Source organism: Streptomyces sp. GC420, from assembly GCF_009916105.1.
Classification (GTDB): domain Bacteria; phylum Actinomycetota; class Actinomycetes; order Streptomycetales; family Streptomycetaceae; genus Streptomyces.
Genome location: NZ_JAAAXQ010000011.1, coordinates 1 through 44661, shown reverse-complemented (window position 1 = coordinate 44661; position 44661 = coordinate 1). Strand labels below are relative to the sequence as shown.

The window sequence follows — 44661 nt, the reverse complement described above, 5'->3', positions numbered from 1 at the left end:
GGGCGGGTCCGGGCCCGGCGTGGAGCACGCGGCCCGAGCTGGCACTCGTCTGCCGTCTTTCCATGGGCATCGGGATGTTCGCCATGCTCCTGTTCGTCTGACGGTGCTCGCCCGCCGGTGCTTGTCCGGCGGCGCCGCGCGCTGCCGCCTCCGTGTCCGCACGAAACCGTGGCGTACATCACATGCCGTGCCTCGCCGTACCCGTGGGCGCCGTGGCGCTCATACGCTGAGACCATGATTCTCGCCGTCGCGCTGCTGCTTCTCGGAGCCTTCGCCGCGGTGGCCGCGCCCCGGCTGCTGTCCCGGGGAGACTGGGCCGAGCGCGAACCCGTGGTCGCGCTGTGGGCATGGCAGTGCGCGGTGGCCGCGGTGCTGATGTCCTGCGCGCTGGCCATGGTCTTCAGCGCGGCCACCGCCTGGCAGGTGGTGCGCGGGCATGTCTTCGCCCCGGCGCCGCACGGCGTGGTCGAGGCGTACGCGCTGGGCGCGGGCGGCTCCTGGGCGGGGTGGCTGGCCGCCCTGCTCGCCCTGGGCGGGGTGTGGACGGGCGCCATGCTGACCCGCGAGGTGTGGCGTGCCCACGTGCGGCACCGGCACCGCCGGGCCGAATTGCTGCTCCGGGCCCCGCTGCTGCCCGGCGAGGAGCCCTCCGGGGAGCGGCTCGTGGTGCTCGAGGGCGCCAGGCCCGAGGCCTGGTGGCTGCCCGGGACGGCGCCCCAACTGGTCGTCACCACGGCCGCGCTGCGCAGGCTGAAGGGACGCCAGCTCGACGCCGTGCTGGCCCATGAGCAGGGGCACGCGCGGGCCCGGCACGACTGGCTTCTGCACTGCTCCTCGGCACTGGCCAACGGTTTCCCCCAGGTCCCCGTCTTCGCCGCGTTCCGCGACGAGATGCACCGGCTGGTGGAGCTGGCCGCCGACGACACCGCCTCACGGAGATACGGACGGCTGACCATCGCGCTCGCGCTGGTGGAACTCAACGAGGACCGAGGCGCGTTCGGGCCCTGTCCGACCGCGGAGGCGCAGGTACCCGCGCGGATCCGCCGGCTGCTGGAGCCGGCTCCCCGGTTCAGCGCTGCCCGCCGTCTGCGGCTGACGGCGACGGCGGCCCTGGTGCCCGCCGTCCCCCTGCTGGTGGCGTTCGTCCCCGGTCTGCGCGCCCTGGGGTGACCCCGCGCGGGGGCGTTGTTCGCCCCCAGGGGCGGCGATGGGCGAGGATCGGTGTATGCACGAAGCGCCCCCACGCATCTCCCCGGCCCCGGCGGCCACCCGTGCCCCGACGGTCTGCGGGATGCTCTCGGTCCTCTCGCTCGTCCTCCTGACGCTCGTCGCCACCGCCTGGCGGCCTCTCATCGGCGTGGACCGCGACGTTGCGTACACCACCCACCGCTGGGCGCACGAGTATCCCGCGCTGACACAGGCCAACCGGGTGCTGACCGACTGGGTGTGGGACCCGTGGACCATGCGCGCGCTGCTGGCGGTGACGGTGGTGGTGCTGGTGCGGCGCGGTGCCCGCCGGCTCGCGGTGCTGGTCGCGGTGACGACCGCCGTGGGCAGCCTCGTGCAGCAGGGCCTCAAAGCCGCCGTCGACCGGGCGCGCCCGGTCTGGCCCGACCCGGTGGACTCGGCGCACTACGCGGCGTACCCCTCGGGCCACGCGATGACGGCGACGGTGTGCTTCGGGCTGCTGCTGTGGCTGCTGCGCCGGGAAGGACTCCAGGGAGCGGGCTGGATCTGCGCACTCGCCCTGGCCGCCGTTTCGGTGGTGGGTGTGGGAGTCACCCGGGTCTTCCTCGGTGTCCACTGGTTCTCGGACGTCCTGGCGGGCTGGCTGCTCGGCGCCGCGCTCGTCACGGGCGCCGTCGCGACGTTCGCGCGCGGGCGGCGGCAGGACGCCGCCGGAGGCTGAGCGGGAGGCCCTGACGCCGCCGGGGAAGCCGCCGGGGCCCGAGGCAGGGCACAACCCTTCCCGAAGGACGGGCGAAGCCGCCGGGGAGACCGTGGCGCCCTTGTCGCGCGGCTGGTCGTACGGGGAGCATCGCCGTATGACGATCAAGGGCGTGCTCTTCGACTTCTCCGGGACACTCTTCCGTGTCGAATCCACCGAGGCGTGGCTGCGCGCGGTGCTCGGTCCGCGGGGCTACGACCTTCCGGAGGAGGAACTGCTGCGGTGCGCGCGGGAACTGGACGCGGCCGGGGCGCTGCCCGGCGGTGCCTCGCCGGAGTCCGTCCCGCCCGAGCTGACCGCCCTGTGGGCGGTGCGCGACAAGAGCGCCGAGGAACACCGGGCGGCGTACACGGGGCTCGCGCGTCGGGTTCCGCTGCCGGGTGCCGAGCTCTACGACGCGCTGTACGACCGCCACATGGAGCCCGGGGCTTGGCAGCCCTACCCGGACGCCGCGGAGGTGCTCGCGGGCCTGCGGGAGCGTGGGGTGGGGGTCGCCGTGGTCAGCAACATCGGCTGGGACCTGCGGCCGGTCTTCCGCGCCCACGGCCTCGATCCCCTGGTGGACGCGTACGTGCTGTCGTACGAGCACGGCATCCAGAAGCCCGACGCCCGGCTCTTCGCGACCGCGTGCGAGGCGCTGGGCGAGGAGCCGGGCGATGTCCTGATGGTGGGTGACGACCGCCGCGCGGACGGCGGGGCGGCTGCGCTCGGCTGCGCGGTGCGCCTCGTCGACCATCTGCCGGCCGACCGGCGCCCGGCGGCACTGCGGCCGGTGCTGGACGCGATCCGCTGACCCGGCGCCGGTGGCAGGCCCGCGGTCCGGCCGCCGGGAGGTCCGTGAGCTGCCGGATTCGGACGATCCCCCGCGTCGTCCGAATCCGGCAGGGCGGGCGCACGACGGGTATCCGCCCAGGCCCGCGCGGCCAGCGCTGAGTATATTGGCTGAGAGCCAGTCAACGCAGGAGTTACAGGATGACCCCCCGCAGCGCCTCGGTCAATGAAGAGTTGCGCAGGCGTTCCCGGGAACGCCTGCTGCAGGCCACGGTCGAACTGGTGGGCGAGCATGGGTACGAGGCGACGACGCTGGCGGACATCGCGGACCGGGCGGGCTCGGCCCGGGGACTCGTCTCGTACTACTTCCCGGGCAAGCGGCAGTTGCTGCAGTCGGCGGTGCACCGGCTGATGCACCAGACCCTGCAGGCGGCGGTGGAGCGGGAACCGCGGGTCGAGGAGGGTCCCGAGCGGCTGGCCCGCGCGATCGACGCCATCCTGGGTCTCGCGGTGGACCGCCCGGTGCTGATGCGCACACACATGGCGGGAATCCTGCAGGCGGAGGGGTTCGTGCAGTGTCCCGAGCAGCAGCGGCTGGCGTTTCTGCTGCGCGACACGCTGGAGCGGTTCGGCTCGCGGGACGTGGACACCGACTATCCGCTGCTGCGCGCGGAGCTCATGGGCGCCGTCTTCGCGCTGCTGATCCCGGGGGCGCCGATGCCGCTGACCCGGCTGCGCTTCGAACTGTTCGAGCAGTACGGCCTGGAGTGGGGCCTCGGGGTCCCGCCGGGCGGAGAGCCGCCCGGCGGGACCCGCTCACTGCGGGCCGCGGGTCACCGATGACCGGCCGCGGGCGGCCGGCGACGGACGACCGTTTCCGGTCGGACGGCCACGGAGCCGGTCACAGGTAATCGGGCTGGGTCTGCACGTTGAGCTCGTGCAGCCGCACCCACCTGGCCGGATCGGTCCGCCGGTCACTGATCTTCAGGACGTCGAGTCCCTTGGCGATGTCGTTCGAGTAGATGTAGCCGTTGTAGTAGTACGCCGACCAGGAGCCGGCGACGGTGATGGCGTCCGTGGTCACCGGACCGCGCTCGAAGAAGGCGATCTCCTTCGGCCTTTCCGAGTCGGTGAAGTCCCAGACCGAGACGCCGCCCTGGTACCAGGCCTGGACCATGATGTCGCGGCCCTTGACCGGGACCAGCGAGCCGTTGTGGGCCACGCAGTTCTCGGTGTCCGCCTGGTGGCGGTCGATCTTGTAGTAGCTGCGGAAGACGAGCTTGCGGTGGTCGCCCCGGCCAACGATGTCGTAGATGCCGTCCGCGCCGCGGTTGGGTCCGACCGCCGCGTTGCAGGTGGCGCCGCTGCCACCGCCGAGTTCGTCGGTGAAGACCACCTTGGTGCCGCGCTCGTTGAAGGTCGCCGAGTGCCAGAACGCGAAGTTGACGTTGTCCTGGACCTGGTCGATGACCCGGGGCCGCTCGGGGTTCTCGATGTCGAAGAGGATGCCGTCGCCCATGCAGGCACCCGCGGCCAGTTCGAGCTTGGGGAAGACCGTGATGTCGTGGCAGCCCGTGGTCTTGGAGACGCCCGGGTTCGTCGGCCCGCCGGGGTTGCCCCCGCCGTCGGGGCCCTCACCGGGGAAGAGCACCGGGAAGGCGACGACCGCGGCCTTCTCGGGAGCCCTGCGCGGCACCTTGATGACCGAGATGCCGTCGTGCGGCGGCTGGCAGTCGGGGAAGGTGGTGCTCGGCGAGTACGACGAGACGTAGATGTAGACGTTGCGGCCGTCGGGTACCAGCGTGTGCGTGTGAGAACCGCAGGCCGTCTCGACGGCGGCGACGTACCGCGGGTTCCTCTTGTCGCTGATGTCGAAGATCTTCATGCCCTCCCAGGACGACTTCACGGTCGCGCTCTGCGAGGTGCTGCTGCAGGAGTCGTCACTGCGAGAGGAGTCCGTGGAGAGGAAGAGCAGGTCCCCGGAGACCGTGATGTCGTTCTGCGATCCCGGGCAGAGCACCTGGCTGACGACCTTGGGGGACTTCGGGTCGGCGATGTCGTAGATGGTGAAGCCGTCGTAGTTCCCGCCGAACGCGTAGCGTCCCTGGAAGGCCAGGTCCGAACCCAGGCTCTTCAGCGCGTCCTTGGGGACGTTGGCCACCGGTGTGATGTTGCCGCTGTGGACGATCTCGTCCACTCCGGGTATGTCGCCGCTCTCGACCGCGGCTCTCGCTTCGGCCGCCTCGCTCTTCGAGACGTCCTGCTTCACCGGGGCGTCACCCGGGTCCGGTGTCGCCGCGGCCGGCCCGGCCGTCAGCAGCGCGGCCAAGAGGCCTGCGGCGGCAGCGGCCAGGGTGAGGCGTCTGCGCCGCTCTCGGGGATTGTGCAACGTTGTCACTGCGTCCTCCCTTGTCTCCGTTCGCAGCCGAACGGTTCACGCACCCGGGCAGTATCGTCCCTTGCGTGTACATCTCAACAGATGGCAACAAGCTTGTAATGCGAGTTTTCGATCAACGCTCTGCCCGCTCGACCCGAATGCCTGTCAGGGTGGTCACCAACCGCCCCGTACGTCACAGGAGGCCGCAGTGCTGAAGCGTCATAGGACCGCTCCCGTACGTCAGTTGGCCCTCGCCGCGGCGTCCGCGGCGACCGTGCTCGCGGTGTTCACCCTCAGCGGCTGCGAATCGGGGTCCGGATCCGGCTCGGGTGACACCGGCAGGAAGGACAAGTCGGCCGCGCAGCCGGGGCCTTCGGTCATCGCGCCCGGCAGGCCCGGGGAGGCCGCGGAGACCCTGTCCGCCGAGGACGCCGCGGAGGCCGTCGCCGACGACTCCCCCAACGCCGCCGACTTCGCCTACACACAGATGATGATCACGCACCATCAGCAGGCGCTGACGATGGCCGGGCTCGTCCCGGACCGCGCCGCCTCCGCCAAGGTGAAACGGCTCGCCGAACGCATCGAGGCCGCGCAGCGGCCCGAGATCGAGTCGATGAAGTCGTGGCTCGAGAACAACGGAGGCGAGAAGGCGCACGGCGAACACGAGCACGGGACGATGCCGGGGATGGCGACCGGGAAACAGCTGGACGAGCTGCGTGCCGCCGACGGCGAGAAGTTCGACGCGCTCTTCCTGGAGCTGATGATCGCCCACCACGAGGGCGCGGTCAGCATGGCCGAGGACGTGCTGGCCGACGGGAAGAACCTGCTGGTCCAGGAGATGGCCAACGACGTGATCGCCCAGCAGAGCGCCGAGATCGGCAGGATGCGGGAGATGTCCTGACGCCCGGCGGCCGCCTGCCCGTCCGGGTCCCGGCGGCGCGGGACCGGCTCGCGGCACGCGGCGGCGGCCCCGGCTCGCGGCACGCAGCGGCGGCCCCGGGCGACGGGGGCGCCCGTCGGCCGCTTCCCGGCGCGGTGCCCGGCCGGGGACGGCGGGCGGCAGTGCGCGGTCCGGTCGCTGCCCGGAACGCGAGACGCCTCCCGTCGCCGCCCGCGGCGGGCGGAGGGCGGGCATGAAGCCGTCACGGTGAAGTCCGGGGGCGGTCCCCGCGCCGTACCTCCCCAGGGACGGCTCCCGGTGCGATCCTGGAAGCACCCTGCGGGAAGGAGCCCGCCGTGCTGCGTGTCGCCGTCGTCGGATCAGGACCGAGTGGGTGCTACACCGCCCAGGGGCTGGTCCAGCAGGACCTCGTACCCGATGTGCGGATCGATGTACTGGACCGGCTGCCCTGCCCCTACGGGCTGGTCAGGTATGGCGTCGCACCCGACCACGAGAAGATCAAGTCGCTGCAGGGCAGTCTGCGCGCCGTGCTGGAGCACGAGCGGGTGAGCTTCCTGGGCAACGTGGAGGTGGGCGCGGGCGGGCTCACGCCCGGGCGCCTGCTGGAGCTCTACCACGCGGTGGTCTACTGCGTCGGCGCCTGTACGGACCGGCGGCTGGGCGTGCCGGGCGAGGACCTGCCCGGCAGCCACTCCGCGACCGGCTTCGTCTCCTGGTACAGCGCGCATCCGGACGCGCCGCGCGACGGTTTCCTGCCCACGGCCCGCTCCGCGGTGGTCATCGGTGTGGGCAACGTGGCCGTGGACGTGTCCCGGATCCTGGCCCGCGGCGCCGAGGAGCTGCGGCCCACCGACGTACCGCAGGCGGCCCTGGGAGCGCTCGCGGGCAGCCGGATCGGCGAGGTCCACATGGTGGGCCGGCGCGGTCCCTCCCAGGCGAAGTTCACCACCAAGGAGCTGCGGGAGCTGGCCACGCTCGACAACGCCGATGTCGTGGTGGACCCGGAGGAACTCGCCCTCGACCCCGGCTTCCTGGACCCCTCGTCCCTGCCGTCCGTCAGCCGGCGCAATGTCGAGGTGCTGCGTTCCTGGGCGGAGCGGCCGCCCAGGACCGGCACCCGCCGGACCATCCGGCTGCGCTTCTTCCTGCGGCCGGCGGAACTGCTGGCCGGGCCCGACGGCCGGGTGGCGGCGGTGCGGTTCGAGCGCACCCGGCCGGACGGCCGGGGCGGGGTCACCGGCACGGGCGTCTTCGAGGACATCGAGGCCCAGCTGGTGCTGAGGTCGGTCGGCTACCGCGGGGTCCCGGTGCCCGGACTGCCCTTCGACCCGGAGCGGGGCACCGTGCCGCACGAGGCGGGGCGGGTGCTGCGGGACCGGGCTCCCTCGCCCGGCGAGTACGTCGCGGGGTGGATCAAGCGGGGCCCGACCGGGGTCATCGGCACCAACCGGCCCTGCGCGAAGGAGACGGTGAACTCACTGCTCACGGACGCTCCCGCGCTGCTGCGGAGGAATCCGGAGCCGGATCCGGTGGCGGCGCTGGGCGCGTCCGGCCTGCGACCGGTCCGCTGGCCCGGCTGGCTCTCGATCGAGCGCACGGAGGCGGAACTCGGGCGCTCGCTGGGGCGCGGACCTGTGAAGATCCCCGACTGGGCGGGGCTGCTGGCCGCCGCGGAGGGCTGAACGGGCTGCGGAACGCGGCGGTGACGGTCAGACGTCGGCGCCGCCGCATCCGCCGCCGCTGTCGTCGGAGCCGAAATCGGCGTCGTAGTCGCCGCCCGGTCCGCTCCCGACGCCGTGCGCGGCGGCCAACGCCCCGAGCAGGAGTGTGGCCACGCCGGAGACCAGGATCATGACCATCCACAGGCCGGAGGCGCTGGTGACCCATCCGGCCTCGTACAGGACGACACAGAAAAAGCCACCGGTGAACAGCCCGTACACGAGAGCCACGGCCTCCCCCTCCTCCTCCGGCGCCCGGCCACTCCCCCGGCGCCTGGCCCGTGCGGCGCCCGCGCGACGAGTCTCGACCACGGCCGCGGGCGGCAGGGAGCAGCCTAGCCCTCGCCGTACGACGCGGCATGCCCTGCGCGGCCTCGAGCGGTGACACGCGGCGGCAACACCGCGGAAATCAACAAACTGTTTAGCCGTCTTACGGTCTCGTGCTGTCACCCCCCGCCGACAACAGACCGTGCCTGGAGCGCCCATGACGTCCCCATCAGCGAAGACAGTCCACCCGGTCGACGAGGTCCCGCCTCTCGCCCAGCTCGGCGCGTTCGGTCTGCAGCACGTGCTCGCGATGTACGCGGGCGCGGTGGCCGTGCCGCTGATCGTCGGCGGTGCGATGAAGCTCCCGCCGGCCGACCTCGCGTATCTCATCACCGCCGACCTGCTGCTGTGCGGCATCGCCACGCTCATCCAGTGCATCGGTTTCTGGCGCTTCGGTGTGCGGCTGCCCATCATGCAGGGCTGCACATTCGCGGCGGTCGGCCCGATGGTGCTCATCGGCACGGGCGAGGGCGGCCTGCCTGCCATCTACGGGTCCGTGATCGTCGCGGGGGTCGCGATGATCCTGCTCGCCCCGGTCTTCGGGCGGCTGCTGCGGTTCTTCCCGCCGCTGGTGACCGGCACGGTGATCCTGATCATCGGCCTGTCGCTGCTGCCGGTGGCGGGCAACTGGGCGGCCGGGGGCGTCGGTTCCGCGGACTTCGGGGAGCCGGAGAACCTCGCGCTCGCGGGCTTCGTCCTGCTGGTCGTGCTCGGCGTGCAGCGCTTCGCGCCGCCGTTCCTGAGCCGGATCGCCGTACTGACCGGCATCGTCGTCGGAATGGTCGTCGCCGTGCCCACGGGGTTCACCGACTTCGGCGGGGTCGGTGACGCGGACTGGATCGGTGTCAGCACGCCCTTCCACTTCGGCGCGCCCACCTTCGAGGTGGCCGCGGTCGTCTCCATGCTGATCGTCGCCCTGGTCACGATGACGGAGACCACCGGCGACTTCCTGGCGGTGGGCGAGCTGACGGACCGCAGGGTGGACGCGCGCATGCTGGCGGACGGCCTGCGCGCCGACGGCCTGTCGACGATGCTCGGCGGCGTATTCAACACCTTCCCGTACACGGCGTACGCGCAGAACGTCGGCCTGGTCGGGATGACCCGGGTGCGCAGCCGCTGGGTGGTCGCCTTCGCGGGCGGCATCCTCGTGCTGCTGGGCCTGCTGCCCAAGCTGGGCGCGGTCGTCGCGGCGATCCCGGCCCCCGTGCTGGGCGGAGCGGGCCTGGTCATGTTCGGCACGGTGGCGGCGAGCGGTCTGCGGACGCTGGCCCGGGTCGACTTCAGGGGCAACCACAACCTGACGGTGGTCGCGGTGTCGGTGGCGGTCGGCATGCTGCCGGTGGGCGTGCCGGAGATCTACGCCGAGTTCCCCGACTGGTTCCAGACGGTGATGGACAGCGGGATCAGCGCGGGCTGCATCACCGCCCTCGTCCTCAACCTGCTCTTCAACCACCTGCCCGCGCGGGCGAAGGACGCGGGGACGAGCGCGGCCGTGTCCGGCGCGGAAGACGGCGGTGAGCCGCCGGCCGCCGGGCCGGGCGGACCGGCGGGCGGCGCCGCCGCCGGCACTGCCGGGAAGGCCGGGGGGAAGCGCGTGTGAGGGCGTCGCGGCGCGGACGGGCACCGCTCGGTGGCACCGTCTCCGGCTCTGCTCCCGGGCCCGTTCCCGGCTCCGGCGCGGTGCGGGGGCAATGGCGGCGACACCCCCACTGAACTGGGCGGACACCGTTCACGGGCGCCGTTGTCAGTGGCAGGGTGCAAACTGAGCCCAGTCCGAGACAACGGCGCCTTGGAGGCGGTCAGGCATGACCGACGTACTGCTCACAGTGGGAACACGCAAGGGACTCTTCATCGGCCGCAGGCGCGGCGGTACATGGGAGTTCGACGGCCCGCATTTCAACGCGCAGGCCGTGTACTCGATCGCCATCGACACGCGCCGGGACACCCCACGGCTGCTCGTGGGCGGGGACAGCTCGCACTGGGGTCCCTCGGTGTTCCACTCCGACGACCTGGGCCGGAGCTGGACGGAGCCCAGGCAGCACCCCGTGAAGTTCCCCGAATTCACCGGAGCCTCGCTGGAGCGGGTCTGGCAGCTGCATCCGGCCGGCCCGGCGGCACCTGACGTGGTGTACGCGGGCACGGAGCCGGCCGCCCTGTTCCGGTCGGAGGACGGCGGCCTGACCTTCGAGCTCGTCCGGCCCCTGTGGGAGCACCCGACGCGCTCCCGGTGGGTGCCGGGCGGCGGCGGCGAGGGACTGCACACCGTGGTCACCGACCCGAGGGACCCGCGTGCCGTGACGGTGGCGGTCTCCACCGCCGGGGTCTTCCGCACCCTGGACGGCGGCACGAGCTGGACCCCGTCCAACAGCGGCGTCTCGGCGGTGTTCCTGCCCGACCCGAACCCGGAGTTCGGACAGTGCGTGCACAAGATCGCGCAGGATGCCGGGGATCCCGGCAGGCTGTACCTGCAGAACCACTGGGGTGTGTACCGCAGCGACGACGCCGGTGCCCGATGGACCGACATCGGCCAGGGGCTGCCCTCCACCTTCGGGTTCGCCGTGGCCGCGCATCCGCACCGCCCGGACACCGCCTACGTCTTCCCGATCAACGCGGACGCCGACCGCGTGCCCGCCGGGCACCGCTGCCGGGTCTACCGCACGGCGGACGCCGGGAAGAGCTGGGAGCCGCTGTCCGCCGGGCTCCCCGGGGACGACCACTACGGCACGGTGCTGCGCGACGCGCTCCGCACCGACGACGCCGATCCCGCCGGGGTCTACTTCGGCAACCGCAACGGGGAGGTGTACGCGAGCGCCGACGACGGGGACAGCTGGCGGCAGTTGGCCTCCCACCTGCCGGATGTGCTGTGCGTCCGGGCCGCGGCGATCAGTTGACGGCATCGGTCGTGCGGCCACCCCGCGCACCAGTAGAGTGACGCCCCGTGGCTGCACGACCTTTGAGCGAAATCGTTGAGGCCGGCTGGGCGAAGGCCCTGGAACCGGTGGCCGGACGCATCGCCGCGATGGGCGACTTCCTGCGGGCGGAGATCGCCGCGGGACGCACCTATCTCCCGGCGGGGCCCCATGTGCTGCGGGCCTTCCAGCAGCCCTTCGACGAGGTACGCGTCCTCATCGTGGGCCAGGATCCCTACCCCACGCCGGGACACGCGGTCGGCCTGTCCTTCTCCGTGGCACCGGAGGTCAGACCACTGCCCGGCAGCCTCGAGAACATATTCCGCGAGATGCACGGCGACATCGGTGCGCCCCGGCCCTCCAACGGCGATCTGACTCCGTGGGCCCGGCAGGGCGTGCTACTGCTCAACAGGGCACTCACCACGGCCCCGCGGCGGCCCGCCGCCCACCGGGGCAAGGGCTGGGAGGAGGTCACCGAGCAGGCCATCCGCGCACTGGCCGCGCGGGGCCGCCCGCTGGTGTCCATCCTGTGGGGGCGGGATGCCCGCAATCTGCGCCCGCTGCTCGGCGACCTCCCGGCCATCGAGTCCGCGCACCCCTCCCCGATGTCCGCCGACCGCGGTTTCTTCGGCTCCCGCCCCTTCAGCCGCGCCAACCAACTGCTGACCGCCCAGGGGGCGCAGCCGGTGGACTGGCGGCTGCCGTGACCCCGGCGGCGCTCGGGCCGGGCTCGGGCCGCCGGAGGACACCGGCGTGAGCGGCCGGGCGCCGCAGGAGCGCCACTGGGTCCTCGGTGTCGACTCCGGCGGCTCGGGGCTGCGCGTGGCGCTGGCGGCCGGCCCGGACGCCGGCCCCTGCCAGGGCGGCGCGGTTCCCGCCGTCGGCGCGACCCGCTCGGCCCGGCCCGTGCGTACCGGCCCCGGTGGGATCGACGCGGCGGAGTTCCTGGACCGGCTGCTGCCCGCCGCGAGGGAACTGATGCGGGAGGCCGGGGCCGGGCGGATCGCGGCGATCGCCGTGGGCGCGGCCGGCATGGCGACCCTCGGGGGCGGGCTGCGCAGCGGACTGCCGGGCCCGCTGGCACGTGAACTGGGCGCACGGTGGCTGGCCCTGGCGGCGGACGCCGTGACGGCGTACGCCGGTGCGCTGGGCCCGCGTCCCGGAGTCGTGGTCGCCGCCGGCACCGGGCTGATCGCGCTCGGCACGGACCTGCGCTCGTGGCGGCGCGCCGACGGCTGGGGCCACCTGCTGGGCGACTGCGGAAGCGGGGCCTGGATCGGCAGGGCCGGCCTGGAGGCGGCGCTGCGCGCCCACGACGGCCGGCGGGGCGGGTCCCGCGCACTGCTGGCCCGGACGGAAGCGGTCCTCGGGCCCGCCGCCGAGGTGCCGGGACTGGTCTATCCGCGCTCCGACCGGCCGGCCGTACTGGCCTCCTTCGCGCCCGAGGTGGCCCGCGCCGCGGCCGGCGGCGATACCGTGGCGGACCGGATCCTGCGGGAGGCCGCGGGACACATCGCGGACGCCGCCGCGGCGGCGTGCCCGGACGGGCCGCACGCGCCACGGGCGCCGGACGCGACGGGCGCAACAGGAGCGACGGACGCGACGACGGCACCGGGCACCTTGAACGCAGTGGATTCACCGGGCGCGGCGGACACACCGGGCGATTCCTGCACCAAGGGGCCCGCACCGGGCGGCGGTGCGGCATGGTCCCCCGAAGTCGCCCTCACCGGTGGCCTGTTGAAACTGGGCGACCCGCTCCTCGTACCGCTGCGGGCGGAACTGGCACGGCAACTCCCGCACGCCCGGCTCGTACCGGCGGCCGGAGACCCGCTGCGCGGAGCCGTCGTGATCGCGTCCGCGCTGGCCACAGGCGATGTACGACTGCCGGTCGACGGACGGTTGTTGCACGTCCGCCCGGCCACGGGCACCGGACAGGTGGACTGATCCGGTCACCATTCACGGTATTCAACGGATAAATCGGGACGGATACCGCCGATCTGCGCCCTCCCCGAACAGCGGGGCGCGCAGAACCAGTAGCATGCCAGGCCATGAGCTCCCCCACAGGGCCCTCCAACGGCCTGCCAGTACGAATGCCGCGACCCCGCCAGCCCGGACGCCACCGCCGTCCGGAACCCGTGGTGGCGCCCGAGGGTGCGCCCGCGCTGCTCCTTGCCGTGCCCGGCACTCCCGGACCGGCCACGCGCGCGCTGGCGGAGGAGACCGTGAGCATCGCCCGTTCCGAGCTGCCGGGCCTGGACGCCCGGATCGGCTACCTGGACGGGGACGACGACGAGTACCCCACGCTGCCCGCCGTCCTGGCGCGGACGGCCGCGGACCGCACCGCCCGTTACGAACTGGCGAAGGCCGCGGGCGAGGAGGTGTCCGCGCCCGAGGGGCCGGTCGCCGTCGTGGTACCGCTGCTGGCGGGGCCGGACAGCGCGCTGATGCGCCGCATACGCCAGGCCCTCGTGGACAGCGAGGCCGCGGCGGAGCTGACCGACGTCCTCGGCCCGCACCCGCTGCTCGCCGAGGCCCTGCACGTGCGCCTCTCCGAGGCCGGTCTGGCCCGCGCGGACCGGGCGAGGCTCTTCACCGTGGCCACGGCGGCCGACGGCATCATCCTCGCCACTGTGGGCGGCGAGGAAGCGGTGCAGGCCGCGGGGATCACCGGCATGCTGCTGGCCGCACGTCTGGCGGTGCCGGTGATGGCCGCCGCGCTGGACCAGGAGGGTGCCGTCTCGGACATCGCCGAGCAGTTGCGCGGCTCCGGTTCGGCGCAGCTGGCGCTCGCGCCGTACGCGATCGGCCCGGAGGTCCCGGAGGGGCTGCTGGACGCCGCCGCGAAGGAGGCCGGCTGCGCCTCCGCCGAGACGCTGGGCTCGTACCCGGCGATCGGCAAGCTGGTGCTGTCGAAGTACGCCGCGGTCCTGGGCATCGCCCAGCAGCAGACACCGGGCACCGCGGTGCACTGATCACCGGACACACGCACGGCGCACACGTCAGGGCTCGTTCTCCCAGGCCGGGAACCGGGCCCTGACGCATGTGCGGCCACGGGACCGCGGGCGGGGCAGGGCGGGCGTCAGCCGAAGATCACGCAGGAGGCGGCCGGTGCCGGCAGCGAACCCGCCGGGGCCGGGACGCCGGTCTCCGGGTCGACGTCGAACCAGGTCACGGTGCCGGAGCGCTCATTGGCCGCGTACAGCCGGCGGCCCGTGGGGTCGAGCGTGAGATCCCGGGGCCAGTGGCCGCCGCAGGGCACCGTGGTGACCGGTGCGGCCGACTCGCCCGCTTCGTCCAGAGCCAGGACGGTGATGCTGTCCCGGCCGCGCCCCGCGACCCAGAGGAATCGGCCGTCCCGCGAGACGACGGGCTCGGAGGGGTAGTGGCCGCCCGCCGCCCCGGCTGTGCCGGGCCCCAGAGGTGTCTCGCCGAGCGGTACGAGAGCGCCCTCCTCGGCGTTCCACCGGCAGACGGTGACGACCGGGTCCAGCTCTCCCACGACGTAGGCGTGCCGGCCGGCCGGGTGGAACGCCAGGTGCCGGGGCCCGCTGCCGGGCCTCAGCGCGGCCTCGCGGTGCAGGCGCAGGGTGTCCGCCGCCCTGATCCACACCGAGTCGGTGCCGAGGTCCACGCAGAGCAGCCAGCGCCCGGTGGGGTCGGGCAGCACCTGGTGGGCATGCGGGCCCTGCTGGCGCGCGGCGTCGGGTCCCGAGCCGCGGTGGGCCATGACCCGGGCCGGGCCCGACGGGGTCCCGTCCGCTCCCAGGGCGAGGGCGGTGACGCTGCCGGAGCCGTAGTTGGCGGTCAGCAGCAGATCCCCCGCCACGGTCAGATGGGTCGGCGAGTCCGCTTCGACGGGCACGGGTCCGCCGAGCGGCACGGGCCGTTCACCGCGTACGTCGAACGCGTACACGGCCCCGGATTCCGTCTCGCTGACGGCGTGGAGCACGTGACCGTCCGCCGACAGGGCCAGGAAGGACGGGTCGGGCACGGTCTCGGTGGTGTGCAGGACGGTCAGCGAGCCCGTGCGGGGTTCGACCGTCGCGGTGAGGATGCCGCGGCCGCCCGCCGAGGTGAACGAGCCGATGAACGCGCGTCCGCTGACGGCCACGTGGTACTCCCTCCGCGGGTCCGGACGCCTGGTGCGTGCCGGACGTGATGGGCCGACGGTAGCAGTAGGTCTAGACCATATGGCGGTTCGTCCACTCGTCCACTCGTCCACTCGCCCGACGGCACGGACGGCCGTGGACGGCTCTTGGGCGTCAGACGGTGACGAGGGAGGGGCCTGCGGGGTTCCGCAGGGGGCCGTCGAGTGCCGCGAGCGCCTTCTCCAGGTCGTGCAGATGGGCGAGCGCGGGATGCTCCTCCGAAAGCGGCCGGCCCATGGGCACGAGCGCCTCGGCCTCGACCGCGGCCGGCGCGGGTGCCGGTGCGGACACGGACACGGACACGGGCACGGGCACGGACGCGAGGGCCGGCCGGGCGCTGGGCGTCATCAGGGCGTGCACCGCCGTCTCGACGCGACGGCAGGCGGCGGTCAGCCTGGCGTCGTGCGAGGCGTCCGGGTCGGCGGCCACCGCGGCCAGCGCCCGTACCTGCCGGGCGCAGTCGTCGAGCAGTTCCAGCACCCGGCGTGCACGGGCCTTGCGGGCGTGCAGCGGGTTGAGGGGGTGCACGAGCGGCGCGACCGACATCCGCACGCGCCCCAGCAGCACTTCCAGTTCGGCGGCCGGCGGCGCGGGATCGGCGTCCTCGTCCCCGGCGAGTCTCCGGGCGGCCTCGGAGGTGCAGCGGTGCACGCACTGCAGTGCCCGCTGGATCCAGGCGTCCGTGGCCGCGTGGGTGGTGACCGGGAGGACGACGGCCACGGCGAGAGCGGCGCCGGCGGCTCCGACGACGGTCTCGGTCAGGCGCAGGGCGAGCAGACCGGGGTGCAGGACGCCGAGCAGGCCGTAGAGGAGTCCGGCCATGACGGTCACGAAGAACGTCATCCAACTGTAGGAGAGGGCCGCCGTGTAGAAGATCCCGAAGACGCACACCGCGACCAGGGCGGCCGTGGGGCCCGGGGCCCCGTCCAGCGGGACGGCGACCAGCATTCCCGCCGCGATCCCGAGGACCGTACCGACGATCCTGCGGAAGCCGCGCACCAGCGTCTCGCCGCGCGAGGCGGTGTTGACGAAGATCCACCAAGTGGTGCCGACGGCCCAGTACCAGCGCTCGTCGGAGACGGTCTGGCCCAGTGCCAGCGCGAAGGCGCAGGCCGCCGTCGCCTGCACGGCCTGCCGGGTGGTGGGCCTGGCCGGCCCGGTGCCGGGCGGCGGCACCGGTGCGGCCGGGGGCGGGGTACGGCGCTCGACGCACCAGGGTCCGAAGCGGACGCCGCCCGCCGCGAGGAGGGCGAGCGCGACGGCCGCGCAGAGCACGGGCAGTTGCGCGGGAACGGCGTGCAGGAACTGCGTGACGAAGAACATCATGAAGGCGAAGATGCCGAGCGCGTTGCCGCGCGGACCCCAGCGCCTGGCGTACACGCCGCCGAGGACGACGAGCAGCCAGGCGGTGTCACGCAGCAGCGGGCTGCCGTGCAGGACGGTGGCCAGCGCGAGCACGGGAAGGCCGACGACGGGGAGCAGCAGTGTGGTCAGTGCCTGGCCCCGGACGGTCGGGTCGGCGACGGTGAAGAGCGCGAGCAGCGCGGCGAGCCCACCGGTGACGGAGGCGGGCAGCGGCAGTCCCGCGGCCTGCGCGGCGGTCACGGCGAGGCCGACCCCGGCGACGGCGCGCAGCGACACGCGCAGCCGGACGAGACCCGGGTCGGGTGCGGAGAACATCCTCTTCAACGGCGACCGGCCCCCCTCGGGCACGCACGGCCCGGGTGCGGTCGCGTGCGCCGCCCACCTGGGCATGGGAAAGGCGCCACGCTCCGGTGCGGCTTCGTCGCCGTCCAGCGCTGCGCAGCGCCATCGATGGGTACAGGAAAGCACTGCGGGGGTCAGTGGCTCAACAGCACAGGTTCTCACTGGGCCAATGGCCCAGCGTGCCGCGTCAAGGGCGGGCCGCCCCGCGGCCAACGGACCAGTGGGAGCGGGCGGGCCGCCCTCGCCGCCGGCGTTCCGGCCCGCCAGACGACCCGGCCCGCCCGGCGTTCCGGCCCGCCAGACGACCCGGCCATCGGTACAGTCGTAGTCCCGCGCCGGTGCCAGGAGGAGGGCGGTGGACGATGGCGGTGGACCGGTTGGACACCCGGATCCTGCGGCTGCTGCTGGAACGGCCGCGCACCAGCGTCCGGGAGTACGCCCGTCTGCTGGGCGTCGCGCGCGGCACGGTCCAGGCGCGCCTCGACCGCATGGAGCGGGACGGCGTCATCACGGGCACCGGGCCCTTCCTGTCGCCCGCCGCGCTGGGGCATCCGGTGCTGGCCTTCGTCCACATCGAGGTGACGCAGGGGCATCTCGACGAGGTGGGCGAGGCGCTGTCGGCCGTACCGGAGATCGTGGAGGCGTTCTCGATCACCGGGGGCGGTGATCTGCTGACCCGGGTGGTGGCGCGCGACAACGAGCACCTGGAGGACGTGATCCAGCAGTTGATCAACCTGCCGGGTGTGGTGCGCACCCGGACAGAGGTGGCGCTGCGCGAGCGGGTGCCCCACCGACTGCTGCCGCTGGTGGAGTCGGTCGGGCGCGAGGCGGCCCGGCGCGGGTGACCGCAGCGTTGACGCGGGCGGCGCGGCGCGGGTGACCGGTCGCCGCCGGCTCCGGGGAATCCCGGGTGCGGCATGCCGGAGCGCGTCGGCGGCGCACCGACACCGCACGGCGGTCCCGCGATCAGGACATGCCCCCACCGGCGGGCGGACCGATGGGCTCGCACGCCGGTCTCCTCCTCGGGGCAGGGCGAGTTCGAGGTGTCCGCCGCGTACGGGTGGGTCGGCGTTCCCCGGCTTCGCCGAACCTCTCAGGCCCTGTTGACCTCGGCCACAGCCCGGAGCGGCGCACAACGGCGCACATATGACCGGAGTGTGGTGTTCGATAGATTACTCACGCCTCGTCCGATTCATTAAGCGCTGCTCCGTTCGAGTCAATTGAGCGTCCTGACTCTGGAGTGGCGCGGCAAGTCGTGGGTCCATCAGTGGTATCGGCCCGTTGGTCCCCACTGCCTCTGCCGACGGAGAGCAGTGCGGCGAGGAGCCCTGCCTCTTCGTCAAGCCCCGGTCCCAGTCTCATCCCGGTCTCGGCGGAAGCGGCCGCGCCGTACGGGCGGTCCTCCCCGGAGGCACCACCGGACCTGACGGGTGACCAGCGGAACGCACACCACGGACGAGAGGGCGCATCGTGGCTTTTCCCACCATCACCAGGGTTGTCTCATCCCCCATCCAGACCGTCTTCGGTCAGCCGGTCACCATCATCGCAACGGTCACCTCCGTGATCCCGGGCCTGGGCACCCCCACCGGCACCGTGACCTTCACCATCGCCGGCGGCGGAGGCGGCACGTACACGGTGCCGCTCGACGCGAGCGGCAGGGCCACGGTCACCACCTCCACGCTCAGCACGGCGACCCACACGGTCACCGCGACGTACAACGGCTCCGCGCAGTTCGCGCGCTCCACCGGCAGCTACCGGCACGCCGTGGTCCCGGCGGCGACCAGCACCACGGTCACCTCGTCGCCGGATCCCTCCGTTCCCGGGCAGCCGGTCACCTTCACCGCCACCGTGACGGCCGTGCCGCCCGGCGCGGGGACACCGACCGGCACGGTCGTCTTCGTCGTCGACTCCCTCGGTGACTTCCCCGCGCGGCTGGACGCGAGCGGCAAGGCCACCTTCACCACGAACTCCCTCCCGCCCGGTGACCAACTCGTCATCGCCATCTACAAGGGAGACGTCAACTTCCTCCCGTCGACCGGTTCCACCAGCCAGCACGTGCTGCCGTCGAAGAAGGCGACCACCACCACCGTCGCTTCGTCGCCCGACCCGTCGAACCTGGGCGAGACGGTGACACTGACCGCCTTCGTCGCCGCCGCGCCGCCCTACACGGAAATCCCCACCGGCACGGTCACCTTCGTCGTGGACGGTCCGGGCGGCGGCACATTCACCGCTCCGCTGGACACCTCGGGAGTCGCCACCGTCGACATCGGCACCCTCGGTCAGGGCACACATACGATCACGGCGACCTACAGCGGCGACACCCAGTTCGCGCCCTCCTCGGGCACCACCACGCAAACCGTCCTCGGGGCGGCCACGAGCACTACGGTCACCATCTCTCCCGCCGCTCCCGTCTTCGGCGAACCCGTCACCTTCACCGCCACCGTGGTGCCCCAGGGACCGGGCCCGGTGCCGACGGGTACCGTCACGTTCGAGATCAGCGGCCCCGACGGCGTGACGACACAGACCGTCTCGCTGGACGGAAGCGGTACGGCCTCCTTCACGATCGACTCCCTCTCGGTGGGCAGTCACGTGGTGTCCGTCACCTACAACGGGGACGCCCAGTACGCGGGTTCCACCACCACGGCCGAGGTGACCGTCGGCCGTGCGTCGACGACCACCACGGTCACCGCCTCGCCACCCTCGTCGGTGTTCGGCCAGGAGGTGGCCTTCACCGCGACGGCCGTTCCGGCGCCTCCGAGTGCCGGAACGCCCACCGGGACGGTCACGTTCTTCCTCGACGGGGCCGAGATCGGTGTCCTCCCCCTGGAGAGCGACGGCACCGCCACGCTCACGCTGTCCGATCTGCCCGTCGGGACGAGCACCGTCACCGCCGTCTACAGCGGGGACGCCGACTTCACCGGCTCCTCCGGCGACGTCACCCACACCGTCGGCCAGGCGCTGACCACCACCACGGTCACCTCCTCGCCGGACCCGAGCACCTACGGCCAGGAGGTCCTCTTCACCGCGCTCGTCACTCCCGTTCCGCCCGGGGCCGGCACCCCCACCGGCACCGTCACCTTCACCATCGACGGCTCGATCGTCCTCACCGGATCCGTCGACGCCTCGGGAACGGCCACAGCCGCCACCAGCGCTCTGCCGGCCGGTACGCACACGGTCGTCGCCGCCTACGGGGGCGACACCGGCTTCGCTCCCTCGGACGGCTCGGACACACACACCGTCAGCGCTCTGGCCACGACCGTCACCGTGACCTCCACGCCCGACCCCTCGGTCTTCGGACAGCCCGTCGCCTTCACCGCCGTGGTGGCCCCGTCGGCACCCGGCGGCGGGGTTCCTACGGGCACGGTGACCTTCACCGTCGACGGCGAACCCCCCGTCACGGTGGCCCTGGACGAGAACGGCGTTGCCACCATCAGCAGCAGCACGCTGGCGGCGGGCACTCATCCGGTCCAGGCGGCCTACAGCGGCGACCCGAATCACCTGCCCGCCACGGGCACGGACACGCACACCGTGGATCCCGCAGCCAGCACCACGACGGTCATCACCTCCCCCGACCCGTCCGTCTTCGGGCAGCCCGTCACCTTCACCGCGACCGTCACGCCTATCGCCCCTGGCGCCGGGACGCCGACCGGCACCGTCACCTTCAGGGACAGCGCGGGAAGCAGCGTCACCGTGCCGCTCGACGGGTCGGGCACCGCCACCTTCACGACCGCCGGGCTGCCGGTCGGCACCTACGAGATCACCGCCGAATACAACGGCGACGGCAACTTCCTCCCCTCATCGGGCAGCGACACCCACATCGTCGAACCCTCCGCCACCACCACGACGCTCACCTCCTCCCCCAACCCCTCCGTCTACGGAGAGCCGGTCAGCTTCACCGCCACCGTCGCCCCCGTCCCACCGGGCGCAGGCACACCCGGCGGCCAGGTCACGTTCACCATCGACGGCACCATCGTCCTGACCGGAACACTCGCCGCAGGCAGTGCCACCGTCACCATCAGCGACCTCACCGCCGGGGACCACACCGTGGTCGCCACCTACGTCGGAGCGGGCGACCCCAGCTTCACCAGTTCCACCAGCGCGCCCCTCACCCAGACCGTCGTCCTCGCATCGACCATCACCTCGGTCAGCAGCAGTCCCGATCCTTCCGTGTTCGGCCAGCCGGTCCTCTTCACCGCGACCGTGGCGCCCGTGGCCCCGGGAGCCGGGACCCCCACCGGCACCGTCACCTTCACCATCGACGGAGACGTCGTACCCGTCCTCCTCGACGAGAACGGCACCGCCACCCTCACCCGAGCCACCCTGCCAGCCGGCACCTACTCGGTCACCGCCGACTACGGCGGCGACACCAACTTCACCGCCTCCACCGGCACCGACACCCACACCGTGGTCCAGGCGGCGACGCTCACCACCGTCACCAGCAGCCCCGACCCCTCCGTGCGCGGAGAGACGGTCACCCTCACCGCGACCGTCGCGGCCGTGTCACCGGGCGCCGGTACACCCACAGGAACCGTCACCTTCACCATCAGCGGCGGCCCCACCATCCCGGTCGCACTGAACGCCGACGGTGTGGCGACGGTGGACATCAGTACGCTGACGGCCGGGACGTACTCCATCACCGCCGCGTACGGCGGAGACAGCAACTTCACCGCCTCCACCGGCACGGACACCCACACCGTCAACCCGGCGCCGACCACCACCACGGTGATCTCGAGCCCCGATCCGTCCGTCGTCGGGGAGACAGTCACCTTCACCGCCACCGTGACACCGGACGTCCCGGGGCCCGGCACCCCCACCGGCACCGTCACCTTCGTCATCGACGGCACTGTCACACTCACCGCGCCCATTACGGGCGGTTCGGCCTCCGTCACCTACAGCGGATTGAACATCGGACCCCACACGGTGACGGCCTCCTACGGCGGCGACGCCGACTTCGCCCCGTCCAGCGGCGCGGACACGCACACCGTCACCGGGGCGAGCACCATCACGACGGTCGTCTCGTCGCCCGACCCGTCCCAGCCTGGTCGACTGGTTACCTTCACGGCGACGGTGGTGGCCGCCCCACCGGGAACGGGCACCCCCACCGGCACCGTCACGTTCGTCATCGGAGGCGGTGGCGGCGGTACCTTCACCGCGGCCCTGGTGGGCGGTGTCGCCGTCACCACCAACCGGGGACTGACCATCGGCCCGCACGCCGTCACCGCCACGTACAACGGCAACGGACAGTTCGCGCCGTCAACCGGAACGGACACCCACACCGTGGCTGTCTGACCGCCCCGGGCACACCGGCACAGCAGTGCACCGCCCCCGTCGCGGACACCCGCGGCAGGGGCGGTGCGCCGTGGCGGCACACCACCCGGACCGGGTCCTGCGGGACGGCGCCCGCCCCTAGGAAGGCCGCGGCACCGCCGCGACGGCGGGCAGGGCGAACCAGTCCGGCAGCGCCCGTCGCAGCCGCTCCGGCCCCTCCACCGCCAAGGCCCCGGTGCGCAAGGCCTCGGACCAGCCCAGATCCCCCCGCCAGATCCGGACCATGGGACGCAGAGCCGCCGAGACCGTGACCGACACGTCGTAGCCGGGATCCATGTCGCAGACGTCGGCCTGGGCCGTCTTGATCACCAGCCACCACTCGCGCGAGCCGACGGGCACGTCCGAGAACAGGAAACGGACCACCGTACGCCCGGTGGGGACGGCGTCGTGGTCGACGTGGCGGTCATGTCCCACAGCAGCAGACTCGGGTCGAGGTCCTCGTCCCCGAGTTCCCCGACCCACCGCACACCCCAGGTGCCGAGCGCCTCGACCACCGGCCTGAGTTCCCGGCCCGCGGCGGTCAGGACATAGCGCACCTGCCGCCCGTCGGAGCGCCGCTCGACGATTCCGGCGCGCACCAGCTGCTGCAGCCGCCTGGACAGCAGCGTGGGTGACATCCTGGGCACGCCGCGCCGCAGGTCGTTGAAGTGCTCGGTGCCTTCCAGCAGTTCCCGCACGACGAGCAGTGTCCAGCGCTCGTCGAGCAGCTCCATCGCCTTGGCGACGGGGCAGAACTGGTAGTACGAGGACCCCATGCGTGCAGGCTTGATCCCCCCGCCGAGGCCCGGCCACTTCCCGGCACGTTTCTACGGAGCGCGGCCACCGCCGCCGGTACAGATCTCGTACGAGGACCGCCCCGGGCGCCTTCCTAGCCTCGGTACCAAGGCAAGGGTTCGAGGAGATTCTTCGAGGAGATTCCAGGAGAACGGGAGCTGTCATGACCGAGATTACCGACACCGTCGAGGCCGACCGCGCAGTCAAGACGAAGCACCGCAGGATGTGGGCGCTGGGCGACTATCCGGCCGTCGCCACCCAGATCATCCCGGAGCTGGGCCGGGAGCTGGCCAGGGCCTGCGGCGTGCGGAGCGGCCAACGGGTGCGGGACGTCGCCGCCGGGTCGGGCAACGCCGCGATCCCCGCGGCTCTGGCGGGCGCGAGCGTCGTCGCCTGCGACCTCACGCCGGAACTGCTGGAGGCCGGGCGCCGGCTCGCTGCCGGGCAGGGCGCCGAGCTGGAATGGCGTGAGGGCGATGCGGAGGCGCTGCCGTTCGCGGACGGTGACTTCGACACCGTGATGTCCTGCGTGGGAATCATGTTCGCCCCGCGTCATGAGGCCGGCGCCCGTGAGCTGGTCCGTGTGTGCCGTCCCGGGGGCACGATCGGCCTGATCAACTGGACTCCTGAGGGTTTCATCGGCCAGATGTTCGCCGTGGTGAAACCCTACGCACCCGCGCCGCCGCCCGGGGCCCAGCCCCCGCCGCTGTGGGGCCGGGAGGAGCACGTCCGCGGTCTGCTCGGCGAGCGGGTGACCGATTTCGAGGCCCGGCGGCGGACCGTACGGATCGACCGCTTCGGGAAGCCGGAGGAGTTCCGGGAGTACTTCAAGTCCTGCTACGGCCCGACCATCGCCGTCTACCGGAACATCGCGGACGACCCGGCCCGGGTCGCGGAACTGGACGTCGGCCTCGACGACCTCGCCCGCCGGCACGCCGAAGGGCGGGACGGTTTCAGTATGGAGTGGGAGTACCTCGTGGTGACGGCCCGCAAGCGCGGCTGAGGACCGCCGGGGCCGGCAGGGCGGCCGGGACGGCCGGCCGGGGAAGCCGAGCCGCCCGCACCGTGCGGTGGCCGTCCCCCTCGGCATCTGCCGGCCTCGGTGCCCTCATCTTCACGGACGTCATGGCTCGCCTGCGCGTCCCCGACGGCGTGGTCGTCCGCGCACCAGGCCGGACCTGGTCCTGGCCGACAAGGCCAACTCGTCCCGTACGATCCCGCCCACCTGCGCAAACGTGGCATCCTGGTGGTCATCCCCCTCCCGGCGGACCAGCAGAGGCACCGCCTGCGACGGGGCAGCCAGGCGGCAGGACCCCGACTTCTCCGCGATTCGCCGCACAACGCCTTCCGTGTCGTCGTCCACGACCTGACCGGCAGACAGATCGGGGTTGAGGTGGCACTCCGTCAGCTGGCTCATGCAGGCCTTCTGGCCCACCTCTACTGCCGCGTAGCCCCTCCAGGAACGGCCCGTCCAGGGAACGCGCAAGCCTCCCCCAAGGCCATCGCCGGTCCGGACGGCGTCTCATTCGGTGCGGCCGGAAGTCGCTCCTGCAGTGACGGCGGACAAAGCCCTACCCGAGGAACGACAACCGCACCTGACGGTCGCGATTCGAGACGTTCGTGTCCACCAGGCACACGGACTGCCAGGTGCCGAGTCCCAGGCGGCCGCCGATCACCGGGAGCGTGGCGTGCGGGGGCACGAGCGCCGGGAGGACGTGGTCGCGGCCGTGGCCGGGGCTGCCGTGGCGGTGCTGCCAGCGGTCGTCCGCGGGAAGCAGGGTGTGCAGGGTCGCGAGAAGGTCGTCGTCGCTGCCGGCTCCGGTCTCGATGACGGCGATACCGGCGGTCGCGTGCGGGACGAAGATGTTCAGCAGCCCGTCCCGGCCGCAGGCCACCTCCTGGAGGAAGGCGGCACAGTCGCGGGTCAGATCGGTCACCGTCTCGGAGCGGCCGGTGCTGACGTTCAGGACGCGGGTGGTGAAGGCATCGGGCATGGCCCCATCCTCGCGCACTCCGCGCACGGCGTCCGGAACGCCGCCCGGCCCGGCACATCCGGCCCGGCACATCCGGCCCGGCACCTCCGGCCCGGCACCTCCGGCGCACAGCGGCGTACGGCACCGTCCGGCGGCACGGCGGCGTCCGGCGGGGAAGATCCCGCGCCCCGGCACAGTTGGTAGAAGCGTGAACGATTCCGGGGCGCGGGAGCACGCGCGGGACGTGGACGCCGTGGTGATCGGCGCGGGACAGGCGGGGCTGGCCGCGGCCTACCACCTGCGGCGCACCGGCTTCGAGCCGGACCGTGACTTCCTCGTCCTCGACCACTCCCCCGCGCCCGGCGGCGCCTGGCAGTTCCGCTGGCCCTCGCTGACGTACGGCAAGGTGCACGGGATGTACGCGCTGCCCGGCATGGAGCTGACAGGGGCGGACCCGGCCAGGCCCTCGTCCGAGGTCATCGGCGCCTACTTCGGCGACTACGAGCGCGCCTTCGGCCTGCGCGTGCACCGCCCGGTGGACGTCCGCAGGGTCACCGAGGGCCCGGGCGGGCGGCTTCTGGTCGAATCCTCGGAGGGGACGTACGCCACCCGGGCGCTGATCAACGCGACGGGCACCTGGGACCGCCCGTTCCTCCCCCACTACCCGGGCCGGGAGACCTTCCGCGGCCGTCAGCTGCACACCGCCCGGTACCGGGGGCCGGAGGAGTTCGCCGGGCAGCGGGTGATCGTGGTGGGCGGCGGCGCGTCGGGGACGCAGCACCTGATGGAGCTCGCCCCGTACGCCGCCGCGACCACCTGGGTGACACGGCGTCCGCCCGTCTTCCGCGAGGGCCCGTTCGACGAGAACGCCGGCCGGGCGGCCGTGGCCCTGGTCGAGGAGCGGGTCAGGCGGGGCCTGCCCCCGCGCAGCGTGGTGTCGGTGACGGCGCTGCCCCTGAACGACGCGATCAGACGGGCTCTCATGGACGGTGTCCTGGACCGGCGGCCGATGTTCGACCGCATCACGCCCACCGGCGTGGAATGGGACGACGGCCGCCGCACGGAGGCCGATGTCATACTCTGGGCGACGGGTTTCCGGGCGGCCCTGGACCATCTGGCGCCGCTGCGGCTGCGCGAGCCGGGCGGCGGCATCCGTATCGAGGGCACCCGGGTGGTCCGGGACCCCCGGATCCATCTGTCCGGATACGGCCCCTCGGCCAGCACGATCGGCGCCAACAGGGCGGGCCGGGCGGCCGTGGGCGACATCCGCCGCCTGTTCCGGGACCGGGACACGGCACAGCTCGAGGGCCGGGGCCGCGAACGGGTCCCGGGGGCGCGGAAGGCACCGGTGTCAGCGACGGCGTGACAGCGACGAGTCCCGGACCACAAGCTCGGGCTGGAGCACGATGCGCTGGTGCCGGTGCTCGCCGGCGTCGTCCCCCGTCTCCTCGATCAGCAGCTCGGCGGCCAGCCGCCCCATCTGGAACGCGGGCTGCCGTACGGAGGTCAGCGGCACCGCGGCGGCCGAGGCGAACTCGATGTCGTCGTAGCCGACCAGCGCCACATCGTCGGGCACGCTCACCCCCGCCCCGTACAGCGCCTGGAGCACGCCCAGCGCCAGCAGGTCGTTGGCGCAGAACACCGCCGTGGGCCGGGACGACATGCCGAGCAGGCGCGCGCCCGAGTCGCGGCCGGCCGCGACGTCCAGCCGCTCCGCCTCGACCGGCCGCAGCCGCTCGGCGGGCAGCCCCGCCTCGGCGAGCGCCCGCAGCGCGCCGGCCCGCCGGTCCTGGCACTGCTGGAGGTGCATCGGTCCGCTGACGTACGCGATCCCGGTGTGTCCCTGGGCGATCAGGTGCCGTACGGCCAGTTCCCCGCCGGTGATGTCGTCGACCGACACCGAGCAGCCCTCCGAGCTCGGTCCCACCCGGTCGACGAGGACGTAGGGGATGCCGTGGCGGCGGAAGGCGCGCAGATTGCGTCCGGTCGGATCGACGGGGGTGATCAGCATGCCGCGGACCCGCTGCTCGCTGAAGAGTCCCAGGTACTCGGCCTCCTCCTCGGCGCTCTGCCCGCTGTTGCACAGCATCACGCCGAGCCCCGCGTCGCGCGCGGCGCGTTCCGCGCCGGAGGCGACGTCGACGAAGAAGGGGTTCGCCATGTCGAGCACCAGCAGCGAGATGATGCGGCTGCGGCCGGCCCTGAGCTGGCGGGCGGACTCGCTGCGCACATAGCCGAGCCGGTCGATGGTGGACAGCACGCGTGCCCGTGTCTCCTCGGCCACCGACTCCGGCCTGTTGATGACGTTGGACACCGTGCCGACGGACACGCCCGCGACGCGGGCGACGTCCTTGATACCCACCGACTGTGCCATCAGGCGGAGACCTCCACGAGCTCCAGTCCACTCAGCCCGGCCAGCGCACGCAGGTCGGGCAGCAGACTGCCGGTGCCGAGCGCCCGGTGGTGGGCGGCACCGCTCGCGCTCCACCCGTCGGTCCATTCACCGGGGTCGCAGCCGAAGTCGACGCGTGAGGTGGTGTTGCCGATCTCCGGCAGCGGGCCGCCGGCCACCTTGCCTTCGGCGGCGACCAGCTTGTACTTCCCGTCGCGGGTCTGCCCGAGACCGGCCAGGGTGACGGGTCCGTGCCGGACGTCGAACTCCACCGACACGCCCCAGCCGCGCTTGCCGTGGTAGACGCCGAGGCCGCGCAGCAGCGGCCTGCGCTCGCTGATGACCGGGTGTCCCGGGCCGTCGTGGCCCGTCTCGGCGAGGCCGATGCGGGGCCTTCGGGCGACGGCGGGCGTGCGGCGGCGGGTCGTTCCTGTGGCGGTGGTCTGGGCGGTCATGGTGTTCCTCGGGAGGGGAGGTCAGGACGGCAGGGCGAAGTCGGCGACACGGATGGGGGAGGGCGTCGTTCCGCTGGACCTCTGCTGGTACATGAAGGACAGCACCCCGTCCTGGGCGAGCCGCGTGTCGTCGACGACGACCTCGCCGAAGGCGTTCAGGCCGCTTCCGTCGAAGAGGAGCTTCCAGTCGGTGTAGCCGGATGCCTCCGAGGCGCCGGCGATGCGGCCGTACGGCATGACGGCGTAGGCGTTGTCGTACTTGTCGAAGACCAGGTGGGTGCGCTGGCTGGAGTTCAGCGGCACCGGGATCTCGGTCTTCTTCCAGGCACCGGTCGCCGGGTCCTGGCGGATGTGGAAGACGCGTCCGTGGGCGGTCCGGTCGGCGACGTAGTCGGTGGTGCACTGTCCGAAGCGGCCCGGGACGTAGCTGACGAGGGCGTGCGGGCGGTGGGCGGAGTCGGTGGCCTGGCTCTCCTGGTTCATCAGGGAGTGGTCGGGGCCCAGTGGGTCGACGACGAGTCCGGGGTCGGTGACGGCGACACGGTCGCTGCCGCCGGTGGTGCCGACGAGGGTGCCGGCGGCGTTGCGCCAGGTGCGGCCGCGGTCGGTGGAGCGGACGTAGCCGGTGTCGTGGTTGGTGATGCCGCCGCCGTCGCACATGACGGCGGCGCTCTGTTCGCGCCAGGTGAAGAAGGCGTGCAGGGTGCCGTCGGCGCTGTAGTCGATACCGTGCAGGTACATGTTGCGGGCGGTGCTGGAGCCGTGCTCGCCGGTGTAGGTGCCGGTGGAGCTGGTCCATTCGCCGAGCGCGGTCCACCGCGTGCCGTCGTACTCGGCGAGGGCGTTGCGGCCGTTGCCGGAGACGGCGACGCGGTAGCTGAGCTGGAGCCTGCCCTCGGGGGTGGCGATGAACTGCGGGTAGGTGAACCGCGAGGTGGGTGAGAGCCCGTCGAGGGTGGTCTGGACGGCGCCGAACCCGGCCGCGGTCCAGGCGGTCGTGGTGGGGTCGTCGAGGAGTCCGGCGGCGGATTTGACGTAGAAGAAGCCGTCGCTGTGCGAGTCCATGTTGAGGTGGAGCCGGCCGTCGGTCCTGGAGACGCCCATGGAGATGACGTTGTGGGAGTCGTCGTAGCGCAGCTGGTGCGGGAGCCTGACGGTCTGCCAGTTCGCAGAGCCGAGGGCGCGCCGCGCGACGACGGCGGTGCGGTCCGCGGTGTACCAGGCGGCGTACTGGTGGCCCTTGTGGGTGAGCAGGCCGTTCTTCTGGAAGGCGTTGTTGTTGACCAGGCCGTTGTAGGAGACGAAGTACAGCGCCTGGGAGTCGAGTTGTGTGTCGGCGACCTTGCTGACCGCCGGGGCGGGATCCGCGGCCCGTGCTGCCGTGCCGGGCAGGGACAGGGCGGTGAGCAGAGCGGTGACCAGCACCGCGGCGGTCAGGGGTCGTCGCATCGTGATCCTCCGTCGGTGGGGGGGTGTCCCGGGGAGCGTCCCACCATAGCTTCACGGCGATGAAACGATTCATAAACCCGCATGGCACACAGGAGCGCTGATCATGACGAGCCGATCCGACGTCCCCGCCGTGAGGACCGCCGTGAAGGCGGCCCTGAAGACCCAGGCCGTCGAGACGCCCTCGTGGGCCTACGGGAACTCGGGCACCCGCTTCAAGGTCTTCGCCCACCCGGGGGTCCCCCGCACCCCGCGGGAGAAACTCGACGACGCGGCCCGCGTCCACCGCCACACCGGCGTCGCACCGACCGTGGCGCTGCACATCCCCTGGGACAGGGTCGACGACTACGGGGCCCTCGCCGAGTACGCGGAGGAGCGCGGGCTCCGCCTCGGGGCAGTCAACTCCAATGTCTTCCAGGACGACGGCTACAGGCTCGGCAGCGTCTGCCACCCCGACCCGGCGGTGCGCCGCAAGGCCCTGGGGCACCTGCTGGAGTGCGTCGACATCATGGACGCCACCGGCTCCCGCGATCTGAAGCTGTGGTTCTCCGACGGCACCAACTACCCGGGCCAGGACGACATCCGCACCCGCCAGGACCGGCTCGCGGAGGCGCTCGCCGCGGTCCACGAGCGGCTCGGGGAGGACCAGCGGATGCTGCTCGAGTACAAGCTCTTCGAGCCCGCCTTCTACACCATGGACGTGCCGGACTGGGGCACGGCCTACGCGCACTGCCCGAAGCTCGGCGAGAAGGCACAGGTCGTCGTGGACACGGGCCACCACGCGCCCGGTACCAACATCGAGTTCATCGTCGCGCTGCTGCTGCGCGAGGGAAGGCTCGGCGGCTTCGACTTCAACTCCCGCTTCTACGCCGACGACGACCTGATGGTCGGCGCCGCGGATCCCTTCCAGCTGTTCCGGATCATGTACGAGGTGGTGCGCGGCGGGGGCCTCACCCCGGACGTCGCCTTCATGCTCGGCCAGTGCCACAACATCGAGGCGAAGGTCCCGGCCATCATCCGCTCGGTGATGAACGTCCAGGAGGCCACCGCCAAGGCACTGCTCGTGGACGGCGAGGCACTGTCCGCCGCGCAGACGGAGGGCGACGTACTGGCCGCCAACGCCGTGCTGATGGACGCGTACAAAACCGATGTCCGGCCGCTGCTCGCCGAGGTGCGCGAAGAACTGGGCATCGACCCGGACCCGGTGGCGGCGTACCACCGCTCGGGCTGGCACCAGAAGATCGTCGAAGAGCGCGTGGGCGGGACCCAGGCCGGATGGGGAGCGTGAGCGGCATGACACAGCACACCGGGCACCCGGCGGATTCGAAGGACTCGGCGAACGCGGCGCAGTCGGCGGACTCGGCGGCATCGGCGGCATCGGCGGACTCGGCGGTGGTGGACGCGCTGCTGGAGCGCTCGCACCGGCTGGGCGCCGATCCGCGCAACACCAACTACGCCGGCGGCAACACCTCCGCCAAGGGCACCGGCACCGACCCGGTCACCGGCGGCACGGTCGAGCTCGTGTGGGTGAAGGGCTCGGGCGGCGACCTCGGCACCCTGAGGGCCGAAGGTCTCGCGGCGCTGCGCCTCGACCGGCTGCGGGCGCTGACCGGGGTGTACCCCGGCGTCGAACGCGAGGACGAAATGGTCGCCGCCTTCGACTACTGCCTGCACGGCAAGGGCGGCGCGGCCCCCTCCATCGACACCGCGATGCACGGATTCGTGGACCTGCCCACGTGGACCACCTCCACCCCGACTCCGGGATCGCGCTGGCATGCGCCGCGGACGGCGAGAAACTGACCGCCGAGTGCTTCGGCGACACGGTGGTGTGGGTGCCCTGGCGGCGCCCCGGCTTCCAGCTCGGGCTGGACATCGCCGCCGTCAAGGAGGCCAACCCGCAGGCGATCGGCTGCGTGCTCGGCGGTCACGGCATCACCGCGTGGGGTGCCACCTCCGAGGAGTGCGAGGCCAACTCGCTGCACATCATCCGCACCGCCGAGGCGTTCCTCTCCGAGCGCGGCAGGCCCGAGCCCTTCGGCCCGGTACTGGAGGGGTACGAGCCGCCGGCCCGGGCCGAACGCAGGGAGCGGGCGGCCGCGCTGGCCCCGCACATCCGGGCCCTGGCCTCGGCGGACCGCCCGCAGGTCGGCCACTTCGACGACTCCGACGCGGTGCTGGACTTCGTCTCGCGCGCCGAGCACCCGCGGCTGGCAGCGCTGGGCACCTCCTGCCCCGACCACTTCCTGCGGACCAAGGTCAGGCCACTGCTCCTCGACCTGCCGCCGTCCGCGCCCGTCGAGGAGGCGGTGGCCCGGCTCAAGGAGCTGCACGCCGCGTACCGCGAGGAGTACCGCGCGTACTACGAGCGGCACGCGGAGCCGGGCTCGCCCGCGATGCGCGGCGCGGACCCGTCGATCGTCCTCGTCCCCGGCGTCGGCATGTTCTCCTTCGGCAAGGACAAGCAGACCGCCCGGGTCGCGGGAGAGTTCTACGTCAACGCGATCAATGTGATGCGGGGCGCCGAGTCCGTGTCCTCGTACGCGCCCATCGAGGAGCGGGAGAAGTTCCGCATCGAGTACTGGGAACTGGAGGAGGCCAAGCTGCGGCGGATGCCGAGGTCCTTCGCCGCCGTCGATCTCGGCGCGTCCAGCGGACGCGTCATGGCCGGCCGCGCCGGACCCGGCACGCTGGAGCTCCGGGAGGTGCACCGCTTCCCCAACCGGCCGGTGCGGGTGGGCGGGACACTGCACTGGGACGTGCTCGCCCTCCACCGCGGCGTGCTGGACGGGCTGCGGGCCGCCGGCCCCGTCGACGGGGTCGGGATCGACGGCTGGGCCGTCGACTACGGGCTGCTCGACGCGGGAGGGGCACTGCTCGGCAATCCCGTGCACTACCGGGACACGCGGACCGAGGGCGCGCCGGCCGAGGTCGACGCCCTGCTGCCGCCGAAGGAGTTGTACGCGGCCACCGGGCTCCAGCGCCTGCCGTTCAACACCGTCTACCAGCTCGTCGCCGCGCGTGGCACACCGCAGTTCGCGGCGGCGCGCCGACTGCTGATGATCCCCGACCTGATCTCGTACTGGCTGACGGGCGTGGCCGGGACGGAAATCACCAACGCCTCCACCACTCAGCTCGTCGACCCGCGCACCCGCGACTGGTCACCGGTCGTCGCCGGCCGGCTGGGCATCGACCTCGGTCTCTTCCCGCCGCTGCGCAGCCCCGGCGACCCGGCGGGGCTGCTACTGCCCGAGGTGCTGGCCGAAACGGGGCTCACCGGTCCCGTGCCGGTCACCGCCGTCGGTTCGCACGACACCGCGTCGGCGGTCGTCGGTGTGCCGGCCGTGGACGAGGACTTCGCGTACATCGCGACCGGCACCTGGTCGCTGGCGGGCCTGGAACTCGCCCGTCCGGTGCTGACCGAGGCGTCCCGGGCGGCGAATTTCACCAATGAGCTGGGTGTGGACGGCACCGTACGCTATCTGCGCAACATCATGGGACTGTGGCTGCTTCAGGAGTGTCTGCGCACCTGGGAGGCCCGGGGCACGCCCCAGGACCTGGCCGCGCTGCTCGCCGGGGCGGCCGGGGCCGAGCCGCTGCGCTCCGTCGTGGACGCGGGCGACCCCGCCTTCCTCGCCCCGGACGACATGCCGCGCCGGATCGCCGAGGCCTGTGCGCGCACCGGGCAGCCCGAGCCGCGCACGCCCGTCGAGATCACCCGCTGCGTCCTCGACTCCCTGGCGCCGGCCCACCGGCGGGCCGTCGAGGAGGCCCGGGCGCTGTCCGGCAGGACGGTCCGCACGGTGCACATCGTCGGGGGCGGGGTGCACAACACGCTGCTGTGCCGGCTGACGGCGGACGCCATCGGGCTGCCGGTCGTGGCCGGTCCCGCCGAGGCGGCGGCGTTCGGGAACGTGCTGGTCCAGGCGCGCGCCGCCGGAGTGGTCGGCGGCTCCCCGGCCGACCTGCGGGCCTTGCTGCGGGCCACCCAGCCCTTGCGGCACTACGATCCGGCGGGCGACCGGGCGGCCTGGGACGAGGCCGCGGAACGCATCGGCACGGGCCGAGGCAAGGAGGACGGAACGTGCGTGTAGCTCTCTTCGTCACCTGCGTCAACGACACGCTCTACCCGCGCACCGGGCAGGCGGTCGTGAGGCTGCTGGAACGGCTCGGTGTGGAGGTGGGCTTCCCGCAGGCGCAGAGCTGCTGCGGGCAGCCCCAGTTCAACACGGGCTACCGGCACGAGACCGAGCCCCTGGTGCGGCGCTTCGACGCGGCCTTCGCCGACTACGAGTACGTCGTCACCCCGTCGGGCTCGTGCGCGGCGATGGTGCGCGACAACTACCCCCGGATCGGCGCGAAGGCGGCGGCCGAGGGGCGGGGCACGGCGCTCGCGGAGGCGGCGGCCAGGTCGGTGCCCAAGACGTACGAACTGACCGAGTTCCTGGTCGACGTCCTGGGCGTGACCGACGTCGGCGCGTACTTCCCGCACACCGTGACGTATCACCCCACCTGCCACGGCCTGCGCCTGCTGGGCCTGCGGGACCGGCCGCGCAGGCTCCTGGAGCACGTCAAGGGGCTCGAACTGCGCGAGCTGCCCGGCGCGGAGGAGTGCTGCGGCTTCGGCGGCACCTTCGCCGTGAAGAACGCGGCCGTGTCCGCGGCGATGGGCGCCGACAAGGTGCGCAGCATCCGCGGCACGGGCGCCGAAGCGGTGTGCGCTGTCGACAACTCCTGCCTGATGCACATCGGCGGGACACTCACCCGGCAGGGATCCACGGTCCGGCCGGTGCACCTCGCGGAGATCCTCGCCGCAACCGAGGAGGAGCCGTACGCATGAGCGGAACCTATCTGGGCATGCCCGCCTTCCCCGCCGCGGCGCGGGAGGCCGTGCGCGACGAGACCCTGCGCGGCAATCTGCGGCACGCCACCCACACCATCCGTGCCAGGCGGGCCAAGGCGGTCGCGGAGCTGGACGACTGGTCACGGCTGCGCGCGGCGGGCAAGGCCGTCAAGGACCGGACACTGCGCCATCTCGACCGGTACCTCGTGCAGTTGGAGGAGGCCGTCACCGCTGCCGGCGGCACCGTGCACTGGGCGGCGGACGCCGACGAGGCAAACCGGATCGTCGCCGGCGTGGTGAAGGCCACCGGCGAGCGCGAGGTCGTCAAGGTCAAGTCGATGGCGACACAGGAGATCGGGCTGAACGAGGCGCTGGAGGCCGAGGGCATCCGCGCCTACGAGACCGACCTGGCGGAGCTGATCGTGCAGCTCGGCGACGACCTGCCCTCGCACATCCTGGTGCCGGCCATCCACCGCAACCGGGGCGAGATCCGCGACATCTTCACGGAGCGGATGGGCAGGTGGGGACGGCCCGCACCGGAGGGGCTGACCGACACCCCGGCCGAGCTCGCGGAGGCGGCCAGGCTCCATCTGCGGGAGAAGTTCCTGCGCGCCAGGGTGGGGATCTCCGGCGCCAACTTCATGGTCGCCGAGACCGGCACCCTGGTCGTGGTCGAGTCCGAGGGCAACGGGCGGATGTGCCTGACTCTGCCGGAGACGCTGATCTCGGTCGTCGGCATCGAGAAGGTGGTGCCGACCTGGCGGGACCTGGAGGTCTTCCTCCAGCTCCTCCCCCGCTCCTCGACCGCCGAACGGATGAACCCGTACACCAGCATGTGGACCGGCACCACGGACGGCGACGGGCCGCGCGCCTTCCACCTGGTGCTGCTGGACAACGGACGCACGGACACGCTGGCCGACCAGGTGGGGCGGCAGGCGCTGCGCTGCATCCGCTGCTCGGCCTGCCTGAACGTGTGCCCGGTCTACGAGCGGGCGGGCGGGCACGCGTACGGCTCGGTGTACCCGGGGCCGATCGGCGCGATCCTCAGCCCGCAGCTGCGCGGCACGGGCAGCGAGGTGGACGCCTCACTGCCGTACGCGTCCACGCTGTGCGGAGCCTGCTACGAGGTGTGTCCCGTCGCCATCGACATCCCGGAAGTGCTGGTGCACCTGCGGGAACGGGTGGTGGAGGGCGGCGAGGTGACCCGGGGCGGCGTCAGGGTCACCATCCGGCCCGCGAAGGGGCACGCCGCCGAGCGGCTGGCGATGCGCGCGGCACGCTGGACGCTGGACCGTCCGGGGGCTCTGCGCGCCGGGCAGCGGCTGGCCTCCCGCACCCGGCGGATCCACCCGAAGCGGCTGCCGGGGCCGGGCAGGGCGTGGAGCGACACCCGGGCGCTCCCCGAAGTGCCCGCGGAGTCGTTCCGGGACTGGTGGCGGCGCACACGTGAGGGCGGTGGCGAATGAGCAGCAGGGAGCGGGTGCTGGCGCGGGTACGGCGGGCACTGGCCGACGTCCCGCGCGAGGAACGGCCCGGGGACTTCCCGGTGGAGCGCGGCTATCTGCGGGTCCATGGGGACCGGAGCGCGGAGGAGACGATCGACCTGCTCGCGGAGAACCTCGCGGACTACCGGGCACTGGTGCACCGGACGCCGGCCGGAGAGCTGCCCGCGCTGGTCGGCCGGCTGCTCGCCGGGCACGGCTCCCGGTCGGTCCTCGTACCCGCCGGGCTGCCCGGTCAGTGGCTGCCGGACGGCGGGCCGGAGCGGGTCGAGGACCGGGAGGACGCCACGCCGGACGGATTGGACGCGGTGCACAGCGTCGTCACCGGCTGCGCGGTGGCGATCGCGGAGACCGGCACGATCGTGCTGGACGGCGGACCCGACCAGGGCAGACGGCGGATCACGCTGGTCCCCGACCATCACATCTGCGTCGTACGGGTCCCCGGCCAGGTCGTCGACTCGGTGCCGCAGGCGCTGGAACGGCTCGATCCGGCACGTCCGCTGACGTGGATCTCGGGCCCTTCGGCGACCAGTGACATCGAGCTGAACCGGGTGGAGGGCGTGCACGGACCGCGCACCCTCGAGGTGATCCTGGTCGACGACGGGCCGGGCCGCTCGGACCGGTCGGCTCGCCCTCGGGCTCGCGGACGTCCACGGTGAAGCCGCGCCGCACGGTCCGGCCGGCTGCGGTGACGGTCTCCGGGAGCACGGCCCTGCGGGTCTCGGCGGTGACGGCCGCGCTGCCGGCACTCTCGCCGCCGAGGACCAGGGTGACGTCGTACGTGCCGGGGGCGACATCGAAGTGGCACACCACCGGCGCCGGGCCGGAGCAGTGCTCCAGTCCGTAGCCGTGGCCGGCCACGGGGGGGCCGGGCGGGACCCGCCCAGGCGGGTGCGGAGGACAGGGAGGCGAGCCAGGCGATGGCAGCCAGCAGCGCGGCACTGACGCGTCTCATCAAGTGGTCCTTCGGCTCGGGAGGTTGGTCGGCCGAAGGGACAGCACGCCGGCTTGGTAAGCGCTTTCTAGAGGGCCTTCGCGGGCGTTTCGCGGTGGAGCCGAGAGGTACCCGGCCCCACCGCGCCGGATTTCCGGCGGAGCGCTCAGCGCCCGATGAAACGCGGCGGCCGCTTCTCCAGGAAGGCGTTCATTCCCTCGCTCTGGTCGGCGGTGGCGAACAGTGAGTGGAAGACGCGGCGTTCGAAGAGGGTGCCCTCGCGCAGCCCTGACTCCAGCGCCCGCTCCACGGTCTCGCGGGCGGCTCGCACCGCCGCCCTGCTGTACGCCGCGACGATGGCGGCCGTGGCCGCCGCCTCGTCCATCAGCCTCTCGTCCGGCACCACCCGGGAGACCAGTCCGCAGCGTTCGGCCTCGAAGGCGTCCATGGTGCGGCCGGTCAGGATCAGGTCCATCGCCTTCGCCTTGCCGACCAGGCCGGTCAGCCGCTGGGTGCCACCCATCCCCGGTATCACCCCGAGCCTGATCTCCGGCTGCCCGAAGCGGGCGGACTCGGCCGCGATCACCAGGTCGCACATCATGGCGAGTTCGCAGCCTCCGCCGAGCGCATAGCCGCTGACCGCCGCGATCTTGGGCGTGCGCAGCGCGGTGAAGCCCTCCCAGCCTCCGAAGAAGTCCTCGGCGGTCATCTGCGCGGCCGTCTTGGGCGCCAGTTCCCTGATGTCGGCGCCTGACGCGAAGACCCGGTCGGAGCCGGTGACGACGATGCAGCCGACGCCGGGGTCGTCGTCCAGCGGCCGCAGGGTGTCGACGAGTTCGTCCATCAGCTCGCTGCTGAGCGCGTTCAGTACCTCGGGCCTGTGCAGCCGCACCGTGACCACTCTGCCGTCGCGTTCCGTCTTGATGTTCATCCGCGGGCGCCCTCCTTTCACCGTCTTTCACCTTCTTACGGATCACGAGGGGTTCTTGCTCGCTGGGCAGCACGGAAGCTGCCCGGACCTGCCCGAATCCACTGCGGAACCGGCCGGACCAAGCCGGAACCCAGCCGGTTCCGGCGGTCGCGCGCCGGGGGCCGGCGCTCAGGTGGTGATGCTGGTCTCCAGGCGGGCGTCCCTGCGCACCAGGGCGGCGTAGCGGCCGTCGCGGGCGAGCAGTTCGCGGTGGTCCCCGCGCTCGGCGATGCGGCCCTTGTCGAGCACCACGATCTGGTCGGCGTCCCGGATCGTGGAGAGCCGGTGGGCGATGGTGATGGTGGTGCGGCCCGCGGAGAGCGCGTCGATGGCCTCCTGGACGGCTTGTTCGGTGCGGGTGTCCAGGGCGCTGGTTGCCTCGTCGAGGATCAGGACGGGCGGATCGCGCAGGATGGTCCTGGCGATGGCGAGGCGCTGTTTCTCACCGCCGGAGAAGCGGTAGCCCCGTTCGCCGACAAGCGTGTCGTAGCCGTCGGGCAGGCTCGCGATGTGGTCGTGGATCTGGGCGGCCCTGGCGGCTTCGTGGATCTCCTCGTCGGTGGCGTCGGGCTTGGCGAAGCGGAGGTTGTCGGCGACCGAGGCGTGGAAGAGGTACGTCTCCTGGGAGACCACGCCGACGGCCCTGGCGAGCGTGTCGAAGCCGAGGTCGCGCACGTCGACCCCGTCGAGCGTGACCCTTCCCCCGGTGACGTCGTAGAGCCGGGGCACAAGGTAGCTGAGCGTGCTCTTGCCCGAGCCGGTGGGGCCGACCACCGCGAGACTGCCTCCCGCCGGGACCGTGACGTCGATGCCGGTGAGGGTGGGCTCGCCCTTGGTGTCGTACGCGAAGTCCACTTTCTCGAACCGGAGTTCGCCCTTGATGCCGTCCAGCCGGACGGGGTCGTCGGGCTCCGTGATGTCGACGGGCAGGTCGAGGTATTCGAAGATGCGATGGAACAGGGCCAGCGAGGTCTGCATCTGCACGCCCGTGGACAGCAGGCTGACCGCGGGCCGGAAGAGGTTCTGCTGGAGGGAGACGAAGGCGACCAGGGTGCCGATGGAGATGGCGGGGCCGCCCGTCCGGAGGGCGAGGCCGGCCGCCCAGTAGATGACGGCCGGCATGGCGGCCATGACGATCCCGATGGTGGCCATCCGCCAGCGTCCGGCCATGTTGGAACGCACTTCGAGGCCGATGAGCCGCTCGGACTCCTCGGCGAAGTCTCGGGTCAGGGAGTCGGACCTGCCCATCGTGCGGCCGAGGAGGATGCCGCTCACGGACAGCGATTCGGTGACCGTGGCGGCCATGACGGCCATCTGCTTCTGCCTCTGAGTGGTGATCCGCTTCCGCTCGCGGCCGACGCGGCGGCTGATCCACACGAAGACCGGAAGCAGGAGCAGGGAGACGACGGTGAGCCGCCAGTCGAGGGCGAGCATCGCGACGACGGTGGCCACGACGGCGGTCAGATTGGAGACCAGGGAGGTCGCCGTCGAGGTGACCGTCGCCTGCATGCCGCCGATGTCGTTGGCGATCCTGGACTGCACCTCTCCGGTGCGGGTCCGGGTGAAGAAGGCGAGCGGCATCCGCTGGAGCCGGCCGTACACGCCGGTGCGCAGGTCGTGCATGACACGCTGCCCCACGGTCGTGGAGATCAGGGTCTGCAGGACGCCGAAGACGCTGGTGAGCACGGCGGTGGCGATCATGCCGGCCGCGAGCAGGCTCAGCAGGCCGGTGCGGCCCTCGGGGATCGCGGTGTCCAGGATCTCGCGCAGCATGAAGGGGGAGGCGACCGAAACCAGCGAGGAGGCCCCGACCAGCAGCCCTACCAGGGCGAGCCGGCCCCGGTAGGGCCGGAACAACCGCAGGATGCGGCGTACCTGAGCGGGCTGGTCGGGCTGGTCGGGTTCTCGGGGAGGCGGGGTCCAGTCGGGTTCTCGGGGATGCATGTGCTCCTTCACGGGCTCCTCGGGTCATGGGAAATGAAAGATCTTCACGGAGCATAGCTCATTGTTACCTATGCTCACAATGAGCGTGGTCCTGATATCGTTCCGGCATGCCGAGTCCTTCCCCCGGGTCCTCCGACGCCGACGGCCTGCTGGCCGAGCAGCTGCTGCGGCTCACCCGCAGGCTGCACCGCATCCAGAAGCTGCATCTGGAGCCGCTCGGCATCACCCCCGCCCAGTCCCGGCTGCTGCGGACCGTCGCCCACTACGACAACCCGCCGCGCATGGCGGACCTGGCGCAGCGCCTGGAGGTGGTGCCGCGTGCGGTGACCACCCTGGTCGACGCGCTGGAGAAGAGCGAGTGCGTGCGCCGGGTGCCCGACCCGGAGAGCCGGCGGGTGGTGCGCATCGAGCTCACGGACACCGGGCGGGCGACGCTGCGCAGGCTCCGGGAGGCACGCCGCTCCGCGGCCGAGGACATCCTGGCGCCGCTGGGCAGGGAGCAGCGGGCGGAGCTGGGCGAGCTGCTGACCGCGCTGGTCGAGGGCCCGGAGGGACACTGACACCGCGAGTGCTCCGCGGGGCTCACCGGAACGGCGGGTACGGCAGGCGCCCGCGGCACGGGCCGGGAAACCCCGGCCGCTCGGGCCATCCGGCCGCGTTCAGCCGGCCAGATGCGCCTTGTCGCCCATCACCACCACCGGCTTCTCCGCCGGGTCCAGGGTCCGCAGCAGATGCTCCATGCCCGGCTTCGACAGGCTGACGCACGCGGACGTACCGCTGCCGTGGTCCATGTGCAGCCAGATACTGCCGCCCTTCGACTGGCCCTCGGGGCGTGTCGGGTCGTTCGGCGAGGTGCCCCTGACGCGGTTGTAGTCGATGGCGATGACGTAGTCGAAGTCGTGCCAGTACCTCTCGGCCCACCAGCGGGGGGCGGCGAAGGACGCGGACCGGTGGTACGGGAGCCTGCTGCCCGGGTCGGCGAGGACACCGCCCGCGTCGCTGAGCGTGAAGACGCCGACGGGGCTGCGCTTGTCGTTCTCGCGGTGGTCGGTGGTCCAGCCCTTCTTGCCGTTGTGGGCGGGCCAGCTGCGCTGCCGCTCCCAGTACTTGCCGTCCTTCGTGTACAACACCACGGTGGCGTCGGCCGAGTTGACCCCCCGGCCGTAGACCGCGACGACCTGCCGGCTGCCCTCCGGAATCCGCGACGCGTACTTCTCCCCCACCCCGGGGATGCCGGTGAGAGGCGCACTGGAGGACGGGGAGGGCGTGGGCCTGCCGGCGTGCGCCGTCTCCTCCGCGCCGCCGCAGGCCGTCAGGAGGGCGAGCCCGAGCGCCGTCACCGCTGCCACCCGCATGGACCTTGTTATCCGCATGGGGTCCATGCTCGCACCGCCGGTCCGGGTTCCCGGCGGTGACCATGGCGTGTTCCGGCGCCCCGGACGTGAAAACCGTTTGATCCGGGCCCCTGCGGCGCGCGAACCTGCAACGGTTTGACCGCGACGGTGCGCGTGCACGTTCTCGCGCTGCGCGGCTTCACGCCGAGCCTTTCTTGGGACGTCATGCAGATCACCGACCTTCCGTATCCGGACCCGGGTGTGCCCGACGCGCGCTCGGGACCGCGTTTCCTGCTGTGGCTGTGGCGCGGCCAGCTCGGCGGCCAGCTGAAGTCACTGGCCTGGGGCCTGCTGCACCAGTGCGGTGTGGCGGCGCTGCCCCTGTCGGTCGGACTGGCCGTGCAGGCGGTGGTGGACCGGTCGGGCGGGCGCCTGGCGTTGGTCGGCGGACTCCTGGCCGTGCTGTGCGCGGCGATCGCGCTCGGCGACACGATGCTGCACCGCACGGCGGTCACCAACTGGATCACCGCGGCGGCGCGGGTGCAGTAACTGCTGGCCCGCAAGGCCGCGGAGCTGGGCTCGGCGCTGACCCGGCGGGTCGCGGCGGGTGAGGTGGTCGCGGTGTCGACCGGTGACGTGGAGAAGATCGGCTGGTTCGTGGAGGCGCAGTCCCGGTTCGCGGCGGCAGCCGTCACGCTGGTGCTCGTCTGTGCCGGGCTCCTCGTCTACCAGCCGGAGCTCGGCGTGCTGGTGGCGGTCGGCGTACCGGTGCTGGCCCTCGCCGTGCTGCCGCTGCTGCCGAGCGCGACGCGCCGCGCCGACGTACAGCGCGAGAAGGGCGGCCGGGCCACCGAACTGGCCTCGGACACCGTCGCCGGTCTGCGCGTGCTGCGCGGCATCGGCGGCGAGGAGCTGTTCCTGAGCCGCTACCGGCAGGCCTCGCAGGAGGTGCGCGGGGCGGCGGTGCGCAGCGCCCGCATGTGGTCGCTCATCTCGGCGATCCAGGTGCTGCTGCCGGGGCTGCTGCTGATCGCGGTGGTGTGGTACGGGGTGCGGCTGGTCGCCGGCGGCCGGGTCACCGTGGGTGAACTGGTCACCGTCTACAGCACGGTGACGCTGCTGCTGTATCCGCTGCAGCGCTTCGAGGAGATCGCCATGGCGTACTCGTTCTCGCGGCCCTCCGCCAGGCGCGCGGCCCGGGTGCTGGCGCTCCGGCGAACGGACGAACCGGGGCGGGAGGGCGCCGCCGGGACCCAGGCACCGGCCGGCGGCCCCACGGGCGCACCCGTCAGCGGTCCCGCGGGGGCGCCGGACGGTGATCTGTACGACCCGGTGAGCGGGCTGCTCGCGCCCGCGGGCCGGCTCACCGCTGTGGTGTGCGGTGACCCGGACGCGGCGGGCAGACTGGCGGAGCGGCTCGGCGGGCACGCCCCGGACTCCGCCGGACAGCCGTCGGTGCTGCTGGGCGTGACGGCCCTGGACGCGGCGCCGCTGGAGGTCGCGCGGGCCGCCGTGCTCGTGCAGGACAAGGACCCGGTGCTGCTCTCCGGCACGCTGCGGGAACTGCTCGACGTGCCGCGCTCGGGTGCAGTGAGTGCCGCTGACGCGCTGCGGGCCGCCCACTGCGCCGACGTGCTGGACGCCCTCGCGCAGTCGGCGCCGGAGACCGTGGACGGCCCGATGGACGCCCGGATCACCGAGCGGGGGCGCTCCCTGTCGGGTGGTCAGCGGCAGCGGCTGGCGCTGGCGCGCTCGCTGGTGACCGATCCGGAGGCGCTGGTGCTCGACGAGCCGACGTCCGCCGTGGACTCGCACACCGAGGCGCGGATCGCGGAAGGCATCGGGCGGCTGCGGTCCGGCCGCACGACCGTGGTGTTCACCTCCAGCCCGCTGCTGCTCGACCGGGCCGACCGGGTGGTGTTCGTGCACGAGGGCGAGGTGACGGCGGTGGGACCGCACCGGGAGCTGCTGCACACCGAGCCGCTGTACCGGTCGGTGGTCACCAGGCAGACCGACGCGGAGCCGGCCGGTGCCGGTGCCCGCGTCGGTGCCCGCGCCGGTGCCCGCGCCGGTGCCCGCGCCGGCGTCGGCGCCGACGGCACGGACGGCACGGACGGCACGGACGGGATCAAGGGCCTCGGGGATGTCGACGAGAGGGAGACGGCATGATCGGCGTCGCGCCGCCGGACCACGATCCCGCGGCCCCGGAATCCGCGGCCACACTGCCCGTCGGGAAGCCGGCCACGGTGCGCGGCTATGTGCGGGAACTGCTGCGCCGCCACCGCGGGGCGTTCGTCCTGCTGATCGCGGTGAACACGGTCGCGGTCCTCGCCTCGATGGCCGGCCCCTACCTGCTGGGCGGACTCGTCGAGGATCTGGCGGCCGGGTCGCGCGAGCTCCGTCTGCGGCGGACCGTCTTACTGTTCGCGGGGGCGCTGGTGGTGCACACCGTCTTCGTGCGCATGGTGCGGCTGCGGGGAGCGGTGCTGGGCGAGGAGATGCTGGCCGATCTGCGCGAGGACTTCCTGGTGCGGTCCGTCGCGCTGCCGCCGGGCGTGCTGGAGCGGGCCGGTACGGGCGACCTGCTGTCGCGGATCACCACGGACATCGACCGGCTGGCGAACGCGATGCGCGAGGCGGTGCCGCAGCTGTCGATCGGCGTGGTGTGGGCCGGGCTTCTGCTCGGGGCGCTCGCCGTGACCGCCCCGCCGCTGGCCCTGGCCGTACTGGTGGCGCTGCCCGTGCTGGTCATCGGCTGCCGCTGGTACTTCAGGCGGGCGCCGGCCGCGTACCGCTCCGAGGCCGCGGGGTACGCCGCGGTGGCAGCGGCGCTGGCCGAGTCCGTGGACGCGGGCCGGACCGTGGAGGCGCACCGGCTGGGCCGGGGGCGGGTGGCACTGTCCGACCGGCGGATCAAGGAGTGGACGGCCTGGGAGAACTACACGCTGTTCCTGCGCTCGGTCCTGTTCCCGGTGGTCAGCGTCACCCATGTGACGGTCCTGGGGTCGGTGCTGGTGCTCGGCGGCGTCTTCGTACTGCGGGGATGGGTCTCGATCGGTCAGCTGACCACCGGCGCCCTGCTCGCCCAGATGCTCGTGGAGCCGGTGGGCCTGATCCTGCGCTGGTACGACGAGCTGCAGGTGGCCCAGGTCTCCCTGGCCAGGCTGGTCGGCGTACGGGAGATCGAGCCGGACCCGGCGGACCCGGCGGCCGAGCCCGACGGACGGGTGGTGCGGGCGGACGAGGTGCGCTTCGGGTACCGGGAGGGCGTGGACGTGCTGCACCGGGTCACGCTGCGGGTGGAACCGGGGACGCGGGTGGCGCTGGTCGGGCCCTCCGGTGCGGGAAAGTCGACACTGGGACGGCTGCTCGCCGGTGTCTACGCCCCGCGCCGGGGCACGGTCAGTCTCGGCGGCGCCGAGCTGTCGCGGATGCCCGCCGAGCGGACGCGCGAGCATGTGGCACTGGTCAACCAGGAGCACCATGTGTTCGTCGGCTCGCTGCGGGACAACCTGCGGCTCGCACGGTCGGACGCCGGGGACGCCGAACTGTGGGCGGCGCTCGGGGCGGTGGACGCGGACGACTGGGCGCGGGCCCTGGACGACGGTCTGGACACCGAGGTCGGCTCGGGCGGCCACGCGCCGACGCCGGCGCAGGCGCAGCAGATCGCGCTGGCGCGGCTGGTGCTGGCCGACCCTCACACGCTGGTGCTGGACGAGGCGACCTCGCTCCTCGACCCGCGGGCGGCGCGGCACCTGGAGCGCTCACTGGCCCGCGTGCTGGACGGCCGTACGGTCGTGGCGATCGCGCACCGCCTGCACACCGCGCACGACGCGGACGTGATCGCGGTCGTCGAGGACGGCCGGATCAGCGAGCTGGGCAGCCATGACGAACTCGTCGCGGCCGAGGGGGCCTACGCCTCGCTGTGGCGCTCCTGGCACGGATGACGGGACCCGCCGGCCC

34 protein-coding genes and 4 pseudogenes are annotated in these 44661 nt (G+C 72.8%); 25 read left to right on the top strand and 13 right to left on the bottom strand.

Annotation, left to right across the window (positions count from 1 at the left end; genetic code table 11):
* The 5 genes and pseudogenes from GUY61_RS39630 to GUY61_RS02825 form a co-directional block, all read left to right on the top strand.
* Window positions 1-101: pseudogene (locus tag GUY61_RS39630) on the top strand (DUF5134 domain-containing protein); the annotation flags it as partial.
* A gap of 133 nt (window positions 102-234) precedes the next feature.
* Entirely contained in the window at window positions 235-1170 is a 936-nt protein-coding gene (locus GUY61_RS02840) for a M56 family metallopeptidase (RefSeq protein WP_166628424.1), read from the top strand.
* Between the two features lie 55 nt (window positions 1171-1225).
* Complete coding sequence (locus GUY61_RS02835; RefSeq protein ID WP_166628423.1) at window positions 1226-1909, top strand: phosphatase PAP2 family protein; 684 nt, start codon at window positions 1226-1228, stop codon at window positions 1907-1909.
* A 136-nt stretch (window positions 1910-2045) separates the two neighbouring features.
* Window positions 2046-2741, top strand: coding sequence for an HAD family hydrolase (locus GUY61_RS02830; protein ID WP_166628422.1), 696 nt, complete (start codon window positions 2046-2048; stop codon window positions 2739-2741).
* A 179-nt stretch (window positions 2742-2920) separates the two neighbouring features.
* The gene (locus tag GUY61_RS02825; RefSeq protein WP_166628421.1) at window positions 2921-3562 is read left to right on the top strand and encodes a TetR/AcrR family transcriptional regulator; all 642 of its coding nucleotides are present in this window, start codon (window positions 2921-2923) and stop codon (window positions 3560-3562) included.
* A 58-nt stretch (window positions 3563-3620) separates the two neighbouring features.
* Here the strand turns inward: GUY61_RS02825 and GUY61_RS02820 are convergent, their stop codons facing one another.
* The gene (locus GUY61_RS02820) at window positions 3621-5117 is read right to left on the bottom strand and encodes an LVIVD repeat-containing protein (protein WP_166628420.1); all 1497 of its coding nucleotides are present in this window, start codon (window positions 5115-5117) and stop codon (window positions 3621-3623) included.
* Between the two features lie 187 nt (window positions 5118-5304).
* Here GUY61_RS02820 and GUY61_RS02815 point away from each other — a divergent pair, with 187 nt between their 5' ends.
* Together GUY61_RS02815 and GUY61_RS02810 are read left to right on the top strand one after the other, a co-directional pair.
* The gene (locus tag GUY61_RS02815; protein ID WP_166628419.1) at window positions 5305-5997 is read left to right on the top strand and encodes a DUF305 domain-containing protein; all 693 of its coding nucleotides are present in this window, start codon (window positions 5305-5307) and stop codon (window positions 5995-5997) included.
* Window positions 5998-6332: 335 nt separating this feature from the next.
* Window positions 6333-7679 (top strand): FAD-dependent oxidoreductase, encoded by a 1347-nt coding sequence (locus tag GUY61_RS02810; RefSeq protein WP_166628418.1) that lies wholly within the window; start codon window positions 6333-6335, stop codon window positions 7677-7679.
* A 27-nt stretch (window positions 7680-7706) separates the two neighbouring features.
* Here GUY61_RS02810 and GUY61_RS02805 read toward each other — a convergent pair whose 3' ends face one another.
* Window positions 7707-7946, bottom strand: coding sequence for a hypothetical protein (locus GUY61_RS02805; RefSeq protein WP_166628417.1), 240 nt, complete (start codon window positions 7944-7946; stop codon window positions 7707-7709).
* Between the two features lie 253 nt (window positions 7947-8199).
* On the opposite strand from GUY61_RS02805, the gene GUY61_RS02800 reads away from it, so the two are divergent.
* From GUY61_RS02800 to GUY61_RS02780, 5 genes are all read left to right on the top strand, one after another.
* Window positions 8200-9642: a nucleobase:cation symporter-2 family protein gene (locus GUY61_RS02800; protein WP_166628416.1), complete on the top strand. Its 1443-nt coding sequence runs from the start codon at window positions 8200-8202 to the stop codon at window positions 9640-9642.
* A gap of 205 nt (window positions 9643-9847) precedes the next feature.
* A complete protein-coding gene (locus GUY61_RS02795; RefSeq protein ID WP_166628415.1) occupies window positions 9848-10933 on the top strand; it encodes a sialidase family protein in 1086 nt (361 codons plus the stop codon).
* A 47-nt stretch (window positions 10934-10980) separates the two neighbouring features.
* Window positions 10981-11658 carry a uracil-DNA glycosylase gene (locus GUY61_RS02790; protein WP_166628414.1) on the top strand — a complete coding sequence of 226 codons (678 nt, stop codon included), beginning with the start codon at window positions 10981-10983 and terminating at the stop codon, window positions 11656-11658.
* A 46-nt stretch (window positions 11659-11704) separates the two neighbouring features.
* The gene (locus GUY61_RS02785; RefSeq protein ID WP_166628413.1) at window positions 11705-12895 is read left to right on the top strand and encodes a BadF/BadG/BcrA/BcrD ATPase family protein; all 1191 of its coding nucleotides are present in this window, start codon (window positions 11705-11707) and stop codon (window positions 12893-12895) included.
* A gap of 104 nt (window positions 12896-12999) precedes the next feature.
* Window positions 13000-13923 carry a sirohydrochlorin chelatase gene (locus GUY61_RS02780; RefSeq protein ID WP_166628412.1) on the top strand — a complete coding sequence of 308 codons (924 nt, stop codon included), beginning with the start codon at window positions 13000-13002 and terminating at the stop codon, window positions 13921-13923.
* Window positions 13924-14030: 107 nt separating this feature from the next.
* Here GUY61_RS02780 and GUY61_RS02775 read toward each other — a convergent pair whose 3' ends face one another.
* Window positions 14031-15062, bottom strand: coding sequence for a lactonase family protein (locus GUY61_RS02775; RefSeq protein ID WP_166628411.1), 1032 nt, complete (start codon window positions 15060-15062; stop codon window positions 14031-14033).
* 151 nt (window positions 15063-15213) lie between these two features.
* Window positions 15214-16779: an FUSC family protein gene (locus GUY61_RS02770; RefSeq protein ID WP_166628410.1), complete on the bottom strand. Its 1566-nt coding sequence runs from the start codon at window positions 16777-16779 to the stop codon at window positions 15214-15216.
* Between the two features lie 389 nt (window positions 16780-17168).
* On the opposite strand from GUY61_RS02770, the gene GUY61_RS02765 reads away from it, so the two are divergent.
* On the top strand, window positions 17169-17651 hold the full coding sequence (locus GUY61_RS02765) for an Lrp/AsnC family transcriptional regulator (RefSeq protein ID WP_166628409.1): 483 nt from the start codon (window positions 17169-17171) through the stop codon (window positions 17649-17651).
* Between the two features lie 625 nt (window positions 17652-18276).
* Entirely contained in the window at window positions 18277-22095 is a 3819-nt protein-coding gene (locus tag GUY61_RS39625; RefSeq protein WP_313896475.1) for an Ig-like domain-containing protein, read from the top strand.
* 117 nt (window positions 22096-22212) lie between these two features.
* Here GUY61_RS39625 and GUY61_RS39015 read toward each other — a convergent pair whose 3' ends face one another.
* Both GUY61_RS39015 and GUY61_RS02745 read right to left on the bottom strand, forming a co-directional pair.
* A complete protein-coding gene (locus GUY61_RS39015; protein ID WP_208105478.1) occupies window positions 22213-22473 on the bottom strand; it encodes an SCP2 sterol-binding domain-containing protein in 261 nt (86 codons plus the stop codon).
* Window positions 22440-22889 carry a helix-turn-helix domain-containing protein gene (locus GUY61_RS02745; protein ID WP_208105477.1) on the bottom strand — a complete coding sequence of 150 codons (450 nt, stop codon included), beginning with the start codon at window positions 22887-22889 and terminating at the stop codon, window positions 22440-22442. Before GUY61_RS02745 ends, GUY61_RS39015 begins: the two co-directional genes overlap by 34 nt.
* A gap of 182 nt (window positions 22890-23071) precedes the next feature.
* Here GUY61_RS02745 and GUY61_RS02740 point away from each other — a divergent pair, with 182 nt between their 5' ends.
* Window positions 23072-23911 carry a class I SAM-dependent methyltransferase gene (locus GUY61_RS02740; protein WP_166628408.1) on the top strand — a complete coding sequence of 280 codons (840 nt, stop codon included), beginning with the start codon at window positions 23072-23074 and terminating at the stop codon, window positions 23909-23911.
* A 568-nt stretch (window positions 23912-24479) separates the two neighbouring features.
* Here GUY61_RS02740 and GUY61_RS02735 read toward each other — a convergent pair.
* Window positions 24480-24902, bottom strand: a complete 423-nt coding sequence (locus GUY61_RS02735; protein WP_166628407.1) for a secondary thiamine-phosphate synthase enzyme YjbQ — start codon at window positions 24900-24902, stop codon at window positions 24480-24482.
* 187 nt (window positions 24903-25089) lie between these two features.
* Between GUY61_RS02735 and GUY61_RS02730 the strand changes: the two genes are divergently transcribed.
* Window positions 25090-26247 carry an NAD(P)-binding domain-containing protein gene (locus GUY61_RS02730; RefSeq protein ID WP_166628406.1) on the top strand — a complete coding sequence of 386 codons (1158 nt, stop codon included), beginning with the start codon at window positions 25090-25092 and terminating at the stop codon, window positions 26245-26247.
* Here GUY61_RS02730 and GUY61_RS02725 read toward each other — a convergent pair.
* From GUY61_RS02725 to GUY61_RS02715, 3 genes and pseudogenes are all read right to left on the bottom strand, one after another.
* On the bottom strand, window positions 26233-27255 hold the full coding sequence (locus GUY61_RS02725) for a LacI family DNA-binding transcriptional regulator (RefSeq protein WP_166628405.1): 1023 nt from the start codon (window positions 27253-27255) through the stop codon (window positions 26233-26235). The genes GUY61_RS02730 and GUY61_RS02725 overlap by 15 nt on opposite strands.
* A pseudogene (locus tag GUY61_RS02720) lies at window positions 27255-27656 on the bottom strand (arabinose isomerase); the annotation flags it as partial. The pseudogene GUY61_RS02720 and the gene GUY61_RS02725, both read right to left, overlap by 1 nt.
* Window positions 27657-27749: 93 nt before the next feature.
* Window positions 27750-29177 (bottom strand): BNR repeat-containing protein, encoded by a 1428-nt coding sequence (locus tag GUY61_RS02715; RefSeq protein WP_166628404.1) that lies wholly within the window; start codon window positions 29175-29177, stop codon window positions 27750-27752.
* Between the two features lie 103 nt (window positions 29178-29280).
* On the opposite strand from GUY61_RS02715, the gene rhaI reads away from it, so the two are divergent.
* The 6 genes and pseudogenes from rhaI to GUY61_RS02690 all read left to right on the top strand — a co-directional run bounded on the left by rhaI (window position 29281) and on the right by GUY61_RS02690 (window position 36175).
* Window positions 29281-30462: an L-rhamnose isomerase gene (gene rhaI / locus GUY61_RS02710; RefSeq protein ID WP_166628403.1), complete on the top strand. Its 1182-nt coding sequence runs from the start codon at window positions 29281-29283 to the stop codon at window positions 30460-30462.
* A gap of 104 nt (window positions 30463-30566) precedes the next feature.
* Window positions 30567-31828, top strand: a pseudogene (rhaD, locus tag GUY61_RS39010) (bifunctional rhamnulose-1-phosphate aldolase/short-chain dehydrogenase); the annotation flags it as partial.
* A gap of 6 nt (window positions 31829-31834) precedes the next feature.
* Entirely contained in the window at window positions 31835-33265 is a 1431-nt protein-coding gene (locus GUY61_RS39005) for a rhamnulokinase family protein (protein ID WP_398954005.1), read from the top strand.
* Window positions 33256-34011: a (Fe-S)-binding protein gene (locus tag GUY61_RS02700; RefSeq protein WP_166628402.1), complete on the top strand. Its 756-nt coding sequence runs from the start codon at window positions 33256-33258 to the stop codon at window positions 34009-34011. The genes GUY61_RS39005 and GUY61_RS02700 overlap by 10 nt, the downstream gene beginning before the upstream one ends.
* Window positions 34008-35480, top strand: coding sequence for a LutB/LldF family L-lactate oxidation iron-sulfur protein (locus GUY61_RS02695; RefSeq protein ID WP_166628401.1), 1473 nt, complete (start codon window positions 34008-34010; stop codon window positions 35478-35480). Before GUY61_RS02700 ends, GUY61_RS02695 begins: the two co-directional genes overlap by 4 nt.
* Window positions 35477-36175: a lactate utilization protein C gene (locus GUY61_RS02690; protein WP_166628400.1), complete on the top strand. Its 699-nt coding sequence runs from the start codon at window positions 35477-35479 to the stop codon at window positions 36173-36175. Before GUY61_RS02695 ends, GUY61_RS02690 begins: the two co-directional genes overlap by 4 nt.
* A 441-nt stretch (window positions 36176-36616) precedes the next feature.
* Here GUY61_RS02690 and GUY61_RS02685 read toward each other — a convergent pair whose 3' ends face one another.
* The gene (locus GUY61_RS02685; protein WP_166628399.1) at window positions 36617-37381 is read right to left on the bottom strand and encodes an enoyl-CoA hydratase-related protein; all 765 of its coding nucleotides are present in this window, start codon (window positions 37379-37381) and stop codon (window positions 36617-36619) included.
* A 168-nt stretch (window positions 37382-37549) separates the two neighbouring features.
* On the bottom strand, window positions 37550-39364 hold the full coding sequence (locus tag GUY61_RS02680; RefSeq protein WP_166628398.1) for an ABC transporter ATP-binding protein: 1815 nt from the start codon (window positions 39362-39364) through the stop codon (window positions 37550-37552).
* 107 nt (window positions 39365-39471) lie between these two features.
* Between GUY61_RS02680 and GUY61_RS02675 the strand changes: the two genes are divergently transcribed.
* Window positions 39472-39924, top strand: coding sequence for a MarR family winged helix-turn-helix transcriptional regulator (locus GUY61_RS02675; protein WP_166628397.1), 453 nt, complete (start codon window positions 39472-39474; stop codon window positions 39922-39924).
* Between the two features lie 99 nt (window positions 39925-40023).
* Here the strand turns inward: GUY61_RS02675 and GUY61_RS02670 are convergent, their stop codons facing one another.
* Entirely contained in the window at window positions 40024-40737 is a 714-nt protein-coding gene (locus GUY61_RS02670) for a L,D-transpeptidase family protein (protein ID WP_208105476.1), read from the bottom strand.
* Window positions 40738-40923: 186 nt separating this feature from the next.
* Between GUY61_RS02670 and GUY61_RS02665 the strand changes: the two are divergent.
* Window positions 40924-42867: pseudogene (locus GUY61_RS02665) on the top strand (ABC transporter transmembrane domain-containing protein).
* Entirely contained in the window at window positions 42864-44645 is a 1782-nt protein-coding gene (locus GUY61_RS02660; RefSeq protein ID WP_166628396.1) for an ABC transporter ATP-binding protein, read from the top strand. The pseudogene GUY61_RS02665 and the gene GUY61_RS02660 overlap by 4 nt, the downstream one beginning before the upstream one ends.
* Window positions 44646-44661: the final 16 nt, after the last annotated feature.

What these genes read in the sequence shown, in the direction of transcription:
- GUY61_RS02675 (WP_166628397.1), top strand. Translation starts at nt 39,472, where the DNA reads ATGCCGAGTCCTTCCCCCGGGTCCTCCGACGCCGACGGCCTGCTGGCC.
- GUY61_RS02740 (WP_166628408.1), top strand. Translation starts at nt 23,072, where the DNA reads ATGACCGAGATTACCGACACCGTCGAGGCCGACCGCGCAGTCAAGACG.
- GUY61_RS02715 (WP_166628404.1), bottom strand. Translation starts at nt 29,177, where the DNA reads ATGCGACGACCCCTGACCGCCGCGGTGCTGGTCACCGCTCTGCTCACC.
- GUY61_RS02770 (WP_166628410.1), bottom strand. Translation starts at nt 16,779, where the DNA reads ATGTTCTCCGCACCCGACCCGGGTCTCGTCCGGCTGCGCGTGTCGCTG.
- GUY61_RS02735 (WP_166628407.1), bottom strand. Translation starts at nt 24,902, where the DNA reads ATGCCCGATGCCTTCACCACCCGCGTCCTGAACGTCAGCACCGGCCGC.
- GUY61_RS02840 (WP_166628424.1), top strand. Translation starts at nt 235, where the DNA reads ATGATTCTCGCCGTCGCGCTGCTGCTTCTCGGAGCCTTCGCCGCGGTG.
- GUY61_RS39005 (WP_398954005.1), top strand. Translation starts at nt 31,835, where the DNA reads ATGGCCGGCCGCGCCGGACCCGGCACGCTGGAGCTCCGGGAGGTGCAC.
- GUY61_RS02725 (WP_166628405.1), bottom strand. Translation starts at nt 27,255, where the DNA reads ATGGCACAGTCGGTGGGTATCAAGGACGTCGCCCGCGTCGCGGGCGTG.
- GUY61_RS02780 (WP_166628412.1), top strand. Translation starts at nt 13,000, where the DNA reads ATGAGCTCCCCCACAGGGCCCTCCAACGGCCTGCCAGTACGAATGCCG.
- GUY61_RS02685 (WP_166628399.1), bottom strand. Translation starts at nt 37,381, where the DNA reads ATGAACATCAAGACGGAACGCGACGGCAGAGTGGTCACGGTGCGGCTG.
- GUY61_RS02795 (WP_166628415.1), top strand. Translation starts at nt 9,848, where the DNA reads ATGACCGACGTACTGCTCACAGTGGGAACACGCAAGGGACTCTTCATC.
- GUY61_RS02830 (WP_166628422.1), top strand. Translation starts at nt 2,046, where the DNA reads ATGACGATCAAGGGCGTGCTCTTCGACTTCTCCGGGACACTCTTCCGT.
- GUY61_RS02800 (WP_166628416.1), top strand. Translation starts at nt 8,200, where the DNA reads ATGACGTCCCCATCAGCGAAGACAGTCCACCCGGTCGACGAGGTCCCG.
- GUY61_RS02765 (WP_166628409.1), top strand. Translation starts at nt 17,169, where the DNA reads ATGGCGGTGGACCGGTTGGACACCCGGATCCTGCGGCTGCTGCTGGAA.
- GUY61_RS02835 (WP_166628423.1), top strand. Translation starts at nt 1,226, where the DNA reads ATGCACGAAGCGCCCCCACGCATCTCCCCGGCCCCGGCGGCCACCCGT.
- GUY61_RS02680 (WP_166628398.1), bottom strand. Translation starts at nt 39,364, where the DNA reads ATGCATCCCCGAGAACCCGACTGGACCCCGCCTCCCCGAGAACCCGAC.
- GUY61_RS02695 (WP_166628401.1), top strand. Translation starts at nt 34,008, where the DNA reads ATGAGCGGAACCTATCTGGGCATGCCCGCCTTCCCCGCCGCGGCGCGG.
- GUY61_RS02660 (WP_166628396.1), top strand. Translation starts at nt 42,864, where the DNA reads ATGATCGGCGTCGCGCCGCCGGACCACGATCCCGCGGCCCCGGAATCC.
- GUY61_RS02825 (WP_166628421.1), top strand. Translation starts at nt 2,921, where the DNA reads ATGACCCCCCGCAGCGCCTCGGTCAATGAAGAGTTGCGCAGGCGTTCC.
- GUY61_RS02745 (WP_208105477.1), bottom strand. Translation starts at nt 22,889, where the DNA reads ATGGGGTCCTCGTACTACCAGTTCTGCCCCGTCGCCAAGGCGATGGAG.
- GUY61_RS02690 (WP_166628400.1), top strand. Translation starts at nt 35,477, where the DNA reads ATGAGCAGCAGGGAGCGGGTGCTGGCGCGGGTACGGCGGGCACTGGCC.
- GUY61_RS02670 (WP_208105476.1), bottom strand. Translation starts at nt 40,737, where the DNA reads ATGCGGATAACAAGGTCCATGCGGGTGGCAGCGGTGACGGCGCTCGGG.
- rhaI (WP_166628403.1), top strand. Translation starts at nt 29,281, where the DNA reads ATGACGAGCCGATCCGACGTCCCCGCCGTGAGGACCGCCGTGAAGGCG.